This window comes from Runella defluvii (assembly GCF_014195535.1).
Taxonomy (GTDB): Bacteria; Bacteroidota; Bacteroidia; order Cytophagales; family Spirosomataceae; genus Runella; species Runella defluvii.
In genome coordinates, this window is the sequence record NZ_JACIBY010000015.1 from 1 (window position 1) to 57,671 (window position 57,671).

Below are 57,671 nucleotides of genomic sequence, written 5' to 3' on the forward strand. Positions count from 1 at the left end.
CGTGCGACGGTGACATTGCTGCCCCCTAGTCTTGCATGTATTAGGCCTGCCGCTAGCGTTCATCCTGAGCCAGGATCAAACTCTCCATCGTAAATTCTATAAAAATTAAGACTTGCGTCTTTGTACTGTTACGCGTCCTGTCGTTTGTTTTCTTCTCACCATTCTGTCAAAGAACTTTTGCTCAAGTCGCTCTCAAGCAATGCGTTAACTCTCTTCGTTAACTTATCTCCTCTTTCTCTTTCCTCGTTTCGGGTTGCAAAGGTCTGACTTTCTTTTTTAATTTCCAAAAAAATTTTGAACTTTTTTTTCAACCTTCAAAACCTCTTCTTCCTTATCAGCTCCCCTTCATTTCTTTCGGGTTGCAAAAGTCTCACTTTTTATTTTAATATCCAAATTATTTTTTGATTTTTTTTATTTCTCAAAATTTTATTTGGATTTTCTCGCCCGCCCTCGTTGTTTGGGGTTGCAAAAGTCCCACTTTTTTCACCCCATTCCAAATATTTACACAACTATTTTTGAAAATAATTTGCAACCGCCTAAAAACCAAACTATTACACCTACAAAAAAACACCCAACTCCTCACTAAAATATCGTAAAACGTGCTCCCGCAAAACGTTTTCTTGGCTAATTAATGAGATTCGAGGCAGTTTTTCGTTCAATTTCCAGTGTGGCCAACCATCTTTATCGAGTCCTTCGAGGGTATAAAAGCCCGATAAACTGAGAACTTTACAGGTAGCAATGTGCATTAAATCCTGTTTTTGTTCTTTTGTAAAGTGCAAAGGTCCCTTTCCCAGCTCTTGAACTCCTATTAAAAATAGCACGCTGTTCAAATCTTCTGGTCTTTTACCCACCATTGACTGTAGCGTATCCAATAACTTTTCCCAATTCTGTTCCAGTTGTTCGTTTACCTCTATCATATCCTTTATATATATATAAGCACTATTTAGAAAGTTCGTCCCAATACTCAACGGCACGACGTAGGTGTGGAATCACGATTGAACCGCCGATGAGCGTGGCGATTGAAAACACTTCTTGAATTTGTGGTTCGGTAACGCCCAATTCTTTACATTTCCCTAAATGGTATTTTACACAATCGTCACACCGAAGTACCATCGAACACGCAAGCCCCAACATTTCTTTGGTTGCTTCATTGAGATGCCCTTCCGAATAACAATTTGTATCCAAATTGAAGAGACGTTTAATGATAAGATTGTCGGACGACATGATACGGTCGTTCATTTTGGTCCGATAGCTATTGAAATCTTCTACAAGTGACATACGTATAAATAGTAAATGCTTTGGTCAATGATATGGTTAACAAAACTGAGGTTATGCCTATTTTGTTCCCTACCTTGACCAAAGCATTGATTCAACAATGAATTAATGAATGATTAATGAGCTGATAGTTCGCTCATTTTCTGTTTATGAACCGAAGTAATTTCTATCAAATCAGCGACTAACCCCGTCCAGCCCATTTGGTGGGATGCCCCTAGCCCATCTCCGTTATCTCCATTAAAGTATTCATAGAATAAGTACAAATCTTTGAAGTGTTCGTCTTCTTGGAACAACTTCGATGAAGTATAAACTGGAATGTTGCCGTTTGCATCTCTACGGAAAATATTAATCAGTCGCTCTGCTACGCACATCGCTGCTTCTCGAACAGTCATAACATTGCCCGAATTGGTGGGGTATTCAATCTCATAGTCGTCGCCGTAGTAGTTATAGAACTTCAACAGTGAATCGACGATTAGAAAGTTAAGCGGGAACCAAATGGGGCCACGCCAGTTGGAGTTTCCTCCGAAAATGCTGCTTTCGGATTCGGCAGGCGTATATTTCACTCGAAGTACTTCGCCATTTACGTAAAACTCGTACGGATGTTTTTCGTGGAACTTCGACAAAGCACGAATGCCATAGTCGGACAAAAACTCTGTTTCGTCAAACATTCGTTTGAGCAGCATTTTCATTCGGTGACCGCGAAGCAAAGCCAATAAGTGTGATTCTCCCTTGCCTGGTTCGTGCCAACGAGATACCAACGACGCCAAATCGGGGCGATTGGTGAGTACCCATTCTACCCTTCTTTTAAAGTCGGGGAGCTTTTCGAGCAAATCGTCGTCCAAAATCTCGACGGCAAACAGCGGAATCAGGCCGACCATAGACCGTACCTTTAACAACATTCCCTTTTTGTCGGGGGTATGAAGTACATCATAATAGAACTGATCTTCTTCGTCCCAAAGACTGATTTTATCACCTCCCAACGATTTCATAGCCGCCGCAATGTGCAAGAAGTGTTCAAAAAACTTCGAGGCCATGTCTTGGTAGGCAGGTCGTACCAACGAAATTTCGCAGGCAATTCGAAGCATGTTCAGCGTGTACATGGCCATCCAGCCAGTTCCATCGGCTTGTTCCAAATACCCACCCGTTGGTAGCTCGGCACTTCTATCAAATACCCCAATGTTATCAAGCCCTAAGAAACCTCCCGAAAAAACGTTGTTTCCTTCGGCATCTTTGCGGTTGACCCACCACGTGAAGTTGAGCAATAGTTTATGAAAAACGCGTTCTAGGAAGGCCACATCGCCTTGTCCGTTCATTTCACGGTCAATTTCATAGACTTTCCAAGTTGCCCACGCGTGTACGGGCGGGTTTACGTCCGAGAAGTTCCATTCGTAAGCAGGCAACTGACCATTGGGGTGCATGTAATACTCCCGAAGCACTACCGCCAGTTGTCGTTTGGCAAAATAAGGATCAAGTCGAGCCAAAGTAACGGTATGAAATGCCAAGTCCCAAGCCGCAAACCAAGGATACTCCCATTTGTCGGGCATTGACAAAATATTGGCCGTGTACATGTGTTTCCACGTAAGGTTACGTGGATAGGCTCTTCCTTTGAACTCGAACGGCATCTTAGGATCGCCTTTGAGCCATTCGTTTACATTATAATAAAAGAACTGCTTGTTCCACAACATTCCCGCAAAGGCTTGACGCTGCACAGTACGAAGCTCGGGGTCAGTAACATTTTTTTGCAAGTCGTCGTAAAACTCGTCGGCTTCGGCTTTGCGTTGTTCAAAAATTTCGTCGAAATCCTCAAACGCGTTCGTCAAGTGAGTTTGATTTGAAAAGCGAAGGCGAATTTCTACGCTTCCGCCAGCGGGTACTATTTTTTTATAATGACCCGCCGCTTTCGAACCAATTTGATTTCGATTGATGTACTGCTTTTTCCCCGTAACAATATAATTATTGATACCGTCTTTGGTGTAAGGGATGGCATTTGGTTTTCCAAACATCTTTTCTGTGTTGGTTTCGTTTTCACAGAAAATTAGCTCATCGGCTCCATCCAAATAAAACTTATACCGTCCCAGCAAGCGGTGGTTCACGTCAATTTGGCGATTGGCAATACCATTCAGAATAGGTTTGTAATTAAACTGCTCGTATCCCCACGACCAGGTGTTGCGAAACCAAAGTGTGGGCAAAATGGTCAATGGTGCTTCTTTGGTGTAGCGGTTGTGGGCCGTAATTTTTACCAACAAGTCGTTTTCATCGGCTTTGGCATACTCTATATATATATCAAAGTAGCGATTATCATTAAAAACACCCGTATCCAAGATTTCATACTCGGGTTGAAGGCGGTTTCGTTTGCGGTTTTCCTCCGATAGTTTGGCGTAAGGAAACGCTTGCTGCGGGTATTTATACAGCAATTTCATGTACGAGTGCGTCGGTGTACTGTCGAGATAATAGTACAATTCCTTCACATCTTCCCCGTGGTTTCCTTCAGGTCCTGTTAGGCCAAACAAACGTTCTTTGATGATGGGGTCATGGTGATTCCAAAACGCAAAAGCCAAACAGACATGGCCTTTATTGTCTGAAATACCACCGATACCATCTTCTCCCCAACGATACGCGTACGAACGAGAAAGTTCGTGTGAGATGAATCCCCACGAATCGCCCCAGTAACTATAATCTTCGCGAACAGTTCCCCATTGGCGTTCAGCCAAGTAAGGCCCCCATTTTTTCCAGCCTTTGTTATCGGCACGCGCATGAATACGCTTTCTTTCGGCAGTATCTTTCATTGTGTATTAGAGTGGGTTATTACAAGGAATTACAAAAATAGCGGAATCAGCGATAGGTTTTTCTGCAATTTTGCATCAAATAAGCATTTATTCCCATCTTCAACTATCTTTTTTATGTATTTTTTACGCTGGAAACTACTATTTATCTTTCTATGGGGCAACATTCCATTGCTTTTTTCTCAAGTTTATTCTCCTACCTCAACCATCGCACTCGTAGGAGCAATGGACGAAGAAATCGAATTACTCCAACGTTCGTTGCAACATTCCAAAACAAAAATCATCCACGGCATTCCTTTTTATACGGGGAAAATTGGGAAACAAAAGGTCGTTATCCTCAAAACAGGAATTGGAAAAGTAAATGCCTCGATGGCGGTGGCTTTTCTTCTCAGCGAATTTCGTCCTAAACAGCTAATTTTTACGGGAATTGCAGGAGGTTTACGTCCCGATTTGGAGGCGGGAGATATTGTGATTGGCAAACAAACGCTCCAATACGATTATGGCCAAGCGACCAACGACAGTACATTCACCCGAAGTACCCGCAACCCGATGACGAAACAACTCAATCCTTTGTATTTTTTGGCTGACTCTCTTTTATTAACAACTGCTCAAGAAGCAGCCAAGCACACCGATTTTCAATCATTGGGCACGACTCATCGTTCACCAAAAATTTTGACAGGAACCATTGTCACGGGCGATTTGCTCGTTACTTCTGAAAACAAGGCCAACGAACTACGCCGAAAGTTTGGGGCGGATGCCACCGAAATGGAAGGAGCAGCCGTGGCGCAAATTTGCTGGCAACAAAAAGTGCCTTGTTTGGTTATCAGAAGCATGAGCGATAAAGCCGATAGCAAAGCACGCGACAGCATCGAAAATTTTAAACAGGTGGCTTCTTACAATTCAGCGCACCTTTTACTAAATTTATTGGGGAAACTTCCCTAAAAAGGTGCATTTTGTGACATCATTCATTCCCTAAATCAGGTCAATATGACTAACCGTGAATTTCATCAACAGCTTTTAGACGAATTGAACCGTCGTTACGAAAAAGTAAAATTAGGCGGTGGACTTAAAAACATCGAAAAACACAAAGCCAAGGGAAAACTGACCGCCCGCGAGCGCATCGACTATTTGGTGGATGCTCCCAACGATTTTGTGGAAGTGGGTGCATTTGTGGGTGACGGTATGTATCCCGATGAAGGCGGTTGCCCATCGGGCGGTGTGGTGATTGGTATCGGGAAAGTATCGGGGCGGCAATGCGTGATTGTGGCCAACGATGCCACGGTAAAGGCGGGGGCTTGGTTTCCGATTACGGCCAAAAAGAACTTACGTGCCCAAGAAATCGCCATTGAGAACCAACTTCCTATTATTTACCTCGTCGATAGTGCAGGGATTTACTTGCCCCTTCAGGCAGATGTATTTGCTGATAAAGAGCACTTTGGACGAATTTTTCGTAACAATGCCGTGATGTCTTCCATGGGATTGCTGCAAGTAGCGGCCATTATGGGAAGCTGCGTTGCGGGTGGGGCTTACTTGCCTATTATGTCGGATGAAGCGCTGATTGTAGAAGGAACGGGTTCTATCTTTTTGGCGGGGCCTTATTTGGTAAAAGCCTCCATCGGTGAAGACGTAGATGCCGAAACCTTGGGTGGTGCCTCCACGCACTGTGAAATTTCGGGCGTTACCGACAATAAATATCCTGACGACCCTTCATGTTTGGACGCTATCAAACGAATTTTTGACCGACTGGGGCATTCGCCTGAAGCTGGGTTTGACCGCATTGTACCCGCTCCACCCCAAAAAAGTCCTGAAGAAATTTTTGATTTGCTCCCCGCCGACCGCAACAAACCCTACGATATGCGCGAAATCATTGAGCGAATTGTGGATAATTCTGAGTTTGAAGAATATAAACAATTGTACGGTCAAACCTTGCTCTGCGGTTATGCTCGAATTGACGGCTGGTCGGTAGGAATTGTGGCCAATCAGCGAAAAATGGTCAAAGCGAAAAAAGGAAGCGGTAACGAAATGCAAATGGGCGGCGTGATTTACTCCGACTCAGCCGACAAAGCTGCCCGTTTTATCATGAACTGCAACCAAAAGAAAATTCCGCTGGTGTTTCTGCACGATGTGACGGGGTTCATGGTAGGCAGTCGTTCGGAACAAGGCGGGATTATTAAAGACGGCGCTAAGATGGTCAATACCGTAGCCAACTCGGTGGTGCCCAAGTTCACGTTTATTATCGGAAACTCTTACGGCGCGGGCAATTATGCTATGTGCGGTAAAGCGTACGACCCACGCCTGATTTATGCCTGGCCAACGGCCCAATTGGCCGTTATGAGTGGGGCTTCGGCGGCCAAAACGTTACTCCAAATCCAAGTGGCTACACTTAAAGCAAAGGGGCAGACGATTGACCCCGAAGTTGAAAAAGAGCTTTTATCCGACATCACCAACCGCTACAACGAGCAGCTTTCGCCGTACTATGCGGCTGCACACTTGTGGACCGACGGTATTGTCCATCCCTTAGACACGCGCCGCATCATTTCAGCAGGTATCGAAGCGGCCAACCACGCGCCCATTCAAAAGCCATTCAATGTAGGAGTGATTCAGACGTAACTTTCTCATTCTAAAGATTATGAAAAATCTACGTCGGGTTATTTTTTTACTTCTTTTACTGTCAAACCAAGTCATTGGGCAGGAGTTTTCGCCTTATTTCGAAGGGCTTACCAAGCAATTGCGTTTAAACAAGCCTAGATTGCCGCGAAACTCCTACCAAGTAAGGCTCTGGGTAAACCTTTCACTGGCGGTTGGGGAAGCCGAAGAATTGTACCTCATTACCCAAAAACGAAAAAAACTATCCCTCGAAAAACGTACTCTTTTTCACACCAAAGAAGGATTTCTACGTTCTACCGTTGATTTCAAAGTAAGTTTAAAAGAAACCACTTTCTTTAATGAACTGATTGCCAACGCTGTTTTATCAAGCCGCGACCAATCCATTATTACGGATTCGTTATACAATGTCTATCGTTCTTTTAAACAAACAACTCGGGTTGAAATACAAGATGGCGAAGTACAAGTGATTTCTAACAAACCTCCCAAATTGACCATGTTACTGGACGGAACTACCTATTATTTTGAGGTGATGGGAAACGGTTTTTTCAGAAAGTACAAGTTTCATTCGCCCAAAGCCTACGCGAAGATGTATCCTGAACTAGGAGAACTAAGTCGAAACGTAGATTTGGTTCGACGCATTTTTATTGCTTTTTTAGAAAAACGGCGAGAAATATCTCTTGTCGAATGTGTAATTCAGCAAAATTCTTGGATTTAAGTTTACTCATTATTAACTTACTAACTAATCATACTTATTGGCCTAATGACACAAGTAACCTATTCATTTGATAATACAATTAAACAGACGATTCAATTATTACGATTACAAAAGCATCAAGCAGGGTTTCCTTTTATGATTGAAAGTAGAGGTGAGTTAAATTCCAACCAAGCTTTTATGGAATATGCAAATGGAATCATTGAAGTAGTCGAATTTGATAAAGAATTTCGTAGCTACTCTTTTGTACGACGTCTCTCTTCTATTGAGGCAAGTGAGATACGTCAAAAATACCTATTTGGGGTATAATGAAAAACCTTTTTGTTATTACAGGCGCCAATGGTGCTGGAAAATCGACTCTTTCGCACTACTTACTCCCCACTCAATGGAAATCATTATCTGTTTTTGACGGAGATAAGTTTTTCGTTGAAGCATTAAAAAACATCTTTCCATCTCAAATCAAATCCCCCAAATACGCACGAGAAGAAGCATTCAAAAGAACAATTACTGAGTTCGAAAGCCTTGTGAGCGAAGCTATTCATAAGCATAAAGATTTTGCGTATGAAGGTCATTTTAGCAGTGATGTACCTTGGGATACCATCAAAAAATTCAAAAATGAAGGCTACCGAGTTACTATGTTCTTTTTAATGGTTGAAAACCTCAGTTTATCTCAAAAACGCGTTGTCGAACGTGTAAAAACTGGAGGTCATTATGTCACTCCCCAAGAAGTTGAAAAAAACTTTATTGGAAATCTCATTTTCCTCAATCAGTACCACTATTTGCTTGATGAATTAATTGTTGCAGACAATTCCTACATAAACCAACCCAGTTTACTGTTACACCATTCTGACAAGGAGATACTTTACATTGCTTCACAAAGGCCACAATGGTTTGAGGTGTACTTGCCCAATCTTCTATAAGCAGTTTTTTATGTCTGTGGCCCAAGTAACCGTCATTTTACCCGTTTTTAACGGCGAACTTACGCTCGCAAGGGCAGTAAAATCAATTCTACACCAGACCTACCCACATTGGAAACTCCTCCTCCTCGACGATGGCTCAACCGATGCTACCTTGGAAATTGCACATTCATTTCAAGATTTTCGGACTACAGTCATCAGTGATGGACTGCACAAAGGCATCGTCGAACGACTTAATCAAGGCGTGGAACTCGCCGATACGCCCTACATTGCACGAATGGACGCCGATGATTTTTCTTTGCCCGAACGGCTAGAACAACAAATTCATTTTTTGGAAAATGCTCCCCAAATTGACCTTGTAGGTACGGCAATTCACTTAGTTGGCCCGACTGGCGAAGTAATTGGAAAGCGTATATTTTCTACTTCACATTCGGGTATAGTTTCTAAGCCTTGGCTCAAAACCATTTCAATCGCGCATCCCACTTGGTGTGGACGTACCGCATGGTTTAAAAAATGGACGTATCACGATTTTTCCAGAAATGAAGACCAAGAACTTCTCCTGAGAGCAGCTGCTTCGAGCACATACTCAAATCTTTCAACTCCTTTGCTAGAATATACCTTTAAAAATAATTTCTACCAAAATTTTAAAACTCGTTTGAGTTGGCTAATCGTTTTGGTAAAACATTATCTAAAAAGAGGGCAGTTTATTGAATTATTTTTAGGTATATCTGTATTTTTTGTTAAAATTTTTCTGGATTTTTTGCGAAAGCTCTTGCACTAATTACCTATTTTAATGTCACCAAGGTTTTAAAAAGTGACTCATTATGAAGGTAATACACACATTTACCGTACCCATTTCGCTTTGTTTTTTAGAAAACCAATCGTCGTTTTGGGATACAAACCAGTACAATCTGCACGTCCTTTCGTCAGAACACGGTGGACTTTTGAAGGAATTTGGTCAAAAGAACCGTCTTACCACTTTTGCGATTCCTTTTACTCGCAACAAAGACATTCTCCAGTCGCTCTCAAATGTAAGAATGCTTTACGCTTACTTCCGTAAGCATCGCCCTACCCTAGTTCACGGCAATACCCCCAAGGCCGCCTTTCTGAGCATGATGGCTGCGACGTTCGCCCGTGTGCCTGTTCGCGTGTATGAAATGCACGGGCTTCCACTCGAAACGGCTCGCTGGCCTTGGAAACTATTCTACTGGGGAATAGAAAAAATGACGTGTGCGTTAGCTACCCACGTCATCGCGGTCAGTCCTTCCCTGCGACAAAGTGCCATCCAAAAACGGTTGATTTCTGCACAGAAAATTTCGGTTATGCACCACGGCAGTTGCAACGGCGTAGATGCCAAACAGAAATTTAACCCTGCTTGTATCGACGTCCAAAAAGTAGAAAATTTACGAAAAAAGTGGAATCTTAACCCAGCTCAGCCCATCGTCGGATTTGTAGGAAGACTCACCCCCGACAAAGGTATTCAAGAATTGTACGATGCTTGGCAATGGGTAAAACAGGTCGTTCCTGCGGCTAAACTTTTGATGGTGGGTGACTGTGACGACCGACAGCCTATTTCCCATCGGCTGCTTTCACAATTGGAACACGATGCTTCGATTATACACCTCAATCACCAATCAGACATTGCTTCCGTGTATGCACTGATTGATTTTTTGGTATTGCCCAGTCACCGCGAAGGACTCGGGAATGTTGTCCTAGAAGCCGCTGCCATGAGCAAACCCGCTGTGGTAAGCAACGTCACGGGTTTGAAAGATGCCGTTGACGATAATCGCACAGGCACGTTTTGCGCGCCCCGCTCTGCCCAAGACCTTGCAGCGAAAATGATTGCTTACCTACAAAACCCACCGCTCGTCCAACAACATGGGCAGGCGGCCCAGCTCCGCATACGCAAACGGTTTGTTCCAGAAGACGTATGGCACGCAAAACTTATGCTTTATCGGCGTTTGGTAGCCGCTACCGAATCCGTAACTTTGCCGCATGTACCCACAATTTTTCAAACCGCTGATTGATAAAACCATCGCTGGTGTTTTACTGCTCCTTACTTTGCCTATTACGCTGTTAGTAAGTGGGTTGTTGTATTTTTATAACGACGGGAAACCGTTCTTTTTTCAACTGCGGCCTGGGCTTCGTGGGCAAATTTTTAGGATTTGGAAGTTCAAAACCATGAACGACCGCAAAAATAAACAGGGTCAACTTTTACCCGACCACGAGCGCCTGACAGCGGTAGGGAAATGGGTACGAAAAACGTCGCTAGATGAATTACCTCAGCTTATCAATGTATTGAAGGGCGATATGTCGCTGGTGGGGCCTCGTCCGTTGCTGGTGGAATACTTACCATTGTACAATCTCCGTCAACAGCGCCGACATGAGGTCAAACCTGGGATTACGGGCTGGGCACAAGTCAATGGGCGTAATGCGATTTCGTGGCAGCAAAAATTTGAGTACGATGTTTGGTACGTAGAAAATCTTTCCTTCTTTCTCGACTTGAAGATTTTATGGCTAACGGCCATGAAAGTAGTTAAATCGGAAGGAATAAATGCTTCCCAAACAACGACAATGAAAAAATTTATGGGAAACAACTAACTCCAACGACTATGCTTTTATACGGTGCAAGTGGTCACGCCAAGGTAATCATCAGTTGTTTGCGGGCCCAAAATGTAGCAATCAACGCCATTTTTGATGATGATTTATCGAAAAACGAACTTTGGGGAATTCCTGTCGTTGGAACGTATCGTGCCCAACAATCGCCGTCTCTTCCCCTCATTATTTCTATAGGCTACAATGCCATACGAAAAAAAGTAGCTTCAACCATCCAACATCGTTTTGGGAAAGTGGCTCATCCTACGGCTATCATTGACGAATCGGTGGTATGGGACGAAGGGACTGTTATTTTTCATAATACGGTAATTCAAGCCGACGCTTACATTGGTAAGCACGTGATTGTCAACACCGCTGCCTCCATCGACCACGACTGTAGTATTGGAGACTTTGTCCACATTGCCCCCAAAGCTACCTTGTGTGGCAACGTTCGGGTGGGTGAATCGACGCTGATTGGCGCTGGTACGGTCGTCGCTCCTAACTTAACCATTGGCAAAAACTGCATGATTGCAGCGGGAAGTGTCATTACCAAAAACATTCCTGACAACGCCATTGTACGCGGAAACCCTGCTCGGGTTATCAAAATAAGTACTTGATTACAAGTTAACTGTTATTTGAGTGTGCCGAGGGATGCTGACACCCCGATATTTAGCTTAGTTCTTCTTAAAGATATGGTATAAAAGCCGACGGACAATGTTGTTGACCCAGCCTCCTGCCCGAATCCAAACAATTGTTTTTATCAAAAGGAGGCCAAACACAATGGCAAAGCCCCAATAGCGACTATCGAGCCATTCGTTGAGTAAAACGGCCAACATTATAAAAACAAAAATGCCCGTTAGCGAAACTAGCAACAACAAAACCACCAAATAGATGATTTGAATAACAATGTTTTCAATCTGCTCTTGGGCTTCAGTTTTAAATAAATCTAGGCGGGCTTCGAGGTATTTGTACAAATAATCCCGAATTTCTTCGATTTTTTCTATCATTCTGGGTAAGTATTTCGATACGGTGAACAATTTTACACAAAACTCTTTAGTCCTACAAAGCGTTTCACAAATGTCGTTCGTACCTTTGTGAACTTTTTATTGATATTAATATGGCTGTAGTTCCTTATAAAGATAAAGACGCCTCTAAGCGTGAGCAAATTGCTGAAATGTTTGACAACGTATCGGCAAAGTATGATTTTTTAAATCACTTCCTGAGCGCAGGAATTGATTTTTACTGGCGCAAACGTGCCATCAAACTTCTTCAGCCCGAAAAACCTCAAACGATTTTGGACATTGCTACGGGCACGGGCGACTTTGCCATTGAGGCCCTCAAGCTCAATCCCACCAAAATCATTGGCGTCGATATTTCGGAGGGGATGTTGGCGGTAGGTCGTGAGAAAATCAAAAAAATGGGCAAGGAAAACGTGATTGAACTTCGCAGTGGCGACTCGACCAACCTCATGCTTGAAACCAATTCGTTCGATGCAGTCATTGCTTCTTTCGGAGTCCGTAACTTTGAAAACCTATTAGCGGGCCTTACCGAAATGTGCCGCGTGACCAAACCAGGCGGAACTTGCGTTGTTTTGGAGTTTTCAAAACCGAAAACTTTCCCTTTCAAACAATTATACAACTTTTACTTTCGTTACATTTTACCAGTTATCGGACGAATGGTTTCCAAAGATGCCTCGGCCTACACCTATTTGCCCGAATCGGTACAGGCGTTTCCTGATGGAAACGACTTTTTGAAAGTTTACGAACAGGCAGGTTTTAAAAACACGAAATGCATACCACTCACTTTCGGAATTTGCTCTATTTACGTTGGCAAAAAGTAATTGTTGGCGCGTTGCTCCTTGGGCAAGCAATCTTGTTTTCGGCAAATGCCCAAACGTCAAGCTATTACCGTAAACATTTAGAACACTACGACGATAAGCCCGTACATTACGGCTTTTTGTTTGCCCTGCCCGTCACCCGTTTTGGAATCGTGCATAGCAATACGTTTTTAACCCAAGATACCCTCAATCGCATTACGGCACCTGCTACCGCAGGTTTTCGCATGGGATTTGTGGTAAATGGCTACCTCAATGACAGTTGGGACATTCGTACGACGCCCTCTGTATCGCTCTACGACCGCCGTGTTCAATACGAATATGCAAAAGGAAGTACGCGAAACGAGCTGCGTGAAGCCACTTGGATTGAAATTCCTGTCTTATTCAAATACAAATCCCAACGTCGTATGAACACCCGCATGTACATGCTTGGGGGTATGACGTTTGGTTTTGAAACCAACGTTCGGAAGCGTCTTCGCCAAGGTTCGGATTTTTTAAACACCCGTGGTTCGGATTTGACCGTGGACTACGGTTTTGGGCTTGAGCAATTCTTGGCCTACACAAAATTTTCTCCCGAAATTCGATTTTCGCACGGGATTCTTAACCTATTCCGTAGCAACGACCTCAATACCGTAAGTAACGGAATCCGTCGTTTGACTTCCCACTCCGTTACAATTTATTTGATGTTTGAATAAACCGATTGTTTTTTCAAACTTTGTAGAAATGAATCCCAAATTGTTGGGATATCCGCTATTTGACCAGTAGCGGATATTTTCTTTTATTCCAAATCATCAACTATCATGTCAGAAATTGCTCTTTTAGACGAAATCCCGTCTTTAGACTTATCCGATTTTACCTCGGGCAATCCTGAGCGCAAAGCCAAATTTGTCCAAGATTTAGGATCTGCTTTTAATACTATTGGCTTTGTAGCCATTTCTAACCACGGCCTGACGGAAGACATTCGGGTGAAACTTTATGAAACAGTTCAGGCTTTTTTTAAACAACCAGACGAAGTCAAATACAAATACGAATTTCTTCAACTCAACGGTCAACGTGGCTACGTCAGTAAAGGGCGTGAAAAAGCGAAAGGGTTTAAAGTAGCTGATTTAAAGGAGTTTTACCACGTAGGACAGCCTACTCCCGAAGGCGAAATGCCTTCCAATGTTTTCCCCGGAGAAGTACCTAACTTTGAAGAATACACAACACTGGTTTTCAACACATTTGAAAATACGGGTAAAACCCTTCTTCGCGCCATTGCCCTGTATCTCGATTTGGACGAAGATTATTTTGAAGACAAAGTGCGTAATGGAGATAGTATTCTGCGCGCCTTGCATTATTTTCCACTCGACCCCGAGACCGTACCCGAAGGAGCCGTTCGGGCGGCTGCCCACGGCGACATCAACCTGATTACGTTGTTGATGGGTGCTAGTGCCGAAGGATTAGAAGTACTCCGTCGCGATGGGGCTTGGATTGCCGCTACCCCTTCTCCCGACCAAATCATCATCAACGTTGGCGATATGCTCGACCGCCTCACCAACCATAAACTCAAGTCAACGATTCACCGCGTAGTCAATCCTCCACGTGAAAAGATGAATACGTCGCGGTACTCGATTCCGTTTTTTATGCACCCACGGGCCGAAATGAACTTGACGTGTTTGAGCAGTTGCGTTACGGCCGAACACCCCAAATTGTACGTTGACATGACTGCAGGCGAATTCCTAAACGAACGCCTCATTGAGCTTGGATTGAAAAAAGCCTAATAACCCACCTCCTCACTGCTTTTTCGGAAGGTAGTGAGGAGACTAAGCCCACTTAATCACTTGTCGGAATCAGTTTTACACTCACACGTTAGGCAAATTCGCTACCTCATCTTTCTCAAAGATGTTCTCGTTCTTGCATTGACGTGTTTTGGAGGTCCACAAGTGCATTTGGTGATGTTTTTGGAACGTTTTGTTCAAAAAAGACGCTACATTACTGAAGCCGAACTTCTTGAATTACAGGCACTTTGCCAAGTACTTCCTGGTCCTACTTCTACTCAAACCATCACGGCTTTGGGCTTTAAAATCGGAGGTCCTACCCTTGCCTATCTTACCGTACTGATTTGGTCGTTGCCTGCCGTACTTGTCATGACGTTGGCAGCATTGGGGATTTCTTACCTCCAGCAACACCACATTTCATTGTCGTTCATGCGTTTTGTAGAGCCAATGGCCATTGGTTTTCTAGCGTACGGCGGCTATTCGATTGGCTCCAAAGTCATTCATAATCAGTCACATTGGATTATTTTAGGAATATCGGCGGTCGTATCGTACATTTTTCCCTCACCCTACATGACACCCATTGTCGTGATTTTAGGTGGTGTCATTACATCTTTTCAATACCAACGACTCCAAAAATTGGACAAAACGCCTATTCGCATCGAGTGGGCCAACTTCTTTCTTTGGCTTGGCGTACTCATTGCAGCAGCCCTTCTTGGGAAAATTACCAACTGGCTCCCGATTCGCTTGTTTGAAAACTTTTACCGAAATGGCAGTTTGGTATTTGGCGGCGGGCAAGTACTTAATCCCATGCTTTACACGGAGTTTGTGGAGTTTAAACAATGGCTCTCACAGCAAGAGTTTTTAACAGGTATGGCCTTGGCTCAGATTGTCCCTGGCCCTGTTTTTTCGATAGCGTCTTACATTGGCGCGCTTTCCATGCGTGACGATGGCGTTTTTGGGCAACTCATTGGCAGTACGGCCGCAAGTTTTGGTATTTTTCTCCCAGGTACGTTTTTAATTTTCTTTGTGTATCGTTTTTGGAACGAATTAAAAAAATACCGAGGCGTCAGAGCTTCGCTCGAAGGACTCAATGCCGCCAGTGTTGGCCTAACCATCGCGGCCGTCATTCGGATGTTTATGGCGACTGCTACCACTTCTACAGGTATTTTTAGTATTCTGCTCACAATTTGTTTACTTTACTTCACCAAAACGCCGCCTTACATGATTGTTTTTGGTGGCATTTTGCTGGGAATTCTGCTTTAGAAGTAGCATTCCCCTTTCCAAAATCAGAAAAATCTACGTTCAACCAATAGTTACTTTTTATTACATTTCTGTTTTTAGCAAACCATGAATAAACTTAAAACAACCCTGTGCGCCTTGTTGGCAAGCTCGCTGGCATGGGCTGGGAATCCCTCCGACGAAGGGATGTGGCTTCCGCTTTTGATTGGAAAAAATGAAGCCCAAATGAAAAAACAAGGCTTTAAACTCTCCGCAAAAGAGATTTATAACGTCAACAATGCCAGCTTAAAAGACGCCATCGTTCGCATGGGCGGCGGTTTTTGTACGGGCGAAATCGTTTCCGACCAAGGTCTTTTGTTTACCAACCACCACTGCGGCTACGATGCCATCGCAACAAACTCCACTCCAGAGGACAACATTCTCGACAATGGTTTTTGGGCAAAATCTTCCAACGAAGAACGCCCCATCAAAGACCTTTACATCGACATATTGGTACGAATGGAGGATGTGACAGACAAAGTTCTCCCTCAATTGGCAGGTCTTAACGAAAAAGCCCGCGCTGCCAAAGTCAACCAATTGGGCAATGAGCTTTCTCAAAAAGCCACCGAAGGCACCAATTACAACGCTTCCGTACGGGAGTTTGCCAAAGGGAACGCCTATTATTTGTTTGTTTTTGAAAAATTCTCCGACATTCGTTTGGTAGGAACTCCCCCGCAAAGCATCGGAAAATACGGAGGTGATACCGATAACTGGGTTTGGCCTCGCCACACGGGTGATTTCTCGGTATTTCGTATTTATGCCAACAAAGACAACAAGGGAGCCGATTACTCCAAAGACAACGTTCCGTACCGTCCAAAAAAATTCTTACCTATTTCCCTAAAAGGCATCAAACCAGGCGATTTTTCAATGGTATTTGGGTTTCCAGGACGTACCAACCGCTACGAGACTTCTATGGGAATCAAATTGGCGATTGAAAAAGTAAACCCAGGCATTGTAAAAAACCGTGGGGTACGTTTGGAAGCGTGGAAAGAAGAAATGGATAAAGACGTGGCAGTTAAACTTGCTCTTGCATCTGAATATGCCAGCATTGCCAACTATTGGAAATATTTTATTGGTCAAACCGAACAACTCGTTCACCTCAAAGTGTATGACCAAAAAGTAGCCCTCGAAAACCAATTTAAAGAATGGGCCAAAGGGAAAGCCGAGTACGAAAGCATTTTTGAAGAATGGCAAAAAGCCTACGCGGCTTACGAACCTTACTCGACTCACTCCGTGTATCTTTCTCAGGGAATTTTTGGGGCTCATTTGGTCAATATCGCCCTTCCAGCAGTGATGAGTGCCAATGGATTTAAAGACGCTGCCACCACAAAAGCAGCTTCTGAGCGCTTAAAAACGGCAGGGGAGACTTTTTTCAAGTCGTTCAATTTACCTTCTGACCAGAAAATTGTCGCCCAAACACTCCTTGCTTTCTACAACGATATTCCGAAAGACCAACATCCTGCCATCGTTGGGGAGATTTTATCGAAATTTTCGGCAGGAACACCTGAGGAGTCGTTCAAAAAATTTGCCCAAGACCTTTACCTTACAAGCATTTTTACTGACAAAGGCCGATTTACGCAGTTCTTGGAAAACCCTAATTATGAGAAATTGACCAACGACTGGGCATTTAAGTATTTTTCTGATTTTCAAAGAAACTACGTTGCAAAATACGCAAAGTATAGCACTGATTTTCAAGAAGTTGACAAACGATTGGCCCGTACCTATATCAAAGGGCTTGGCGAAATGAATCCAGCTTTGGTTCAATACCCTGATGCCAATAGCACCTTGCGTGTGAGCTACGGAAATGTGCAAGACTATGACCCACGCGACGGCGTTCACTACAAATACCGCACGACGATTTCGGGGGTTATTGAAAAGTACAAACCAAAAGACGACGAATTTGATTTACCACAGAAGTTTCTTGACCTGTACAAAGCCAAAGATTTTGGTCAATACACGGATAGCGACGGCGAAGTCAGTGTCGGTTTTATTACTAACAATGACATTACGGGTGGTAACTCGGGTAGCCCCGTGCTCAATGCCAAAGGCGAATTGATTGGTTTGGCTTTTGACGGCAACTGGGAAGCGATGTCGGGTGATATTGTCTTCGACCAAAAATTCAAACGTTGTATCAACGTTGACATCCGCTACGTGCTTTGGTGCATCGAAAAACTAGGCGGTTCTGATTTGGTAAAAGAGCTAAAAATTGTGAAGTAATGGCTGGTTGATAGTCAACGGTCGATAGTCCACAGTCGATGGTATTGCATTTATACCTACAAACTGTTGACTATCGACCATGGACTATTGACGAAACCCTATTTATCGCGGAAGAATATTGTAATCGGAACTCCCTCAAAATCAAAGTTTTCTCGCATTCTATTCTCCAAATATCGGATATACGATTCTTTGATGTATTTAGGGTGGTTTGTGAAGAAAACAAAGGTTGGCGACGGCGTAGGCAATTGAATCATGTACTTGATTTTGATGTGCTTACCACGGTGTGCTGGTGGCGGATAACGCTCAATCTCCGCTTGCATTACTTCATTCAATTTAGAAGTCGTGATTTTCTTCGTTTTGTTTTCATACACCTCCATCACCTTTTCCATCACCTGGAAAATCCGCTGCTTTTCATGAACTGACGCAAAAATGATGGGCATATAGTCCATAGGCGCCAATCGTTCAATCATCTCTTTACGGAGTTTGTCCACTGTTTTTGAGTCTTTCTCAACCAAATCCCACTTATTGACCATCACCACAATTCCTTTTTTGGCTTTGTGTGCCATTCCAATAATATGAAGATCTTGGGCTTCTAAACCACGCGAAGCATCTAACATCACAAGCACAACGTCCGAATCCTCCATGGCTTTCACCGAACGCAGCGTTGAATAAAACTCAATGGCCTCTTTCACCCGTGATTTGCGACGAATACCTGCCGTGTCAATCAAGATAAAATCTTTACCATAGGCTTTATAACGCGTGTTGATGGCATCGCGGGTGGTTCCAGCAATGTCGGTCACAATGCTTCGCTCCTTGCCCGTTAAAACGTTCAAGAACGACGATTTTCCTACATTGGGGCGACCAAGGATTGAGATTTTAGGAATGCCTGCATCAGGATCCTCAATCCCTGCGTTTTTGAAATTTTTTACCACTTGGTCGAGCAAATCGCCCGTTCCAAAACCTGTTTGCGACGAAATAGCGTAAGGCTCGCCCAGACCCAGTTCGTAAAATTCGGCAGCGGCCATTTCACGGTCACGGGTTTCGGCCTTATTAACAACCAGATACACTGGTTTTTTCGACTTACGTACCACATTCGCAAACTCTTTGTCTAGGTCCGTGAGCCCTGTCATGCTATCGACCATAAACAAAATCACGTCGGCTTCGTCCATTGCGATTTCAACTTGTTCACGAATGGCACCTTCAAAGACATCTTCCGAACCTACTACGTATCCACCAGTGTCGATAACTGTAAAATACTGTTCTGTCCAAAATGAATTGCCGTAATGACGGTCGCGGGTCACCCCACTCTGGTCATCCATGATGGCTTGCCGTTGTTGAATCAACCTGTTAAACAGCGTTGATTTGCCCACGTTTGGGCGTCCTACTATTGCTACTATATTTGACATTGAAAAAAGTGTAAAATGTTGGTAATCAAGGCTCGGGTCAAACTATACCCCCTTTCGCACATTCGCTTGAGATGTGCCTACAGCCCTTTTCCCTTAGTTATCGTATCCAAACTGTTTCAAGCGTTGAATTTTGTTTCGCCAGTCGGGTTCTACTTTTACGTATTGTTCTAAGAACACCTTTTTACCAAAAAACTGTTCCATATCTTCCCGCGCTTGGGTTCCTATCTTTTTCAACATCGCGCCTTTGTCGCCGATGATAATTCCTTTTTGACTAGCACGTTCCACCAAAATTACCGCCCGAATGACGATGATTTCCTTTTTCTCCTTAAACTCCTCAATCAATACCTCCGTACTGTAGGGAACTTCTTTTTTGTAGTTCAAAAAAACTTTTTCTCGAATGATTTCCGAGGCAAAAAAGCGCTCTGGCTTGTCGGTAAGCTCATCTTTTGGGAAATACGGTGGGTGTATCGGCAAATACTCCATAATGGCCGTGAAGAGCTTGTCTATCCCCTCTTGCTGCAAAGCCGATACCGTCACGATGGCCGCCGTAAATAGCTTTTCTTTCCAATAGGCTATTTTTTCTTGAACTTGCTCTTCGGTGGCTAAGTCAATCTTATTGATGACTAAAATTAGGGCGCCTTCCGTTCTTGAAAGTTGTTCTAGTACTTCACTTTCGTCGTGTTTTTCAAAAATATCAGTGACAAACAAAACGATGTCAGCATCTTCCAACGAGCCTTTTACAAACTCCATCATTGATTCGTGTAGTTTGTATTGGGGTTTTATGATGCCTGGGGTATCCGAATAAACCAATTGAAATTCGGTTTCTTCGTGAACTCCATTCAAAATCCCCATGATGCGGTGGCGGGTCGTTTGCGCTTTTGACGTAATAATAGAAAGCTTTTCTCCGACCAAAACGTTCATTAGCGTCGATTTTCCTACGTTAGGTTTTCCAACAATACTAATAAACCCCGCCCGATGATTGGGATTGTTATACACCTCTTTATCTTCAATTGTCATTGTTTTCGTATTAATACACCTAGCCCCTCTGGCACATGTAGAGGGGCTAGGTGTCGATAAAAAAAATATTTTTTTGCAAAGATAGTTGTTTTTTTGAAAATAGCTCTTACCTTTGCAGTCCCATTATATCGCGGGATAGAGCAGTTGGTAGCTCGTCGGGCTCATAACCCGGAGGTCACAGGTTCGAGTCCTGTTCCCGCTACAAAGTAAAAGTGCAACAAGTTGGTCATCAATCTGTTGCACTTTTTTGTTTTTCTACTGTGGACGGATTGGGGGACGTTATGGCAACGTCTGTGCCCCGTATGTTTTTTCTTCCAATGTTTTACGGCTACCTCCTACTCCTTTTTTTACCGTAATCACAAACAAATTATCATAATCCGACGATTCTATTTTAGCTTTTGTTGGTGTTACGCCAAATCCCTTGACGATTTCTAACACCGTGTCGCTGTGGCCCACAATTACTACATTTTGCTTGCCTATTTTTTCCACTGTTTTTACAATCACTTCGGTCGGATGGGGTTCGTACACCTCGTATCCTTTTCCTGTAACATCACAAAGTACTTGGGCTGTCTGTCGGTTTCGTTGGTATTTTGTTCCAAAGATTCGGTCAATGTTTTTGTTTTTTAAGCTATCTGCTAAAGCTTGCGCCCGTTGTAAGCCCGCGCTAGACAACGGCGTATCGGCACTTTGGTCAAGCCGCTCGGCGTGGCGAACTACATATATTTTTGAGGTATAACAAGCCGACAAACTCAGCCATAAACCCACCATCAACAAACTATTTATTTTCCCTAACTTATTCACGTTTGTACACATTATTGTGGATAACTGTTGATTCCTAAAGGTTGTCTCCCCGCAGTTGTCTAAATCGTTTTCGCGCATCAGCCGCGTAAATACTCGCTGGATACTTTTCAAGCAATTTTTGATACAACTCCATTGATTTGTCTTTGTCCTTGAGTCGATTTTGGTACAAATCGGCCATCATGTAAAGTGCATCATCGCCAAGAATGTCCATTGCATACTTATCCACAATTACCTGCAAGTTTTCCACTGCTTTTACATTATCCCCCATTTTGGCGTAGGTTTTCGCTTTAAGCCACAAGATTTCATCGGCCAATGTATGGTCTTTGTATTTTTTCAACATCTCGTCTAAGCGCCCTAGCGCAAGCTCTGGTTGATTCTGATACAAAAGCAGGTCAATCGACGCATATTCCTTCATCGCGTCTTCTGAGGTATCTAACCCCGTATTATCTTGAATTAATAGACTCAACGAGCCTGCATCGTTGGCAATCTCTCGCGATGTGGCCATTTTCAGGATGTCCAGTAAGGCTTTCGACAATTCAAAATCGCCCGTATAATAGAATTGTCGTGCATTTCTAAGTTTGGCCTCATACCCTAGAGGGGTTTCTTTTTGTGACTTTTCCACTTGGGAGTACAGCAATGTGGATTCCCAAGGTTCATTTTTCAACAAATAAATATCTCCCAAGTCTAATTTACATTTGTCGATAAAATCACTTTCAGCACGTCCAATTTTAACGGCGTCTTGAAGTACCACAATAGCCGAGTCTTTGTCATCCATGTAAAACGCGTACAAATTGGCCATACTGCGCATTGCTTCTAAAGTGCGGTTGTTTTGTCCCAACTCTGATAATAATTTTCGATAATCATCAATCAGTTTACGCACACTTGGCTTTTCAATCGGAAAGGTATTCTTCACTTGTTCTTCTCTAGCCACAATCACCATACGGCGGGCATACGGATACAACTGCCCTTGCGGATATTCTTTGATCAGATAATCGAATGATTGAATGGCTGCGTTGTAGTCTTTGTTTTGCAACGCCAAGTTGCCTAAGTCAAATACTTTTGTTCCGTTGTATTTGAGTCTTCTATCTAGCGCTCTTTCCTGGATGAATGCTTTTCCGAATTGTTTTTTCTGGGTAAAAAACCAAATCAGCATTTCAGCATAGAAAGTTTCATTGGGGTGTCGCTGAATTTTTTCATACAACACTTTCTCAAATTTTGCTTGGTCTTTTTCTTCTTTGAGAAAATCTTGCAAATAGTTTTGAATAACTTCTTTGTTTTGAATGGCCAGTCCCAAACTCAACAATTCTTCAATCATTTGTTCGGTCTTTCCTGTTTGTGCATACAATGACGCCAGCTCCATTTTGAAAATAGTTTCGTTGCCCGCCGCAGCACGCCCTTTCAGTAAGGCCCCTATCGCCGCTTCTGTGTTGTCTATTTCCCGAAACTCATCAGAGAGTTCTTTATACGCATTGATGTCCTTAGAAGGCACTTGTGCTAGGCTTTCATCATATTTCTGCATTGCTTGGGGCATTTGTCCCGTTTGTTCGAGCATTCTTCCCCAATAGAGCGTATATAAATAGCCAAACCGAGCGTCCGATTTTTGCTGGCGTTTGAAAAACTTTTCCGCTTCTTCAAAATCCTTCAATTTAATTGAACAGCTCACATACCTTCTCAGATAAATCTTGTTGAAGTCTTTGCGTAATATTTTTTGATAAAGCGCAACGACTTTATCACACTCTCCTTTTTGAAAATAGGCATCCGCTAAGTCAGCGTCGCTTTGCGCATAAGCCACACTGGTCATTAACCACAAGCCTAGCCCCACGAGTAGTATCCACACCCGATTTGGGGTTATACACACTTTTTCTTTTCCCATTATAAAAACAATAAATATTAATTTTTAAAACTATTAAAGTTAATTAAGGCCGGGGATAAGTGGAAAACAAAACTATTCACAAGTTTTCCACTTTATTCTAAAACGCTTTTGTGAATAAAATATAAGGTTATCCACTTGTTTTTATTTTTTTCCACAACTGAAATTACTGTTTTTCAAGCAAATAAACAATTGTTCACATTTTGGCGTGGATTGTGGATAGTCTTATCAACGATGTGGATGACTATTTGTCCACAAAAATCAGTGTGAAAAACACCTTGAAATGATGTGCAAAACTTGTGTAGATTCCCACACAGTGGATGTGGACAAATAATTCTCCACAATTCAAAAAGGTTATCGACACCCTTATCCCCGGGTTATCCACTAAATTGTGAGAATGAAAACAGTTATCCACAATGTTGTTAACATTTTTTCCGCCAAATGTTCTTTTTTGTGAAAATGACGTTTCACAGAGTAAAACCTACCTACGCTTATTTTGAGTACGTACAAAAAATGCGCCAAGAGGCGCATTAGCTTTTCCACATCGTATGTGAATTGTGAATTATTTTGTGGATAAGTCTATATCTATACCACTCAAGACAAAATTTTTCTTGACTTTGATGACATCAGGATAAAAAAGAATGGGTTCGGCCAATTTTCGGGTTTTAAAATCGCCTGCATCCCACTTCCCATTCTGATTTTCATCTACAATGACCCGAATATTATAGAGGGCTGGTTTCAAGTAACTGAATTGAAAGGATGGTTTTGTGGATGTTTTGACTACCTCGAACTTCTCGTCCAATAACTCTACAATAAAAGGTTGCTTAGCTCCCTTAATTTCTCCTTCTAACATTCCATACTCTTCTTCTTCCATGATGGGAAGTTTAAATATCCGCTCTGGAATGGTGTCATTTTCTACGCTAAAAAAAGTGCTTTTGGGAAGGACAACTTTCAACAACTTACGGGCTGAAATTTGGTGGGCAAGGGTGAGGATGGTTTTATTATTTTCCCATGTATAATCACCAGGCAGTAGTTGTTCGGTTTTAAGACTATCGCTCACCAACTGAATTTGGTTCAACCTAGCCTCTGCTAAGGGTTTATTGAATGTGAGCTTTAAAGTAAATAACCGAGGTTCGATTGGGTCATTGTCTTGGTGACTGACTTTCATATCAAACGGTTCTTTATTGCTATCACTATTTTTCCCTGCATTGCGAGCTTCTCGAAATTTGATTTTTTGAACGTGTTCAAACATAATTCCTACCGAGTCCCGAATCATAATTTTTGCCACTAATGTGTCTTTCCTACTTTTGGTATTGAAGAATTTCAACTCGCTTGGACCGTTTTGAAGGTAGGGAATGGAGTCATTTGGATTATCAAATTTGACCTTATAATCGACAAACCCCTTGTCATAATTGATAGAATAATAATAGGTCCGAGGGATGGTTCCCTTCACTTTTGCGGGGGTAGTATTGGCTAAAAACAGTTTGAGGGAAGCGCCTGAGAATTGCGTAGAATCTTTAATGACGAGGCTATCCCTTAAATAAGCGATTCTCTCTGTCTTCAAATTGTAGGTAAATGAACGGTTTTTGTCATCGAAAGCCACAAGACGATAAAGGTTGGACTGAATATTTTCGATACTAAACCTCCCCGAACTATCCGACCGTGTAAAATACATGGGCTTCATTTTTTCGATATTGAGCGTATCCGAATGTGGGTACAGCCCAACCAAGACATCAAACATGGGCTTGTTGGTAAGCATGTCTTTCACCTCTCCCCTTACGAGGGCAGAGTCGATTCCAATCCCTGTGCTAAATACGAGTCGTAAATTTTTGGCAGGATTTTTTTCGCTAAAATCTTTGATTGCGTCTCCAAATGAAAACGAATATGTCTTGGCTGAATCCAGTGATTTTTTAAAGACAAGGCGAACACTCGTTGGTTTTGCTTTGTATTCATACTCGCCTGGGTCGGGTGTAACCAACAATTTTTGCTGTAGGTTTTCGGCTACAATGTACTCGTCAAATTCAAGTTCAATGGTTTTCCCTTTGTAGTTGGTTTGCTTATTTTCAGGAATACTCTTTATCAACTTTGGCGGAATGGTATCTCGTTTTCCACCCGTTGGAGAAATGGGTTGAGAGCAACCTAGTAGTAAGAAGTAAAAAGCAGCCGTCAGCAGACTGTAAATGCGAAGCGTAATTACTAACTGTTTTATGTTGAAGGAACTCATGTGTTGGGCGAAATTTTTAACAAAAATAAAAAGGGCTTTTGTTAGCCCTTGCAAATTAACATCTTTTAAAATGAGTTTATTGTTTGATGACTTTCTACCAAAAGAAAAGGGAACTTTCAAAGCTCCCCTTTTCTTTTGGTAATCAATAAAAAAATTAGCGTCCTATGTGGATTAATAAAACCGAAACATCTGAAGGACTAACTCCGCTGATTCTGGAGGCTTGCCCCAAGGTGTGCGGTCGAATGGTTTTTAACTTTTGTCGGCCTTCAAAAGAAAGTGCAGGGACTTTGTCATAATCGAAATTGGGGATGATTTCGAGGTCTTCCAATTTGTTCATTTTTTCGACCATTAATCTTTCCTTTTCAATGTAGCTTTCGTATTTCACTTTTATCATGGCCTGTTCTGCCGACTCTTCATTAAAGCCATTTAAAAATGTGGCAAAGCTTTCACTGAGTTTTTTGATGTCTTCGATTTCTACATCAGGCCGTTTTAGCAATTGATACAGGGGCTGTTTTTCTCGAATTGGAGACGTACCTATCTCTGCTAAAATCGGATTTACTTCATTGGGCGTTACTTTTACTTTTTGAAGTTCTTCTAAAATTACCTCGGTATTGGCAATTTTTTCTTGCACACGAACTAAACGTGCTTCGCTGGCCAACCCTATTTTATGCCCTAATGCCGTGAGTCGAATATCGGCATTGTCTTGGCGGAGTAAAGTACGGTACTCTGCTCTTGAGGTAAACATTCGGTAAGGTTCTTCCGTCCCTTTGTTGACGAGGTCATCAATCAATACACCAATGTATGCTTCGGATCTTTTTAAAATAAAAGCATCTAACTCGTGCGCATTTTGGTGCGCATTAATTCCTGCAATGAGTCCTTGACATGCTGCTTCTTCGTACCCTGTCGTTCCGTTGATTTGACCTGCAAAGAATAAATTACCAATCAAATGAGTTTCTAGGGTGAGCTTTAGTTGAGTTGGGGGGAAATAATCATACTCAATGGCGTACCCTGGTCGGAACATTTTTGCATTTTCAAAACCTGGTATAAGTCGAATTGCTTTGTATTGAATATCCTCAGGAAGTGATGTCGAAAAACCGTTGATATACATTTCTACGGTTGACCAGCCTTCGGGTTCTACAAAAATTTGGTGGCTGTCTTTGTCTGCAAAACGATTGATTTTATCTTCTACTGATGGACAATAACGTGGCCCAAGACCTTTAATCCGTCCCGTAAACATGGGTGATTTGTCGAATCCCGTTCTTAAAACGCCATGCACTTTTTCATTGGTATAGGTAATCCAGCAACTCCTTTGATGGGTAAGTGGTGGGGTATCGGTATATGAAAACTTGCTTGGGATTTCATCACCTGGCTGTTCTTCCATCTTTGTGTAGTCCAGTGAACGACCGTCTATGCGGGGTGGCGTACCTGTTTTCATTCTCCCTGACTCGAATCCCAATTGGATAAGTTGTTCGGTTATTCCAGTGGCAGCCTTCTCCCCCACCCTACCTCCTCCAAATTGTTTTTCGCCAATATGGATTAATCCGTTTAAGAATGTGCCGTTGGTTAGCACCACTGCCTTGGCGGTAATTTCCACACCGAGCGAAGTTTTTACCCCAACAGCCCTGTTATCTTTTACAATAATTTCTTTCGCTGTGTCTTGCCAGATGTCCACGTTTGGGGTTTGTTCTAATGTCATTCGCCATTCTTCCGCAAAACGCATACGGTCACTTTGGCATCTTGGCGACCACATTGCGGGACCTTTTGAGCGATTCAACATTCGGAATTGAATCATTGTTTTATCGCTAATTATTCCTGACTGTCCTCCAAGTGCATCAATTTCTCGTACAATTTGCCCTTTCGCTACGCCGCCCATTGCTGGGTTGCACGACATCTGGGCAATCGTGTGCATATTCATTGTGATGAGTAAAACGTGGGAGCCCATGTTTGCCGCCGCCGCCGCTGCCTCACAACCTGCGTGCCCCGCTCCTACTACAATCACGTCGTATTCTGGAAACATAAAGTTTTTGTTTAATTAATCAAATGTCGTGAAAATGTACTGTTTTGTGGAAAATTTAAAAATGTTTCACATGAAACATTTTTGTAAAGAGTCAGATTTAAGACTTCGGGAAGGTCGCAATGTATGTATCTTCCTTTTGTCTCATTACTAATTCGTCTTCATCTTCGTGGTCGTCATACCCTACTAAATGAAGAATACCGTGAGCAAGTACCCGTAACAATTCTTCTTTGAAAGTTTTTGATAATTCTTCGGCATTCTCTTTTACTCTGTCGATGCTGATAAAAATATCGCCTTCGACAATCCCTTCTATTTCTTCTGAATTATCAAAAGTGATAATATCTGTATAAAAATCATGATTAAGATATTGCTGATTTACGCTGAGCAAGTATTCGTCAGAACAAAAAATGTAATTTAATTGGTTCAGTTCAAACCCTTCGGACTCAATGATGTCTTTGAGCCACGTCTTTGTTTTACGCGGATTAGGAATTTTAAAATCCACGTCTTCGTTGAAAAATTGAATCATTGGGAGGATTGAGTATTGGTCGTAGTTCTACTAAAATATGCCCGATAATAACCAGATTTTGCCTGTAAATTGCTGAAAACCAGAGTATTTTGTTGCTACAATGGCTGGTTTTCCTAGACATTTGGGCAAAAATGAATAGCTAAAGCGGGGGGCTAAAACACTAAAAATGTAGAGTAAAAGTAGCCTTACTTCCTCTAAATTAATGAGTTAGCTTCTAATAATATGAGGCAAAATTAAGGAAGAATAAGGGAAGTATCAAAAGAGTTGTTTCCACGTCCCTTTGATTCTGTTGTATTTGAGGGTGCTCGGAAGCGCTTTCCACCAATATTTATTGATGGTCACGGCAAAAGATGGTTGCATGTAACAATTGATAGCACAACCCTCGCAAGCAGGAAGACGGCCTTCTAGTGCGACTAGATTTTGAACTTCGTCTGAGAGGTATAGCTCATATAAATTATTCTCAATCGCAAATTCTTTCAGCCCTAAATGATAACAGGGGAGCACGAGTTTGTTTTCTGGTGAAATGACGATGGTGGTACTACCTGCAAGGCAAATGGGGGAATCTGTGTGGTTTCCGCCATCAAGACGTAACTGAATGAAGGCATCATTGAGATAGACATTGCTTTTTTTTCCCCACTGCCTAAGCTGCTGTAATGCCGCTGGAGAGAGCTGTGAGCCCACTTTATTGTACTCAAAGACGGGATTTAGGATAAGTACAAGGCCGTGAGGTTTGCATATTTCTTGCCAAACCTTTTTTATCTGGTGAATATTCGACTCAAAAACGGTAAAAAGTATGTCTGGACGCTCTCCCAACGACTTTGCTATTTGGATAGACTCCATGACTTTGTCGAAACATTTTACCCCTCTGGACAAATCATGCTCTTCTGGTTCGGGAGAATCAAGGGAAAAATGAAGCATGTCAACCAACCCCCGAAGGCGATTGGCATATTTGGGGTAAAGCAAACAGTTGGTCGTAATGGTAGTCAAAAGACCCAGTCGTTTACATTCTTTTAACAGCTCATCAAGCTGACGATGTAATAATGGTTCTCCCCCTGTGAAATCAACGACTTTCACCCCTAACTGTTTTAGGGCAGCGAGATTGGCTTTGGCTTCTTCGAGGGTTATGTATGGCGAAGGGCGTTCCCAAATGTCACAAAAACTACAAGCGGCGTTACAGCGATACGTCACATAGTAATTACATAAGACAGGGTGGGATACAAGACGCATAGGGGATAAAAAAACTTTCTGGAAAGTATGAAGCTTTCCAGAAAGTGGGAATTTATTGAAGCATTCGTAGTAAACTCGCAAGCTTATCTTTTAAGTCTTTGCGATCGACGATAAAATCTAGGAAGCCGTGTTCTAAGACAAATTCTGCACTTTGAAAACCTTTGGGTAAGTCCTTACCAATGGTTTCGCGAATAACGCGTGGCCCCGCAAACCCAATAAGCGCGCCAGGTTCGGCAATATTAAAATCACCTAACATGGCATAGGATGCCGTAACACCACCAGTGGTGGGATCTGTAAGTAAAGATATATACGGAATTTGTGCCTCCGACAAGAGCGCAAGCTTGGCCGAAGTTTTAGCCATTTGCATTAACGAATAGCCTGCTTCCATCATTCGTGCGCCACCAGAGCGAGAAATCATCAAAAACGGCATTTTGTTTTGCAATGCGTGGTCAATCCCTCTGGCTATCTTCTCCCCTACTACTGACCCCATAGAACCACCAATAAAGTTGAAATCCATGCAACTTACCACAATGTCGAGCTCATCCATTTTACCATAAGCGGTACGGACGGCATCTTTTAATCCTGTTTTCTTTACGGTGTCACGGATACGATCGGGATACTTCTTTGTATCTTCAAAATTGAGAGGATCTCCCGATAGCATATTAGCATCAAGTTCGGTGTATTCTGCATTGTCAAAAAGAACAGAGAAATAGGCTTCCGAACCAATTTTTTCGTGATAATTACATTTTACGCACGTATAAGCATTGACTTTATGTTCGCGAGTGTGCATAACATGCTTGCAGCTAGGGCACTGATACCAAAGCCCATCAGGAGCTTCGCGTTTCATTTCGGTGGGCGTCTGAATGCCCCTTTCTTTTCTAGTAAACCAAGACATGAGTTAGATTCGAGTTTTGATTTGTGTACTTTGAGTTTAGATAAGACGCTGATAATCAAACTCAATAGCGTTTTGAGCCTTTTAAAGGCCGCGCCAAAGATACGTAAGAAATCAATCTATGTGTCAAAGTGATAGATAATACTTACGTTTTGACTCAGGAAAACGTTCAATGGCGTACCGTAATGCGGTTCGAGGCATTTGTTTGGTATGGGTGTCTAAAAACTCTTCCAAGACAAGTTCGTCGCGTTTTCCTACCTCGCGCAACATCCAGCCCACTGCTTTGTGGATAAGGTCGTGAGAATGAGTCAATAGAAGTTCTGCGATACGTAAGGTGTCACTAAATTGATTGTGTTTGATAAAGTACCAAGTGGAGACCATTGCCACGCGTTGCGCCCAAAGATGAGGGCGTTGCGCCAAGTCATAGAGAATGTTGCGGTCTTGTTTCAATAAATAAGCACCAACAATATCGCGGCAGGTGACATCTACCAAATCCCAATTGTTGATGTAATCAAGATGCGAAAGGTAAAAATCAAAAATTTGCTTCTGAGCAGCGGGATCCTTTTTTGATTTCTGAAAATGCTTCATTAATCCAATCAAAGACGCCATTCTGATTTCATGGTAAGGGCTACTAAGTAGCGCTTGCCATTCTAAAATAGATAGGTAGGCATATTTGGCGACTACAGACCGTATTTCGGGCATGGTAATGCCTAAAAACAAATCTCCTTCTCCATATTGGCCTTTTCCTGTTTTAAAAAAGCGCGAAAGAAAGGCAGCCTTTTCGGGGCTGCCTAGGGAGTATAACTCTTTTTGAATCGAATCAATTCCTGTCATCTTATCTTTTGTGCTTGTCTAAAACAATCTGAATGAACACTTCGTCAGGTGAATTAGGTTTCTGGAATAAAACAACGTTTTGACGCAAGAAAGCAGGTTTGTCGAGTTCTTTCTCCGAATATTTTCCATACGAAATATCGTGTACAAGACGGCGTAAAATCTCGGGGTCTTCTTGGGGCTCCTCGGGCGTTTTTTCAACTACTGGAGGTTGTGGTGGTTTCACAGGCTCCTCAAAAACAGGTTTTGGAGGCTGCGGCACTTCTACTTTTGGCGGTTCTTGTACAGGCTTTGTTACCTCAATCTTTGCCTCAGTTACCTCTGGTTTTTGCGGAGAAACGGAGATGGGCGAATTGCTAGTGGTAGCAGTCGATTGTCTAGGATTATACTCTGTCTTCCGCTCTGGAGCAGGTGGTAACGTGTTGTTTCTTTGGAGGGTGTCCGAAACCGATGGTAGTTGAACGGGCTCTTTTCGCTGCTTTACACTGGTGTCATAATTAAACGGCAAGTGGGAGTCTTCAAAACCCGCCGCAATGACTGTCACCAACAACTGATCACCAAGGGCATCATCAAAAATAATACCCACTTTACACATATCTGCTTCGTCTCCGATGAGTCCTTCGATGTAGTCAGTAATAATCATTTGCTCATCGAGCGTGGCCATGTGTTCTTCTTGCGTACTTGAAGCAAGCGTCACAAGGATACGTTTGGCTCCACGAATGTCACGGTTGTTGAGAAGCGGAGAGTTAAGCGCCGCTTCAATCGCCAATTCAGCCCGATGCTCACCCGATGAAACCGCCGAACTCATCACAGATGTACCAGCACCTTGAAGTACTTTTTTGACGTCCATAAAATCGGAGTTGACACTTCCGTGGACGGTGATAATTTCTGCGATACTTTTTACGGCGTTTGAAAGAACGTTATCAGCGTGCTCGTATGCACGGAGAATCGGTAATTTTCCGTATAGCTTGGCCAATTCGTCGTTAAGAATCACCAGCACAGTGTCGCAATGCTCTTTGAGAGCATTGATACCATCAATGGCTTGATTTTTCTTAATACGGCCTTCGTGGCTATAGGGAGCTGTCACAACCGCAACGGTTAGCATCCCCATTTCCTTGGCCACCTTTGCAATGACAGGAGCAGCACCCGTTCCTGTTCCTCCCCCCATACCAGCGGTAATAAAAACCATCTGGGTAGGAGGTTGCATCAATTGACGAATATATTCAATACTCTCTTCTGCAGCGCTGCGGCCAGTAGCAGAATCAGTTCCTGCTCCTAAGCCTTTGAGACTATCGGCTCCTAATTGAATTTTGTTATTGATAGGACTACGCATCAACGCCTGCTTGTCGGTATTACATACCACAAACACCACATCTTTGATGCCTTTTTTATACATGTGGTTGACGGCATTGCTACCTCCCCCCCCTACACCAATTACTTTGATGATAGGGGCATCGTCTAAGTGGGTTGACTCTTCCATAACAAACTCGTAGTCGTGCTCAAAAACGTTTTTTCGTGCAAAAACCATATTTTCTTAAAAATAAACAAACTAGGTAGGGATATTTTGGCCTTTATTAATAATCGTCGTGTCCTTTGATGTCATCTTGGGTAAGACCTTTCCAAATAAAGGTACTTATTTCTTTGATGGTTGATTCCTGAGACGTGCTTTTACGAAAACCAGGGATAGACCAACTGCTGCTTGGTTTTTTTTGCTCTGGCTCAGGAGTAACCGTTGTTTTTTCGATTCGTTTATCGAGTGGTTTTACACTAGACCAGGCCAAGCCCAGGGCTGTAGTGTAAGATGGATCAGTGATAAGCGAATCGAGTGCGCTATTGCTTCGTTCGAGGTTTTTTGGCGAGCCAATCTGAACGTACATTCCTGTGATTTCCCGAAAAATGCTCTCAATCCCCTTAATTTTTGACGTTCCTCCCGTCAATATGATACCAGCACGTAATTTGTGCTCATATCCTGCTTTTTTGATTTCAGCCAGTACCAAAGCCGCGATTTCACGCAATCGTGCCCGGGCAATCAAGACGACGTTGCGCGCCACAATTTCAATGGGTGGAATGCCTTCGGCAGTTGGAATCACCAACAAGGTATTTAGCGAGCAATTTTTTGGGTTGGTTTCACCAAGGAATATTTTGGCTTCTTCAGCGCTTTCGTGGGTAAGATGGCAACCCTCACGAATATCGTTCGTGATATGATTACCCCCAAAAGGTAGCACTACAGTATGACATAATAACCCATCGTGATAAATGGCGATGTCGGTGGTTCCGCCGCCAATATCAACAAGTACAACCCCTAGGCTTTTGTGGTCTTCGGAAAGAATAGCCAAGCCAGAAGCCAGTGGAGAAGCCGAAAAACCATCTTCTTCATTGACCGAAAGGTTCGCTTTTTGTAACGAATCTTTGATTTGGTGCAACGCCGATTTTTTTGCGGTAATGATTTTAAAATCACCGCTTAATTTAAGCCCAGTATGCCCAACAGGGTCAATAATTTCGTGCTGTTCTCCAACCGAAAATTTGAGAGGGAGCAAGTGAATGATTTGATTCGTATCAGAATCAAACGTTTGCTGCATGGTTTCAAACAATGATTTTACATCTCTTCCTTGCACACCAACGGCATGGCAGGCCACAGAGCCTGTTTCTGAGGTTGTTGCTAAGTGTGTCCCACTTACATTGACAGATGCGAATAGGTTATGAGATAACAAATCAATGCGATCCGCTTTTTTTGCTGCCATTTCAAGCGCTTGACGAATGGCTTCTTTGGTTTTAATAGGGTTATTGATGTTCCCACGGTGAACACCTTCATTGCGGGCTGACCCCATCCCTATCACCTGAAGCATCGTATGGTTGCTTAGCTTTTTTGGTTTTGCTAAAACCGCAGCTACTTTGGTGCTACCAATGTCTATTCCTAAATAAATTTCGTGTTCTGACATGATGTGCTAAGGCTTTAATAAAAACTTATATATGTACTATTGATAGGGTAGTGATGAACAGAAAAGGGTTATTCACACACTATCTGATTTTTAAATTTGACACTTACTCGATGGTATTTTTCCCAACCACTGATGGGGAGGATGGTCTTGTAAAAGACCTTTAACTTCTCAAATTTGACGTCTGCGTCCTCTGGAAAACCAAAATCAATTTGGTGTTGGCCCACTTGTGGGGTCAATGTTAGTTCTCCGTCTTCTGCCACAATGACTTCGGTTACTTGAGACTTCCAAAAAGAATTTTGCTGTAGCTGTTTTAAAAAATCTATCAGCTGTTCTCCTTTGGGAGATTTGATGGCTTTGGTATTTTTAAAAAAATCTCCTGAAAGAATAACCGTACGAGCGGCAAATCGTCCAGAAAGAGGAATAATATCCCCAGATTCCGTTAAGTACCCCCCTGATTCGGCCGTTATTGGTTGAGTTGCTTCGTTAAAGCTACCCATTATTCGACCGATGGGGCGTTGCTGTTCGATTGCTACGACCAAATTTCCTGATAAATCTCGAAAAACGTCACATTTTTTTATCAAACGGTTTTTTAGGACTCTTTTTTCGAGCCCTTTAAAGTTAATATCCGAAAAATTCATCCCTTCAACCACATCAACTCCTTTCACAGTGAGTAGGTCTTTGATGTCTTGTTCGCTAAAAAATGGATACTCTGCTTTGTTATCGAGCCTCACCACGACGCTTTTACATCGTTTATTATTTTGTTGATACTCAACGTAAAAAAACATTGCACCAACGACTAATACCCCTAAAATGATCCAAATCCAGCGTTTCATGGTCGTTAAGTTGTTTGCAACACGTCTTTGATGGGTAAAATGTACCGATCAATATCCCCTGCTCCAATGGTTGTTACAACATCACATGTTTGTTGTTTAAGTACATCTATTAACTCCGACTTCAAACATTGTACTTTGTCACATGTTATCTTTTGGAATATTAAATCGGAGCTTACGCCTTCGATTGGTAGCTCACGAGCGGGATAAATATCCAATAAGATAACACGGTCTGCCAACGATAAACTTTCGGCAAACTCGTCGGCAAAATCACGCGTACGGCTGAACAAATGCGGTTGAAAAATAGCCGTTACGTGCCGATCGGGGTAAAGCGCCTTGGCTGATGACAAAAATGCTTTTACCTCTGCTGGGTGATGGGCATAATCATCAATTAAGACTTTGGTGTCGGTTTTGAGGTAATATTCAAAACGTCGTTTTACACCTCCAAACGATGCGATGGCTGCACGAATTTGGTCGTCCGAAAGACCTATTTCCAAACCTACGGCGATGGCAGCAATGGCATTTTCAACATTGTGAAAACCAGGAACTTTGAGCGTTAGGTCTTTGATGATTCCGTTTGGATGTACAGCATCAAAGAGGAAACAAGCATTTTCGATACGCACGTTTTCGGCGTGGTAGTCGCCTTCGTCGATAGAATACTCAAAAACCTTGGCTTGAGTCTTTTCGGCTAATTGTAGCCCTTTGCGCATAAACAAGCGCCCTTGGGGCTTTATCTGACTTACATAAGCCGAAAAAGAAGCGAGTACCGAGTCGTGAGTGCCGTAAATATCCAAATGGTCGGCATCAGTGGAAGTAACTATCGCAATTTCGGGAAAAAGGGTCAAAAACGACCGATCAAATTCGTCGGCTTCGACAACACATGGTACGTTTTTTAATTCGCCTGTTGGTTCATTTAGCAACATATTGGTACCATAATTTTGCGTGATTCCACCCAAAAAAGCGGCACAATTGATGCCCGAATGCCGCAAAATATGCGCTGTCATTGAAGAGGTCGTCGTTTTACCGTGGGTTCCCGCTACCCCAATCGTAAACATTCCACCCGCGATTAAACCCAAAACCTGAGAACGCTTTTGAAGGATAAACCCGTGCTGTTTAAGATAATTATACTCCGAATGATCGGCTGGTATAGCAGGGGTAAATACAACCAATGTTTGAGCGGTGTCCTTCAAAAAATCCGCAGGAATGCGCGCAATATCGTCGTCGAAATGAACCGAAATTCCTTCTTCTTCCAAGGTGTTGGTAAGGGCAGTCGCAGTGCGGTCATAACCAGCTACTGCAAAGCCGTTGATGTTGAACCAACGCGCCAATGCACTCATACCAATGCCACCGATGCCAAGAAAGTAGATATATTTGAAAGGTTGAATATTCATTTTAAATCAGACTTAGTACGGTTTCTGCAATTTCTTTTGCCGCGTTAGGTTTTGCTAGTTTCTTGATATGTTTGCTTAATTCTTGCTGTTTATCGACATCCTGTAACAACCGCAACGTGGTTTGAACAAGTTCGTCTTTGGCGTCTTTGTCCTTCACCAAAAGTGCCGCGTTTTGTTCGACCAAGCTCATCGCATTTTTGGTTTGATGGTCCTCGGATGCGTAAGGGAAAGGAACCAAAATAGCTGGTTTCTCAACCAAACATAATTCTGATACCGACAAGGCCCCAGCCCTAGATACCACTACGTCGGCAAGGGCATAGGCCAAGTCCATTTCATAGATAAAATCAAAAGCCTGAGCATAGGGCGTTTTTAGGGCCTCTACTGCCGCTTTTGCGCGTTCTGCATAAGGCTTTCCTGTTTGCCAAAGCACTTGGTAGCCCGAATCTATGATCATTTTCAAGCCAGCTTCGATGCTTTCATTGATGGTTTTTGCTCCCAAACTTCCCCCAATGACGAGTAATGTCTTGTGGTTAGGTTGCAACCCAAAACGCTCATAGGCTAATTCGCGTTTATTGGTACTATTCACTATGTCGTTCCTAACGGGATTGCCTGTTAGTTTGAGCTTATTTTTTGGAAAGAAAGCCTCCATGTTGGGGTACGCTACACAAATGGCTTTGGCACGTTTTGCCAAGAGTTTATTGGTAACTCCTGCGTACGAATTCTGCTCCTGAATAAGCGTCGGAATGCCCATCAAGGAAGCAACCATTAACAATGGCCCACTGGCAAACCCTCCCACGCCAATGGCAATGTCGGGCTGAAAGCTTTTGATAATGCTTCTGGCTTTCAACAAACTACGCGTTAGTTTGAAAGGAAACGAAAGATTATCGGCCGAAAGCTCGCGCTTTATGCCCGAAATAGGCAGGCCAATGATTTCATAACCTGCTTTGGGCACTTTTTCCATTTCCATCTTTCCCAATGCTCCCACAAACAAAATCTGTATGGTAGGATCAATGGCTTTTAGGGAATTGGCAATGGCGATGGCAGGGTAAATATGCCCTCCAGTACCTCCTCCGCTTATGATTACTTTCTTCATAGGTTTTCTTAAATAGCACTTTCGTCTGTTTCTCCTCTGCTTACACTGAGGATGATTCCGACCGAGATACAGGTAAAGAATACAGATGTTCCTCCCATACTGAGAAGAGGTAGTGGTTGGCCAGTGACTGGGAAGGCTCCCACGGCAACAGCCATATTAGTAAATGCTTGTAAACCAATACTTAATGTGAGCCCTGCAGACAATAGCCCGCCGAAGGCTCGATTAGTACCTCCAATATTTTGGACGCCCCTCACGAGTAAAATGGCGTAGAGGAACATGATAAAAACCCCGCCGACAAGCCCATATTCTTCGATGATAATGGCATAAATAAAGTCAGAATAAGCTTGGGTAAGGTAATTGCGCTGGTGACTGTTGCCAAGCCCTTGGCCAAAAGTTCCCCCGTTGGCGATGGCAATAAACCCTTGTTTTGCTTGGTATTCGTCATTGTCGAGGAAACGCTCAATACGCCCAATCGCTGTTTCAAGCCGTTGACCAGCAACAAGTCCGAGTCCACCAGTGATGCCGATGGCAACAATCATGGCCATCAGATATTTACCAGGAACTCGTCCGATATAGAACATTAAAAAACAAGATAGCCCAAGCAAAACGGCAGTGGAGGTACTGGTAAGGGCAATGAAAAAACAAATAATCCCTACCCACAAAATCATTTTACCAAAAACTTGCCAACTGTATTCCACGCGCTGGCGTTTGGCGAGCATCGCAGCGAGGTTCGCAATAAGGGCTAAACGGGCAAAATCGGCTGGCTGGACAGTAAAACCTGTTCCAGGAATGGCCAACCAACGCGTCGCGCCGTTGATGGTAACCCCTGCTACTTTTACCAAAATCAACAAAGGAATGGAAATGAGAAGTGCCGCTCGCGAAAGGCGAGAAAAGTAGGTGTAATTGACGCGGTGAACCCACCACATCACGAACAACCCCATGCTGGTATAAAAAATGTGTTTAAACAAAAATGTTTCTGGATACCCACCCCCACGTTGGTAAGCGAGTGTACCCGTAGCGCTGTAAACAATCAATAAGCTCACAAGCGACAAAATGGCGACAATGACCCAAATGACGACGTCGCCTTTGAGGTTTCTACTCAACCAATTTTTGATATTGTCCCAATGCTCTAATGTAGAAGGGCGAATCGTCCCCGTGTTCATCTCGTTCTTGTTCATCTTTCTAAATGTGAGTTAGGAAATAAAACTTCGTACAGTCGCTTTGAACTGTTCACCACGGTCTTCGTAGTTGTTAAACAAATCAAAACTAGCGCATGCTGGAGATAGAAGGGCGACGTCATTTGGTTGACCAAACGACAAGGCATACTGCACCGCTTCTTTAACGTCCTGTGTCTCAATGACTACGGGGACGATAGAAGCGAAAAACGAGAGAAGTTTGCTGTTATCTTTGCCCAGACAGATAAGGGCTTTTACTTTTTGGCGTACCAAAGGTTCGATTTGGGTATAATCGTTGCCTTTGTCAAGTCCGCCAGCTATCCAAATTATAGGGGTATCAAAGCTATTTAACGCATAAAAAACGGAATCGACGTTGGTGGCCTTCGAATCATTAACGAAACTGATTCCGTTGATTTCGGCTACGGGTTCCAAGCGGTGGGCCGCATTTTGGAATGTCAGCAATCCATTCTTGATTTGCTCATCGGTCAATCCTACCGCCATAGACGCCAAGGTTGCGGCCATCGCGTTTATAGCATTGTGAGGTCCTTTGATGGGCAACTCGTTTGCGTTTATATCAAAAGTACGTGTATTGCGAGTGAGATGCAAAATTCCTTCTTGAAAAAAACCGCCATTCTTTTCTTTTTTCAAGAAAGAAATAGGTAAGTGGTTGACATTGAATGATTTCTTGCCAAGTTCGAGGGCAATAGGTTCGTTGTCAATGAAATAAATGAAATCGTCGCTTGCTTCGAGATTTTGTAACAAACGAAATTTTGAATCGACGTACTTTTGGAAAGTATATTCGTAGCGGTCGAGGTGATCGGGCGTAATGTTGAGTAAAACCGCGACATCGGCTTTGAACTCGTACATGTTGTCCAACTGAAAGCTGCTAAGTTCGAGCACAAACCAGTCGAAGGTATCGTCGATGACTTGTTTGGCGAAACTCTCACCGATATTTCCTGCTAATCCAACATTGATGCCTGCTGATTTAAGAAGGTGATAAATCAATAAAGTCGTGGTGGTTTTACCATTGCTGCCCGTAATCGCAATTTTTTTCGCTTTTGTATAACGTGATGCAAACTCAATTTCAGAAATAACGGGTGTGCCTTGTTCATATAATTTTTTAATCAATAGCACTTTGTCAGGAATACCTGGACTTTTTATCACTTCTTTTGCCGAAAGAATAATAGTTTCGGTATGTTTACCTTCTTCAAATGGTATATTGTTCGCAGCCAAAATACCCCGATATTCCTCGGTAAGGGAGCCCTTATCCGATAAAAATACGTCAAAACCTTTGGCTTGAGCCAATAAGGCCGCGCCAACGCCACTTTCGCCGCCACCTAAGACGACGATTCTGAACGAATCTTGGGGGTTCATCAATAAAAATGTAAGAGGTAAAGCAAAGAATGAAAACTCAACCCAAATTAAGGCTTTTTTATAGGAAATTGCAAAGAAATAAAAACGACTAATCTTTAAAAAAAACCTTAAATATGCTTAATATCGAACCCCAAAAAAACACGTTTCTCACTGATATGCCACGAATTATAGACCTTTCCAAACCAATTCGCTTTAATGCCGAAGACCCTTGGTTTATGCGGGTAAAAATTAAACATAAACCTCATAAAGCCGCTCGGTGGCTCATTCGCTTTCTGGGTTTGCCTTTCCGACTGTTCCCCAAGGATTTTGTAGGCTGGGCAGATGACACTATTAAACATATGGGAGTTCATGCAACTACGCATCTTGATGCGCCTTGGCATTATTACCCAACCGTGGCGGGGCAGCCTGCCAAAACCATTGATGAAATACCATTGGAATGGTGCTACGGCGACGGAGTGGTTATTGATATGACTCACAAAGCAGATTTTGAGGTCATTACATTACAGGATATACAAGAAAATTTGCAAAAAATGGGCGTTCGCTTACAAGCAGGAATGATTGTACTCATCCGAACAGGGCGCGATAAATTCAACGGAACGAAGCAATTTGCGGATGTAGGAACGGGCATGAGCAAAGAGGCGACCGAATGGCTTATTGACCAAGGAATCAAAGTAATGGGTATTGACCAATGGGGTTGGGATTTACCCATGCGTTATATGATTCAGAAAGCAAAAGAATCGGGCAATCGTGATTTGTTTTGGCAAGCTCACCTTGTGGGACGTGAAAAGGAGTATTGCCACATTGAGCAATTGGTCAACTTGGGCACATTGCCGCCAACGGGCTTTAAAGTATGCGTTTTTCCGCTCAAAATTGTGGGGGCATCGGCCGCCCCCGCGCGTGTCGTGGCAATTTTAAACGAATAACTATTTTTTCTTGACCTCCTCGGGTTTGGGGGCGCTTTGACCCACTTTGACAAACTCAGCAATTTGTTGCTCGGTAATGCCTGTGGTGATTTCTAACGCAGCATTGGCTTGTTTCAAAGCGCTCACACCTGCTTCAGTTACGCTGGTTTTCCAAAGGTGAAGGCTGGTCAATTTTTTAGCAGCTGCGAGTTCTTTAAGTCCTTGGTCGGTGATTTTTGTGCCGACCAAATTGAGGTACGTTAGACGAGATAAGTCTTTGATTTTTTGAAGTAAAGCGTCTGAAATAGCGGTATTTTCAAGGTGTAATTTTTGCAAATTTTTGAGTTGGCTGAGGGTGCTTGTGGCTTGGTCGGTGATGCGGGTATTGTTTAATTTTAACCAAACGATTTGTTCGCTAAGAGGTTCCAAAAGCGCAAGTTGGCTATCTGTTAGACCGCTGGCGTTGACGGCGTTGATGTCTAACAAATGGCTGCCTGTAGCAATGGGCGTAACCAAAACGCCTACTTTTTTGAGGGCTTCGATGTCGTTGGCATTGGGAGCGGACACGTTAAGAGACGCTAATTCATCTTTTTGGCTAGAAGAAGACGCACTACCTTCGGCAGACTGCGGTTTGCTGAGGGCTGCCAACGCGGGTTTAACGGCGTCGGTTGTTTTGAGTTCTGCCACTTTTTTGTCAACGGGTGCACCTTGGTCAATCCACCAAGATAAAATAGCCACTTGCCCTTCCGAAAGTTGGGTTTTTCCTTTGGGGGGCATGTGGTTTTCGTCTTCTAGTGGGAGCAAACAGCGCTTAATGAGTTCACTTTCGTCGGATTTCCCTGCAATAAAAGCTGGGCCATTTTCTCCCCCTTTTTTCAATAATTCTATTTCATCCATTCGCAAATCGCCCTTGGATTTTTTTGCGTTATGGCACTGAACACACCTTGCTTTTAGAATAGGGTTGACAATGTCTTGATAGACCAAGGCATTGTTGACGTCGGCGATGGGCTTAATTTCATCGCCCCCTTTTTCAGTTTTGGGTTCCATGCCCGCCCACGCCCGAAAAGGTTCGGGCGTTTCTTGGGTGAGATAGCCTTCCCCGTGCGTCAGAGAACCGCCATGATGCCCTGCGACCATTGTAAAAAGACCGCCTATTGCCAAGGCAGGAAGGTACAAAAGACCGCCAAATTTGAATTTTTGAAACAACAAATCGGTCTTAGAAACCCACGCAACCCACGAAGCAACGGCCACCCAAATCCCTTGCCATTTGTGTTCTTCGAGCAGTTCGGTTTCATAGCCTCCGCCCAACGACAACAAATAGCCCGCAATGCAAGATGCCGTAGCTCCAATGGCTGACCAAAACAAAATAAATGAAATCGTCGAGTCTTTTACTTCTACCTTATTGGTCAAGCGCCCCAGTTCGAGCAGCCCCGCTAGGAGTAAAAATCCAATGGGTAAGTGTACCAATACAGGGTGAAAACGTCCAATAAAAGCGGCCCAATCGGAAGAAGCTTGTAACAAAATCATGGTTTGATGGCGACGATGGAGTGAATGTCTAATTTGCTTATGGTAAAGGTAATTTCTCCGTTTTTATACGCAAACGGAATCGGCTTATTTTCGGGTTGAAGCGTTACTTGTTTGGGGCGCAAGGGCGCTTTTACGGCTATTTTTAAGTTCAATAACGGTGGAATTTCGTCACTAGCATGAATGGCTTTGTTGGCGTGGTTGCCTGCCATATTGATGAGGTTTACGTAAGTGGTTCCTTGTTTTTGGTTGAGGGCTACGTTTACGTACTTTGAGCCACTCACGGTCACTTGGGGTTGAAACAATTGTTTGGCCAATGTACCTAAAAAGTCTCTTCCGACGTAGGTTTCGCGCTTAAAATGTTGTTCTCCAAAATTAAAATAAACGCCCGCGATTTTTCCCTTGCCAAATGAAGCAATGGATGCAACAGGGCCTTCTCCAAAACGGAGGTCGCCTCCCGAAAACCACTGTCCAAACGTCTGAGTACCTGAAAGTGGCTCAAAAGGTCGAAACGCCGCTTTGGTGCCCGTCAGAAGTTGGCCAAATCCCCAATTAGAAATGGTTTGGGTGGAAGCCCCAAGACGAACGCCCAGTGGGGCTTCAAACAATTTGACGGTTTCACTGCCAATAACGATCAAATTTCCACCTTGGCGCACGTACTCAATTAACTCCTCTTTGAGGGTTTCGTCGATTTTTTTCCATTCAGGAATGACGATAAGCGGATAGGCTTGCGTACGGCCACGGAGGTGATGTTCTTGTAAAATTTCGGTGGGTAATTGGCTGTATAGTAGTGCATTGAGGGTGCCAATCATGGGTTGTTGTTTGCCATCTCCAGTGTTATAAACAGTCGTTAGCTGACTTTTGTACCCCACGTTGGAGTAAAGCAAGGCCACCTGCGGGATGGGCTTGCTTTGCTGGGTAAAAGGCTGCCGTTGGCGGCAAAACTTTGCCAAATCGCTCATAGTTTGGTACGAAAAAGTAGGCAGACTTCCGTCTCGCTCTTGAGTCCAATAGGCTTGAAAACCGCCTCCCATCGAAATCACTTGGGCGGCTTCTTGCGAAAGTTGAATGGCGTTTTTGGGTGATTTTACTTGGTCTTCCCATCCGTACCCAAAACTCCACGACATCAAGTCCCAGGGTTTGCCCTGAGGCGCTAGGCAACGCGCTTGGAAAGCCGATTGGTTGGCACCGTTGAGGGGTTCGGTATCGCCCGACAAAAAATCGACGTTGATGTCCACTTTTTCGGGCATCATGGCCGAAAAAGACCAATTGCTTGCTACCTGAAAACGAGGATTGTAAGCGTGGAGCGCATCGGTGTATTTGCGGACGTACCGACGGAAGGCATCGCGGTGAAATTCCAGCCACTTGTCGTAATGCGGGTCGGTTTTTTTGCGGGGAATGTCTTGGATGCCTGTGATAAACCGAAACTCGTCGATAGCAGCTTGGCAATAATCGGGGTTGGTTGCCCAGCAGTCGCCATCGACCCATACTCCGTTGACGCCATAATCGCAGATTTCTTTTAACTGTGGAATGAGCAAACTATCGGCGTAAGCGCTCCAGAGCGAGGCTTTTTGGCGGTCTGGTTTGCCTTCTGAATCAATCCGCGACCAATTGGGATGGTGTTTGACGGCTTCGTCGTCCCATACACCTGAATAATGAACGTACAATGCCACGCCTCGGCGCAGGGTAACTTCTCGAAAGAGTTTTAAGATGTCTTTTTCGACCCGTTTGGGCGCGTTTCCCACCTTGGTCGGGTAGCTCGTCACCCCTGAGTGCCCCTTGCAATCTACTTGAATAAAATCGGGCTTTACTTTTGTTAAAAGGGAGTCTATCATCTTATCGGTGAGGGTTTTACCGATGAGTGTGTCTTGCAAGGTGGCATGAAAATCAAAATGCAAGCCGAAATAACTTTCGGAGCGGCGCAAAGGTGTTTGGGCAAGGGCCGTACAGGAAAGCAGCCCGAATAGGAGGATGTATAACCGTTTCATGGAAAAGGGAATTTAGTACCCATACTACCAAAGACAAGGAGTAGGCTATTCTCTTGTATCAGTTTCTGGCATCAGATTAAACGCATTAAAAAAATAGCCTCGGAGAGGCAAAACCTTTGTAGAAAAAGTAAACAAACCCCTCCCTAAAGCAGCCCCATCGGGGTGGCTAATTATTTCTTTCTACGAAGATTTAGCTCCTCTGGAGCAATAAATAGTCACTTTTTATTTTTAATGCGTTCAACCTGAACAAAAAAACATTCGCTGGACGGAGTTAGAAAAACTGGTAAAGTAAGGGGGGGCTTTCGCAAAAGTTAGGTTTTCGTATTATCTTGCAGCCAAAACGAAAAGCCTCAACAAACCATGACATTTCCAGCAGAGCTTAAGTACACCAAAGACCACGAGTGGATTCGCCTTGAAAGCGACGGTACTGCCGTTGTAGGTATTACTGATTTTGCCCAAAGAGAATTGGGTGATATTGTTTATGTTGACATTAACACCGTCGGCGAAACCATCAGCGAAGGTGAATTATTTGGAACAGTAGAAGCCGTAAAAACCGTTTCTGATCTTTATTTGCCCGTTTCAGGAGAAATTCTTGAATTTAATGCAGCTTTGGAAGCTGATCCAGATTTGGTCAACTCTGATCCTTACGGTGAAGGTTGGATGATTCGTGTTAAAATAACTGGCTCAACCGATGACTTACTCTCTGTAGAAGCCTATAAAGAATTGATTGGCGAATAAGAACAAGCTCCGAAAGGGGCTTTTTTTTAGCCCTAATCCCAAGGGGGAGCCAAGAAAGTTGATAAAAAAATGTTACTGATTCGTTCTGTAAAAATTACTGATACTCACTCGCCTTATAATGGGCAACTAAAAGATATTTTGGTAGAAAATGGCCAAATATCCCAGATTGCTGACCACATTGAGGCGGCTAATGCCCAAGTACTTGAAGGCAAAAATTGGCATATTTCACCTGGTTGGGTGGATATGCGCGTTCATGCGTATGACCCAGGGTATGAGCAAAAAGAAGACTTGCGCTCGGCTTGTGCAGCGGCGGCTGTTGGTGGCTTTACTGACATTGCCGTGTTACCCAACGCCAAACCCGCCCTCGACTCCAAAGATACCCTCGTTTACGTCAAACACAGGGCTTTGGGGCAAGTGGTGAATGTACACCCGATTGGCGCGGTTACAAAAAGTTGTGAAGGCAAAGATTTCACCGAAATGATTGACCTTTCGCACGCGGGGGCGGTGGCTTTTTCGGATGGTTCTCATCCTATTTACAATACGCACATTCTGTTGAAATCGTTACAATATTTGCAGCAGGTTGACCGAGTATTGATGAATCGCCCCGAAGATTACGATTTGACCGTGTTTGGGCAAATGAACGAAGGCGAAGTGAGTACGTTGCTCGGAATGAGGGGGATTCCTACCATTGCGGAAGAACTTATGGTGATGCGCGACCTAAAAATGCTCGAATACATGGGCATTAAAAGTGAAACTCCCCTCCTACACTTCTCGACGATTTCGACGGCAACGACGGTGGAACTGATTCGGGCGGCGAAAGCCAAGGGGTATCCCGTGTCTTGCGACGTGGCAGCGCATCAAATTGCGTTTGACGATTCGGCTTTGCTGAATTTTGATACGAATTATAAGGTCAACCCACCTTTTAGAGCACAATCTGACATCGAAGCAATTTGGGAAGGATTGGCCGATGGTACCATCGACGCCGTGGTGTCGGATCATAACCCTCAGGACGAAGAGTCTAAAAATTTGGAGTTTGATTTGGCCGAATTTGGAATTATCGGGTTAGAAACGGCTTTTGCAGTACTCAACACTCATAACACCCAATTACCGCTGGATCAACTGGTAGGAAAACTCACGCATCAGCCCCGTGCTATTCTACGTTTACCTTCAGTAACGATTTCGGAAGCCAACGTGGCCAATTTTACCATTTTTAACCCCGATTTGGAATGGATTTTTAAGGAAACTCGTTCTAAATCAAAGAATTCACCGTTTTTTGGTACTCAATTTAAAGGCAAAGCCGTCTATGTTATCAACCAAGGAATGGTGGAAAAATGTGGATAACTTTGTGGATAACCTATGCAAAGTGTGATTAACTTCTTCAATAAGCCATTGCTCAAGCTCCCGTTATTCTTCGGAGTGATTGCTGGTGTGGTTTGCTTTTTGTTCTTTTTGCTCGTGCAGAGCCTAGAAAAATTCTCAAGCACAAGCCGAGCGCTCGACGTCGGTTTTTTTGCCATTATCATTGCGGCTGCCACTTGGTACTACCGTAAGAAGGTCGGGCAAGGCTACCTACACATGTGGGAAGGAATCTCGATTGGTTACGTAGTGTGGATCACGGGGGCCTTGGTGTGTGGTTATTTATCGAGCTTGTATTTTTACTTTTCTCCTAAAGCATTGACTCACTACCAAGGTATTTTGCGCCAATCATTGTTGGTCAACAAAGCGGAAGCGATAAAAGTATGGGGCAATGAAAGTTTTCAGCAAAAACTGGCCGACATAGATAAACTTGAGCCTTCAAGTTTTATTTTTGATGAGTTTCGGTTTACGTTGATGCTCGTCGTGATGCCTATTTTATTGATTTCGTTGGTGCTTCGTAAACAACACCCCAACAGTTTGAGTCGTTAAAAATTTATCCCATTATTCCCTTGACTGATGGCAAAGATTATCCAAATCACCAAAGAGAAAGCCGAACAATCAAAAGTTCAGAAGGAGTTTAACCGTCTCATCAAAAAGATAGAAAAGCTGGAACAAGAGATTGCCGAGTATCGTGCTGGTGTGGATGAAGTCAATCAACGTCTTCATAGCGCACTGACCCCCGTTCGGAAAGAATATTATGTCCAGAAAGCGGAATTGGTGAAGTGTTTTGACCGCGCGCATGACTCTGGTTATTTCAAAAAAAGGGAACAGAAAAAACTCACGTACCTCATTTGCGAACTTGCGCACGATGTGATTGAATACGGAGGCATGGAGGAGTTGATTCCGATTTACAATAAATACAACGAGACATCGTACGAAGAAGAAAACGAACAAGTCAACGAATTAGCGGCCGAACAGCTAAAGGGGATTTTTTCAATGTTTGGCATCGAAATCGATGAAGACGTTGATATAACCAATCCTGAAAAGCTTCAGGAGCTGATGAACAAAAAAATCGCTGAAAAACAAGACGAGTTTGAGCAAGAGCAGCGCCAAGCTGAAGAACGAAAAGCAAAACGCCCGAAGAGTAAAAAGCAGCAAGAGAAAGAAGAAAAGAAAGAGTTGGAAGCCCGTAACATTACCAAATCGGTGCGGACAATTTACATGGATTTGGTCAAAGCTTTTCACCCTGATCGTGAGCCGGATGAAGAAGAACGTGAGCGCAAGACTCAAATCATGCAGCGCGTGACGGAAGCCTACGAAAAAAATGATTTATTGGGATTGTTGCGTTTGCAGTTGGAGTTTGACAGAATCGACCAAAAGCACATTGAAAATATGGCCGAAAGCCACCTGAAAAATTACAATAAACTCTTGCGCGAACAGGCCGAAGAACTGAGTTATGAGCTAGAAAATATGGTTTCGCAGGTTGCTCAAATGAGCGGTAAACCTGACTATATTGTGAGCAATATCCACCGACTCCGTCTATCGCTTGAGCAGGACATTAAAGAATTTAAAAGTGAGGCTGCCAGTATTAAAAATGACGTAAAAGCGTTTGGAAGTCAGTTGGTTCTGAAAGAATTTTTGAAAGGCTACAAAATTCCTAAGGCAGAGAAAGATATGGATTTTTTTGAAGGGCTGTTTTAACGAACATCACCAAAAATTGTATAGTTTTGAAGAAAATTTGTCATTTCATCAATTATTTTATTGACTAGAATTACCATGAAAAAAGTACTCTTAACAACCTTGTTTGCTGCATTTGCTTTGGGAGCGTTTGCGCAAAGTGATAGCTATTTTGGCGAAAAAATCAGCGATAAAGGAGCCGTAGCGGCTACTGAACTTCCTAAAAAAATGGGAAGCAAAGAAAAAATGACGGCCAAAGTAACTGGTACGGTAGAATCGGTGTGCCAAGCAAAAGGCTGCTGGATGAAAGTAAAAACCGCCGACGGACAAACCATGCGCGTGTCGTTCAAAGACTATGGTTTTTTTGTGCCTAAAGACATTGCGGGTAAAACTGTCGTGATTGACGGCGAAGCCAAAATGAAGACTACTTCGGTGGCTGAATTGCAGCACTATGCCGAAGATGCAGGAAAAAGTAAGGAAGAAATCGCGAAAATCACCGAAGCCAAGCGCGAGTTGACGTTTGTAGCGGACGGGGTCATCGTGAAAAAATAATAAACCAGATTCCTAAAAGCGGTCAGTTGGTTAATCACCAACCGACCGCTTTTTATTTGTACTTTTGCAATCCATTTAACTTTTGAAATAAATAATTCGATGACCACAGAACAGTTGAAAGACTTGAAAGCCCGCGTTTCGGCTTTGAGGGGGTATCTTTGACTACGATACTAAGAAAGAACGATTAACCGAATTACAACAAATTCAGAACCAACCTGAATTTTGGAACGACAATACCAAGGCCGAACAAACCATGAAGGAGGTTCGGGGCTTGAAAGGATGGACCGAAGGCTACGAATCGGTAGAAGAACGCCTTGGCGATTTGGAAACACTTCAAGAGTTTTTTGAACTAGGCGAAGCCACCGAAACGGAAGTTGAAGCCGAATACCAAGCCTTATTGAAGGTGTTGGAAGAGGTCGAGCTCAAAAAAATGCTCTCCAACGAAGAAGATCAGCTCAACGCCGTCCTCGAAATTAACTCAGGTGCAGGTGGTACCGAAAGCCAAGATTGGGCAGATATGCTGTATCGAATGTATGTGCGATGGGCCGAAAAACACGGCTACAAAGTAACCCAAATCGACTACCAAGAGGGAGACGGAGCAGGGATTAAATCGGCGTCGATTCAGATAGATGGGCCACAAGCCTATGGTTATTTGCAATCAGAAAACGGCGTACACCGTTTGGTACGTATTTCGCCGTTTGACTCCAACGCCCGCCGCCATACTTCGTTTGCTTCGGTGTATGCGTATCCGTTGATTGACGATAGCATCGAAATTGAGGTAAATCCTGCCGATATTGAATGGGATACGTATCGTTCGGGAGGAGCTGGTGGACAGAACGTCAACAAAGTGGAAACAGCCGTTCGGCTTCGCCACAAACCTTCGGGCTTGATGATTGAGTGCCAACAAGAACGGAGTCAGCACCTCAACCGCGATTTGGCCATGCGTTTGTTGAAATCGAAATTGTACCAAATTGAGGTTGAAAAACGCAACGCAGCCCGCGCCGAAGTGGAAGCTTCTAAAAAGAAAATTGAGTGGGGTTCTCAAATTCGTAACTACGTCATGCACCCTTATAAATTGGTGAAAGACGTGCGAACAGGCGTAGAAACCTCTGACGTTCAGGGAGTAATGGACGGCGACTTGGACGAATTTATCAAAGCCTATTTGATGTTGCAGTAATTGAGTAGTTACTCGAAATAGCATAGAAAAGCCCTGACTCATCATCAGGGCTTTTCTATGCAGAGGTGTGCTCACAACCCGACCACTCTCCCACTAAATAGCAGGGTCGGTAGGCGTGTTGGTGCGGTTATTATCTTTCTCAATCAACGGATACGGATAAAACGTACGGGTACGCTCTACTTGCGAAGCGGCATTGCCCGCCACGGGAGCCAAACGATTAAAACGACGGCTATCTTCCAATTTTAATCCTGACAAAAACAACTCTATGCAACGCTGACGGTAGATTTCGGTCAGTAGCGCATCGGCGGTGTTGGCACCCGAGTAAGCAGGAAGTCCTGCTCCTATGCCCCACGCATCGGTTGTTTTGGTTAAAACGGCGTTCAAAGCGGTCGTTGCACCTACCAAATCGTTGGTACGGGCACTTGCTTCCGCTCTAATCAACTGAATTTCCCCAGGTAAATACACAGGAATCGCGGCATTGTTGGCGGTAAAGAAACTAGCACGGCCTAAGTTAATACCTCCGCTTGCTACGCCCGCAGGGTTTGACAAATAGAACGCCAAGCGCTTGTCGGCGGCAATGGGGCGAAGTGCTTCGGGTAAACCAAGCGTAGCGTTGACAGGCTCAGTCACGTTGCGGTTTCCGAAGGTGTTGAAGAATAAGGGGTTCTGAGTGGCATCGTCAAAGTTGAACGATGATTTTTTGCTCAAATCCACTTTGTTAGCTGCGGCCAAGGCTTTGGCATTGTCGCCTACCATAAGGCTATAACGTGCAATCAACGCTTGAATGGTATTGGCTAAATCAATCCCTGCTACAATCCGCGTAGTGAAAGTAGAAGAAACGGGGGTAGCAGTAAGCGTAGTAGCGGCGGTTTCGAGCGTACGAATGGCTTCTTTTAACGCTTCATCCCGCGTGACAAACACGGCATTATCGCCTGTGGTAACGGGGAGTTTTTCCCAAAATTGAGCGATAGTCCCTAATGCCAAGGCCCTAAAAATAGAAGCATAGGCCGTAATGCCACTTTTGGTGCCTGCATCGCCAGCGACCGTAGCTACGCTTTTTAAGATAAGGTCAGCATTGGCTTTTACCAACTGGTTTTGTGCCCAAAGGTTACGCAAAATACCGTTGTTAGGGGTTATGCTGCCGCTGCCAATCCGAAGTTGTTCTTCGTCGCCGTTACCCGCATTCAATACCGTAAGTTCTTTGGTTGTAAGCCCACTAGCCGTAATGGCCGTGTAAAGAACCCCCGCACGGGTGCTTGAGTAGCGGTATTGGAGACCGTTGCAGAGCGTAATGAGCCCGTTGATGTCGGTCGTTACTTGGGTTTCGCTGGCGGCGCTTGGGTTGAGGTATTCTTGGTCGCAGGAAGTGGCCGTCAGCATCGTTCCCGCCAAAAGTGTATATAATATCGTCTTTTTCATTGCATTACAGGTTTCACGTTAGAAAGATAAATTCAACTGGAGCTGGTACGTGCGTGGAATAGGGACGTTTCCGAAGTCCACCCCGCGCAAAATGTCGCTGTTGTTACCTGCGTTTGTTTCAGGGTCAAAACCGTTGTATTTATCCCACGAAATCAAGTTACGACCCACGAGCGATACACTCCAATTGTTGATTCCCCTGAATTTAGGAAGCTGATACGTAAGGGCCAATTCGCGCAATTTGGTAAAGCCTCCTTCATCGACGCGGTATTCTTCGATGTTGACCAACGAGAACACATAGCCACGCGGCAGTGTACCCAACATTTCGGCTTCGGCGATGTCGCCAATTCCTACGTTGTTGCGGGTACGCTTGTCAGCATTGAACACTTGGAAACCTTGCACGGCATCCAACAAGAAACGTAAACCAAGTTTTTTGTACGTCAAATTACCACTGAACGAACCTGTCCATTTTGGATTAGGATTGCCAATAACTTTACGGATAAAAGCACCACTCGGCTGGCCATCTACACGATCTCCTACGGTGTATTGCGTTGGGTCTGTCGTGTTTTGAGCACCCATTTCGCGTTGAGGAAGGTTTTGTTTGGTTAACAACAAGCTTCCGTCGGTATTACGAGCATAAGGAAAACCATAAAAAACGCTGGCAGGCTGGCCTTCAATCAAGAAAACAGGAGCACCCGCTGAGTTGCCAATGGTGAGCGTTGAAATCAATGGATTCCCTTGGTCGATGTCCAATACTTTGTTGCGGTTTTGGTTGTAAAGAACAGTGAAATCGGCCGAGAAGTCTTTTTTCTTCACTGCTAAGGCGTTTAAGCTAATCTCAAAACCTTTGTTTTCCATCGTTCCTACGTTGTTCACGATTCCCGTTCCACCCGTAGAAGGGGCCAATTCGCGGTTGACAACCAAGTCTTTGATTTGCTGGTTATAGACCGAAATTCCCAAATTGAGTCGGCTTTTTAAGAAAGAAAGGTCGGCACCCACTTCGATTTCGTCCATGCGTTCAGGACGTACGCGAGGGTTGGCCAAGGTAGCGCCAGGAATGATGGTGTTTTTGCCAAGGAAAGGCACTGGGCTAAACTGCCAGAAACGGCTGTAACTTCCAATTCCCGTCAAGTTACCCGCTTGTCCGTACGACGCACGTACTTTAAAACCGTCCCAAACGTTGGCCAAACTGCTATTTTTCCAACTATCAAGGTCTGAAACCACAAAGCTACCGCTCAACTTAGGATACGTTTGGTTGGTTTCGCTCGGAGAAAACTTCGACGAACGGTCGCGGCGAACGGCAGCCGTAACGAAGGCTAGATTTTTGTAACCCAAGGTCGCTTGTACAAAAAATCCACTCAAATTGTAACGGTCGAGGCCGTAACCTGCCGTAACGGTCGTACTTGCCGTACCGCTTACGGTTTCGATAAAAGGTGCGGTGTTCAAACCACTGGCACGGGTAAAATCTGACTGGTAGAATTGGTAATTGAAACCAGCGGCGGCATTTAATTTGAGCGAACTGCTAAGTTCGGTTTCGTAGGTAGCATTGATGTCGCTGTTAAACTGCGTGACGTTGTTGTTGGCGTTGGCCGCAAAACCATCAGGATAACGCTCCGCAGGAAGACCCGCCACGGCTTGGTAAGGATACGGCGGAATGTAGTTTTTACCCAACTGCCCGTACGTATCCACCCCAACAACCCAGTCGATGCCAAGACCTTTGACAGGCGTAAGGTTTAATTGCGCATCAGCGATGGTGCGGCTTACAGCTTGCGTAAACTTCATGGTTTCCACGGTTGTGAGTGGATTGACGCGGGTAGGCTCAACCGCCAACAAGTTACCTGCGGCGTCGCGCTGGGTGATGTCGTAGATGTTGTTGGTGATTGTTACCGAGTTTATCGGGCTGTAAAACACGTTTCCGTTGGCTTTTTCGTTGGAAAAGCTATTTGAATAATTCAAGCCCGCCGATAGTTTTGCCCAATTGTTAAGACGTTGGTCAACGCGCGCCCGCAAACTCGCCCGACGAAAATCGACGCCCTTGACAATCCCTTCGTTTTTCATGTAAGAAGCCGACACAAAATACTGCGTACGGTCAGTTCCACCCGAAATCGAAAGCGTATTGTCGTTGCCAAAACCTGTACGGAAGATTTGGTCAAAATAATTGTAGCGAGTCACGTCCACCAGGTTAGAGGCCAGCAAAGAAGTGGCTCCGTCGCGAACGATGCCCGTGGTCGTCATGGTAGGGTTGGCGGCGCTTTGAGCAGCACTAATTACCCCGATGGTGTGAAGACGCAAGTCTTTGAAACCAAATTGTTTCCCCAAGGTAGAAATGAAAACACCTTTGCGAAGTTCGTTGGAAGAAAAACTGGTCGTAAAGTTGATTTTTGGCGCGCCTGATTTTCCGCGTTTGGTCGTGATAATAACCACCCCGTTGGCAGCCCTTGAACCGTATTGAGCGGCGGCAGCGGCACCGTTGATAACGTTTAAAGACTCAATGTCACTGGGGTTAATATCGGCCAAACGGTTGGTTCCGAGCGCAGTACTTGGCGCTTGGTTGCCGAGCGAAAGGGCCAACTGAGAAGCAGGTGACGTTTCGTTGTTAATGATTACACCGTCAATGACATACAGCGGGTCAGAGCTTCCTTGGATGGATTTTACCCCGCGCAAACGTACCGTAATTCCTCCTGCGGGGTCACCTGAGTTTTGGGTGATTTGAGCACCTGGGATTTTTCCTTGCAGGGCGCTCACGAGGTTGGGGGAGCCTGTTTTTTCGAGGTTATCCGCCTTAATCGTCGTAATTGCGTTTCCAAGTTGTCGGCGTTCGGCCCGAATGGTAGAACCCGTCACGACGACTTCGTCGAGGTTCATTTGGTCTTCTCGAAGCGAAACATTGACAATCGACTGGCTCGAAGAAACCTCCCGTGTAACTGTGCTGTAGCCTACCGCGCTGAACGTAATTTTAACATTACCACTTAGATTAAGCGAAAAATCTCCTTCTACATTGGCAGTTGTTCCGAGCGAAGTTCCTGCTACTTGTACCGTAGCACCAGGGATAGGCTGACCGTTGTTGTCGGTTACTTTCCCTTTGACGGCGTACGATTGGGCCCAGCCATTTAGCGAAAAACAAATCGCTAAAATTGCCACAATCGTCCGCATGAGTTCAGAACGAAAACGGTTCTGAATAATTTGGCCGTAATTGTTGTGAAGCATAAGTTATTAATTAAAAGTTTATTTTTAAAATCGGCATAAAACCGCAATAAATAAACAATAAAAACAGCAAACTCCGTCATTTGTTTGGTTAAAATTATTTGTATCAGTAGAATAAAATGAAAAAAAATTAAGATTTTGGCGAAAATTTGAGCTGAATCAAAAAATGTCTCTAATTTTATTGCAACTTTTTGCGGATTTGATTTTATATTTTTTTGAACCATTATGCACCCAATTCAAACCCAAATGCTAAAGCGAGAACGACAGGCATTCATTATGAAACAAATCAATCTTCACAATCGGATATTGTCTGCCGATTTGGGATTGATGTTGAACGTTTCGGAGGATACCATCCGCCGTGACCTTAATGAACTGGCGGAGGCGGGTGAACTGGTGAAGGTTCACGGTGGAGCCTTGTCAAAATCGTACCATTACGATTATGCACCGAGTACGACTTATGCTTTATCGGAAAAAACGGTCATTGCGCAAAAAGCCGCTACCCTCATCGAAGACGGAATGTTTGTTATTCTAGGTGGCGGAACGACCGTTAGGGAGTTGGCGAGGTTATTGCCTGTCGATTTAAAAGCTACTTTTTTTACCATAAGCCTGACAACTGCCCTTCAGTTGTGCGACCACCCGACGATTGACGTGATATTTTTGGGGGGAACGCTGGTCAAAAATTCGCAGATTAGCGTGGGAGGCGAAGTCATTAGCCGTCTCAATGAAATCAAGGCTGATTTGTGCATCATGGGTACCAATGCCATTGATACCGAATGTATTACGGATACAGATTTAGAGGCAGTTCAGGTGAAAAAAGCCATGATCAAAGCGTCTAAACGAAGCGCGGTGGTGACCATTAGTGAAAAACTAGGCAGTACCCAAAAACTTCAAGTATGTGAATTATCAGATATTGATTATTTGGTGACTGATTTGCCTGCCGATGCACCGCAGTTTTTAGGCTACCGCCGTGAGGGTCTAGTTATATTGTAGAAATAATAAAAAAAGCGGAGGTTAATCCCTCCGCTTTCTTCGTTCTTCCCTTCGTGATTTGTTGAGTTGGCTAATGGCGTCTTTGGCTTCTTTGACTTGGCTCGATTTTTTCTCCCCTCGGTCAATCACCGTTTTGTAATACTCTCTTGCCGCTTCGTAGTCTTTTTCAGTTTCCGACATTTTTCCCAAGGCAATCAACGACGACAAATAATAGCCCGACGTAAACGCTTTGGCTTGAATTGAATAATTGACAGCCTGCAAGTAATACTCTTTGGCTTTTGGAATATCGCGGTGATAGTTGTTGTAGTAATACGCCAAAACGTAAGCCGCATTTCGCCCGCTTACAGCTTCGTAGCCTGCCATTCCTTTGTCGATTTTGGACAAAATGCTGTTGGCGGATTTTTCCGCTTCGGCTGTATTTCCTCGTACAAAAGCCGAGCGGAGGTAATAACGTTCAAAATAGGGGTTGTCAGGATACGTTTCCCACGAGTACTTTGCTAAATCATACGCTTTGGCGTACTGATTTTCGTAGCTGTAAATCTGTAGTAAGAAATACCGTGCCTCGGTTCGGGTGTAAAAAGCGTTGTTTCCTACTTTTTCAAGTTGCTGAATACCAAGCTGTTTGTTGCCTTTCGGGAAGAGCCAAAGGATAGGTTTGAGCAACGGATAGTTGTCTGGAATCCATTGGGCAAAGTAATTGAACAACCCATCGCCAAACAGTAATTCTGGACTTAGATCGCTTTTTCCTTCACATTTTTCCATGTATTTCAAGGCATTCTTCCCCGCGAAAGTCGCCCGTGACCAGTGTTTCCGTTCCGAGTGAATCCGTCCTTTGAAGGCATAGGCCGCGGCCAAGAAAAACGAAGGTTCGATTTTGTTTTCGCGCGCATCATACAGTTTTTCCGCCAACGTAATGCAAGTATCCATCAACGCCAAGCAGCGGTCATCGTAGCGAGTGTCTTCGGTATTAGGCACAATTTTCCACCACTCGGCCAACCCCATCAAAAAATAAGGCATGGGATGGTACGGATAGCGGTAGCGCAGCCAACGAAATTCGGCGTCGGCTTCGGCAAATTTGAAGTTATAAAGTTTGTTAATCGCCTCAGTGGCTTCGATTTGTACGCCTGGATTGGAGAGCAACATATCGTACTTGCCATCAAAGTCGGAGGAGGCATAAAGTTGGGCATTGGCGGTAGTCGTACCTAAAAGTACCCAGCCAACGATGCTGAATATCCAATATTTTAAGATGTTCTTTTCCATGGTCTATTATCTTTGCTGTGGATATTAACGTACAACTTCTCGTTACAGTTTATTCGTAGCTTCATTTTTTAAGTTTTTTTTAATATTTTTTCATCATGCTGACGGTCAAAGACAAAAAGTTTGTTCCATTTATCGAAAAACAACCACTCGAAGAGCGAATTGCGCAACTGGGGCGCGAAATTAACGAAGATTACCGAGACAAGAACCCTCTTTTTGTGGTCGTCCTCAATGGAGCATTTATGTTTGCGGCCGAGCTAATGAAAAGCGTGACGATTCCGTGCGAAATAACGTTCGTGCGCGTGTCTTCCTATTCCAAAACGCAATCGACGGGCGAAGTAACGGAGGTTCTTGGACTGAAAGAACCCATTCGCGACCGCCACGTGATAATCGTCGAAGATATTGTCGATACGGGACTTACGATGAACAAGCTTCTTTTTCAGCTTTCGGCCCAGCGACCCGAGTCAATTCAGGTAGCTACCATGCTCTTTAAACCCAAAGCCCTCAAAACGCCGCTGAGCGTCAAGTACGCCGCTTTTGAAATCGAAAACCGTTTTGTGCTTGGCTATGGCCTTGATTATGAAGGATATGGTCGAAATGTGGACGGAGTTTATGTACTAGCGCCGTAGTCCGATTAGCCTTTCATTCAGTTTCTTTATCAACACCTAACCAACCATTTTCTTCATGTCTGATTTCCAAATTTACCTTGGATTGGGGTTTGACCACATCACCGACCCCAACGGTTATGACCACATTTTGTTTGTAGTGGCTTTGTGCGCTATTTACGCTTTTCGCGATTGGAAAAAAGTATTGGTACTTATTACGGCATTTACGCTAGGCCACTCGGTAACGTTGGCATTGGCAACATTAAAGCTGATTACGTACCGTTCTGACGTCATTGAATTGCTGATTCCGATCACAATTTTTGCCACAGCCGTTGCTAATTTTTCAGATACCAGCACGGGCGAACCAAAATCCCCCAAATTGCGGTACATCTTCGCGGCTTGTTTTGGCTTAATTCACGGCATGGGATTTTCCAACTATTTACGAAGCTTATTGGGAGAGCAAGAAAGCATTATTATGCCCTTGTTTTCGTTCAACGTGGGCTTGGAGTTGGGGCAATTGGTCATTGTGGCCATTGCATTGGGGATTGCCTCTTTGTTTATCGAAATCATTAAGTTGAAACGACTCACGTGGAATCACCTGATTTCGGGGATTGTGGCGGGAATGGCTTTGTCGTTGATTCTTAACAATGAGCTATTTCGTACGCTGATGGGGCTTCCAGTGGAATAATGTCGCAAAAAA

General features: G+C 43.8%; 50 protein-coding genes, 1 tRNA gene and 1 rRNA gene. 25 read left to right on the plus strand and 27 right to left on the minus strand.

Annotated elements, in window-relative coordinates; all coding sequences use genetic code 11:
• The 4 genes from FHS57_RS25685 to FHS57_RS25700 form a co-directional block, all read right to left on the minus strand.
• Positions 1–91, minus strand: a 16S ribosomal RNA gene (locus tag FHS57_RS25685); the annotation flags it as partial.
• 466 nt (positions 92–557) lie between these two features.
• The gene (locus FHS57_RS25690) at positions 558–917 is read right to left on the minus strand and encodes a hypothetical protein (RefSeq protein WP_183978739.1); all 360 of its coding nucleotides are present in this window, start codon (positions 915–917) and stop codon (positions 558–560) included.
• 22 nt (positions 918–939) lie between these two features.
• On the minus strand, positions 940–1,278 hold the full coding sequence (locus FHS57_RS25695) for a carboxymuconolactone decarboxylase family protein (protein WP_183978740.1): 339 nt from the start codon (positions 1,276–1,278) through the stop codon (positions 940–942).
• Between the two features lie 113 nt (positions 1,279–1,391).
• A complete protein-coding gene (locus tag FHS57_RS25700; RefSeq protein WP_183978741.1) occupies positions 1,392–4,061 on the minus strand; it encodes an MGH1-like glycoside hydrolase domain-containing protein in 2,670 nt (889 codons plus the stop codon).
• Between the two features lie 114 nt (positions 4,062–4,175).
• Here FHS57_RS25700 and FHS57_RS25705 point away from each other — a divergent pair, with 114 nt between their 5' ends.
• From FHS57_RS25705 to FHS57_RS25745, 9 genes are read left to right on the plus strand one after another with little or no spacing between them, the layout of a single operon-like run.
• Positions 4,176–5,000 (plus strand): 5'-methylthioadenosine/adenosylhomocysteine nucleosidase, encoded by an 825-nt coding sequence (locus FHS57_RS25705; RefSeq protein ID WP_183978742.1) that lies wholly within the window; start codon positions 4,176–4,178, stop codon positions 4,998–5,000.
• 45 nt (positions 5,001–5,045) lie between these two features.
• The gene (locus FHS57_RS25710) at positions 5,046–6,668 is read left to right on the plus strand and encodes an acyl-CoA carboxylase subunit beta (protein ID WP_183978744.1); all 1,623 of its coding nucleotides are present in this window, start codon (positions 5,046–5,048) and stop codon (positions 6,666–6,668) included.
• Positions 6,669–6,687: 19 nt separating this feature from the next.
• On the plus strand, positions 6,688–7,380 hold the full coding sequence (locus FHS57_RS25715; RefSeq protein WP_183978746.1) for a hypothetical protein: 693 nt from the start codon (positions 6,688–6,690) through the stop codon (positions 7,378–7,380).
• 45 nt (positions 7,381–7,425) lie between these two features.
• A complete protein-coding gene (locus FHS57_RS25720; protein WP_183978748.1) occupies positions 7,426–7,686 on the plus strand; it encodes a hypothetical protein in 261 nt (86 codons plus the stop codon).
• Positions 7,686–8,297, plus strand: a complete 612-nt coding sequence (locus FHS57_RS25725) for an ATPase (RefSeq protein ID WP_183978750.1) — start codon at positions 7,686–7,688, stop codon at positions 8,295–8,297. The genes FHS57_RS25720 and FHS57_RS25725 overlap by 1 nt, the downstream gene beginning before the upstream one ends.
• A gap of 10 nt (positions 8,298–8,307) precedes the next feature.
• Entirely contained in the window at positions 8,308–9,075 is a 768-nt protein-coding gene (locus tag FHS57_RS25730) for a glycosyltransferase family 2 protein (protein WP_183978752.1), read from the plus strand.
• Positions 9,076–9,118: 43 nt separating this feature from the next.
• On the plus strand, positions 9,119–10,321 hold the full coding sequence (locus FHS57_RS25735) for a glycosyltransferase family 4 protein (RefSeq protein WP_183978754.1): 1,203 nt from the start codon (positions 9,119–9,121) through the stop codon (positions 10,319–10,321).
• Entirely contained in the window at positions 10,290–10,895 is a 606-nt protein-coding gene (locus FHS57_RS25740; RefSeq protein WP_183978756.1) for a sugar transferase, read from the plus strand. Before FHS57_RS25735 ends, FHS57_RS25740 begins: the two co-directional genes overlap by 32 nt.
• An 11-nt stretch (positions 10,896–10,906) precedes the next feature.
• Positions 10,907–11,506 (plus strand): acetyltransferase, encoded by a 600-nt coding sequence (locus FHS57_RS25745; protein ID WP_183978758.1) that lies wholly within the window; start codon positions 10,907–10,909, stop codon positions 11,504–11,506.
• A gap of 57 nt (positions 11,507–11,563) precedes the next feature.
• Here FHS57_RS25745 and FHS57_RS25750 read toward each other — a convergent pair whose 3' ends face one another.
• Positions 11,564–11,896 carry a phage holin family protein gene (locus tag FHS57_RS25750; protein ID WP_122933044.1) on the minus strand — a complete coding sequence of 111 codons (333 nt, stop codon included), beginning with the start codon at positions 11,894–11,896 and terminating at the stop codon, positions 11,564–11,566.
• 110 nt (positions 11,897–12,006) lie between these two features.
• On the opposite strand from FHS57_RS25750, the gene ubiE reads away from it, so the two are divergent.
• From ubiE to FHS57_RS25775, 5 genes are all read left to right on the plus strand, one after another.
• Positions 12,007–12,729: a bifunctional demethylmenaquinone methyltransferase/2-methoxy-6-polyprenyl-1,4-benzoquinol methylase UbiE gene (ubiE, locus tag FHS57_RS25755; protein WP_028522336.1), complete on the plus strand. Its 723-nt coding sequence runs from the start codon at positions 12,007–12,009 to the stop codon at positions 12,727–12,729.
• Entirely contained in the window at positions 12,678–13,418 is a 741-nt protein-coding gene (gene porT / locus FHS57_RS25760) for a type IX secretion/gliding motility protein PorT/SprT (protein ID WP_183978760.1), read from the plus strand. Before ubiE ends, porT begins: the two co-directional genes overlap by 52 nt.
• Before the next feature lie 105 nt (positions 13,419–13,523).
• On the plus strand, positions 13,524–14,483 hold the full coding sequence (locus FHS57_RS25765) for an isopenicillin N synthase family dioxygenase (protein ID WP_183978762.1): 960 nt from the start codon (positions 13,524–13,526) through the stop codon (positions 14,481–14,483).
• A gap of 60 nt (positions 14,484–14,543) precedes the next feature.
• Entirely contained in the window at positions 14,544–15,743 is a 1,200-nt protein-coding gene (chrA, locus tag FHS57_RS25770) for a chromate efflux transporter (protein WP_183978764.1), read from the plus strand.
• A gap of 84 nt (positions 15,744–15,827) precedes the next feature.
• On the plus strand, positions 15,828–17,975 hold the full coding sequence (locus tag FHS57_RS25775) for a S46 family peptidase (protein WP_183978766.1): 2,148 nt from the start codon (positions 15,828–15,830) through the stop codon (positions 17,973–17,975).
• Between the two features lie 98 nt (positions 17,976–18,073).
• Here FHS57_RS25775 and der read toward each other — a convergent pair whose 3' ends face one another.
• A complete protein-coding gene (gene der / locus FHS57_RS25780) occupies positions 18,074–19,381 on the minus strand; it encodes a ribosome biogenesis GTPase Der (RefSeq protein ID WP_183978768.1) in 1,308 nt (435 codons plus the stop codon).
• Between the two features lie 93 nt (positions 19,382–19,474).
• Positions 19,475–20,398, minus strand: a complete 924-nt coding sequence (gene era, locus FHS57_RS25785) for a GTPase Era (RefSeq protein ID WP_183978770.1) — start codon at positions 20,396–20,398, stop codon at positions 19,475–19,477.
• A 129-nt stretch (positions 20,399–20,527) separates the two neighbouring features.
• Here era and FHS57_RS25790 point away from each other — a divergent pair.
• A tRNA-Met gene (locus FHS57_RS25790) sits at positions 20,528–20,600 on the plus strand.
• A gap of 77 nt (positions 20,601–20,677) precedes the next feature.
• On the opposite strand, the gene FHS57_RS25795 is transcribed toward FHS57_RS25790, so the two are convergent.
• The 15 genes from FHS57_RS25795 to murD all read right to left on the minus strand — a co-directional run bounded on the left by FHS57_RS25795 (position 20,678) and on the right by murD (position 39,585).
• Positions 20,678–21,199 carry a histidine phosphatase family protein gene (locus FHS57_RS25795; protein ID WP_183978772.1) on the minus strand — a complete coding sequence of 174 codons (522 nt, stop codon included), beginning with the start codon at positions 21,197–21,199 and terminating at the stop codon, positions 20,678–20,680.
• A gap of 34 nt (positions 21,200–21,233) precedes the next feature.
• Entirely contained in the window at positions 21,234–23,036 is a 1,803-nt protein-coding gene (locus tag FHS57_RS25800) for a tetratricopeptide repeat protein (RefSeq protein WP_310587016.1), read from the minus strand.
• Between the two features lie 595 nt (positions 23,037–23,631).
• Positions 23,632–25,293, minus strand: a complete 1,662-nt coding sequence (locus FHS57_RS25805) for an Ig-like domain-containing domain (protein WP_183978774.1) — start codon at positions 25,291–25,293, stop codon at positions 23,632–23,634.
• A 154-nt stretch (positions 25,294–25,447) separates the two neighbouring features.
• A complete protein-coding gene (gene mnmG, locus FHS57_RS25810; RefSeq protein ID WP_122933066.1) occupies positions 25,448–27,310 on the minus strand; it encodes a tRNA uridine-5-carboxymethylaminomethyl(34) synthesis enzyme MnmG in 1,863 nt (620 codons plus the stop codon).
• A 97-nt stretch (positions 27,311–27,407) separates the two neighbouring features.
• Positions 27,408–27,833: an rRNA maturation RNase YbeY gene (ybeY, locus tag FHS57_RS25815; RefSeq protein WP_183978776.1), complete on the minus strand. Its 426-nt coding sequence runs from the start codon at positions 27,831–27,833 to the stop codon at positions 27,408–27,410.
• Positions 27,834–28,088: 255 nt separating this feature from the next.
• The gene (locus tag FHS57_RS25820; protein WP_183978778.1) at positions 28,089–29,060 is read right to left on the minus strand and encodes a radical SAM protein; all 972 of its coding nucleotides are present in this window, start codon (positions 29,058–29,060) and stop codon (positions 28,089–28,091) included.
• Between the two features lie 52 nt (positions 29,061–29,112).
• Positions 29,113–29,955: an acetyl-CoA carboxylase, carboxyltransferase subunit beta gene (gene accD, locus FHS57_RS25825; RefSeq protein WP_183978781.1), complete on the minus strand. Its 843-nt coding sequence runs from the start codon at positions 29,953–29,955 to the stop codon at positions 29,113–29,115.
• A gap of 123 nt (positions 29,956–30,078) precedes the next feature.
• Positions 30,079–30,786 carry a DNA alkylation repair protein gene (locus FHS57_RS25830; RefSeq protein WP_183978783.1) on the minus strand — a complete coding sequence of 236 codons (708 nt, stop codon included), beginning with the start codon at positions 30,784–30,786 and terminating at the stop codon, positions 30,079–30,081.
• A gap of 1 nt (position 30,787) precedes the next feature.
• Positions 30,788–32,263, minus strand: coding sequence for a cell division protein FtsZ (ftsZ, locus tag FHS57_RS25835; RefSeq protein WP_183978785.1), 1,476 nt, complete (start codon positions 32,261–32,263; stop codon positions 30,788–30,790).
• 94 nt (positions 32,264–32,357) lie between these two features.
• A complete protein-coding gene (ftsA, locus tag FHS57_RS25840; protein ID WP_183978787.1) occupies positions 32,358–33,722 on the minus strand; it encodes a cell division protein FtsA in 1,365 nt (454 codons plus the stop codon).
• A 68-nt stretch (positions 33,723–33,790) separates the two neighbouring features.
• Positions 33,791–34,555 carry a cell division protein FtsQ/DivIB gene (locus tag FHS57_RS25845; protein ID WP_183978789.1) on the minus strand — a complete coding sequence of 255 codons (765 nt, stop codon included), beginning with the start codon at positions 34,553–34,555 and terminating at the stop codon, positions 33,791–33,793.
• A 5-nt stretch (positions 34,556–34,560) separates the two neighbouring features.
• Positions 34,561–35,943: a UDP-N-acetylmuramate--L-alanine ligase gene (murC, locus tag FHS57_RS25850; protein WP_183978791.1), complete on the minus strand. Its 1,383-nt coding sequence runs from the start codon at positions 35,941–35,943 to the stop codon at positions 34,561–34,563.
• 1 nt (position 35,944) lies between these two features.
• Positions 35,945–37,036 (minus strand): undecaprenyldiphospho-muramoylpentapeptide beta-N-acetylglucosaminyltransferase, encoded by a 1,092-nt coding sequence (gene murG / locus FHS57_RS25855; protein WP_183978793.1) that lies wholly within the window; start codon positions 37,034–37,036, stop codon positions 35,945–35,947.
• Between the two features lie 8 nt (positions 37,037–37,044).
• Complete coding sequence (locus tag FHS57_RS25860) at positions 37,045–38,214, minus strand: FtsW/RodA/SpoVE family cell cycle protein (RefSeq protein ID WP_183978795.1); 1,170 nt, start codon at positions 38,212–38,214, stop codon at positions 37,045–37,047.
• 15 nt (positions 38,215–38,229) lie between these two features.
• On the minus strand, positions 38,230–39,585 hold the full coding sequence (gene murD / locus FHS57_RS25865) for a UDP-N-acetylmuramoyl-L-alanine--D-glutamate ligase (protein ID WP_183978797.1): 1,356 nt from the start codon (positions 39,583–39,585) through the stop codon (positions 38,230–38,232).
• 155 nt (positions 39,586–39,740) lie between these two features.
• Here murD and FHS57_RS25870 point away from each other — a divergent pair, with 155 nt between their 5' ends.
• On the plus strand, positions 39,741–40,508 hold the full coding sequence (locus tag FHS57_RS25870; RefSeq protein ID WP_183978800.1) for a cyclase family protein: 768 nt from the start codon (positions 39,741–39,743) through the stop codon (positions 40,506–40,508).
• Here the strand turns inward: FHS57_RS25870 and FHS57_RS25875 are convergent, their stop codons facing one another.
• Together FHS57_RS25875 and FHS57_RS25880 are read right to left on the minus strand one after the other, a co-directional pair.
• The gene (locus tag FHS57_RS25875; protein ID WP_183978802.1) at positions 40,509–42,014 is read right to left on the minus strand and encodes a c-type cytochrome domain-containing protein; all 1,506 of its coding nucleotides are present in this window, start codon (positions 42,012–42,014) and stop codon (positions 40,509–40,511) included.
• A complete protein-coding gene (locus tag FHS57_RS25880; protein ID WP_183978804.1) occupies positions 42,011–43,999 on the minus strand; it encodes an alpha-amylase family protein in 1,989 nt (662 codons plus the stop codon). The genes FHS57_RS25875 and FHS57_RS25880 overlap by 4 nt, the downstream gene beginning before the upstream one ends.
• Positions 44,000–44,359: 360 nt before the next feature.
• Between FHS57_RS25880 and gcvH the strand changes: the two genes are divergently transcribed.
• The 6 genes from gcvH (at position 44,360) to prfB (ending at position 49,499) form a co-directional block, all read left to right on the plus strand.
• Entirely contained in the window at positions 44,360–44,737 is a 378-nt protein-coding gene (gene gcvH / locus FHS57_RS25885) for a glycine cleavage system protein GcvH (RefSeq protein WP_183978806.1), read from the plus strand.
• A gap of 69 nt (positions 44,738–44,806) precedes the next feature.
• The gene (locus FHS57_RS25890) at positions 44,807–46,078 is read left to right on the plus strand and encodes a dihydroorotase (protein ID WP_183978808.1); all 1,272 of its coding nucleotides are present in this window, start codon (positions 44,807–44,809) and stop codon (positions 46,076–46,078) included.
• Positions 46,079–46,093: 15 nt separating this feature from the next.
• Complete coding sequence (locus FHS57_RS25895; protein WP_122933081.1) at positions 46,094–46,642, plus strand: DUF4199 domain-containing protein; 549 nt, start codon at positions 46,094–46,096, stop codon at positions 46,640–46,642.
• Positions 46,643–46,669: 27 nt separating this feature from the next.
• On the plus strand, positions 46,670–47,794 hold the full coding sequence (locus tag FHS57_RS25900) for a hypothetical protein (protein ID WP_183978810.1): 1,125 nt from the start codon (positions 46,670–46,672) through the stop codon (positions 47,792–47,794).
• Positions 47,795–47,869: 75 nt separating this feature from the next.
• Positions 47,870–48,322: a DUF4920 domain-containing protein gene (locus FHS57_RS25905; RefSeq protein ID WP_183978813.1), complete on the plus strand. Its 453-nt coding sequence runs from the start codon at positions 47,870–47,872 to the stop codon at positions 48,320–48,322.
• A 99-nt stretch (positions 48,323–48,421) separates the two neighbouring features.
• Positions 48,422–49,499, plus strand: a protein-coding gene (prfB, locus tag FHS57_RS25910) for a peptide chain release factor 2 (RefSeq protein ID WP_183978815.1) whose coding sequence is annotated in 2 segments (ribosomal slippage) — positions 48,422–48,481 and positions 48,483–49,499 — 1,077 coding nt in all. Because the reading frame shifts where the segments join, the coding sequence is not laid out codon by codon here.
• 93 nt (positions 49,500–49,592) lie between these two features.
• Here prfB and FHS57_RS25915 read toward each other — a convergent pair.
• Both FHS57_RS25915 and FHS57_RS25920 read right to left on the minus strand, forming a co-directional pair.
• Positions 49,593–50,918 carry a RagB/SusD family nutrient uptake outer membrane protein gene (locus tag FHS57_RS25915; protein WP_183978817.1) on the minus strand — a complete coding sequence of 442 codons (1,326 nt, stop codon included), beginning with the start codon at positions 50,916–50,918 and terminating at the stop codon, positions 49,593–49,595.
• Between the two features lie 18 nt (positions 50,919–50,936).
• On the minus strand, positions 50,937–54,122 hold the full coding sequence (locus tag FHS57_RS25920) for a SusC/RagA family TonB-linked outer membrane protein (protein WP_183978819.1): 3,186 nt from the start codon (positions 54,120–54,122) through the stop codon (positions 50,937–50,939).
• Positions 54,123–54,365: 243 nt separating this feature from the next.
• On the opposite strand from FHS57_RS25920, the gene FHS57_RS25925 reads away from it, so the two are divergent.
• Positions 54,366–55,109, plus strand: a complete 744-nt coding sequence (locus FHS57_RS25925) for a DeoR/GlpR family DNA-binding transcription regulator (RefSeq protein ID WP_164490177.1) — start codon at positions 54,366–54,368, stop codon at positions 55,107–55,109.
• A 21-nt stretch (positions 55,110–55,130) separates the two neighbouring features.
• Here the strand turns inward: FHS57_RS25925 and FHS57_RS25930 are convergent, their stop codons facing one another.
• Positions 55,131–56,369, minus strand: a complete 1,239-nt coding sequence (locus tag FHS57_RS25930) for a tetratricopeptide repeat protein (RefSeq protein WP_183978821.1) — start codon at positions 56,367–56,369, stop codon at positions 55,131–55,133.
• A gap of 95 nt (positions 56,370–56,464) precedes the next feature.
• Here FHS57_RS25930 and hpt point away from each other — a divergent pair, with 95 nt between their 5' ends.
• Together hpt and FHS57_RS25940 are read left to right on the plus strand one after the other, a co-directional pair.
• Positions 56,465–56,995, plus strand: coding sequence for a hypoxanthine phosphoribosyltransferase (gene hpt, locus FHS57_RS25935; protein ID WP_183978823.1), 531 nt, complete (start codon positions 56,465–56,467; stop codon positions 56,993–56,995).
• Between the two features lie 55 nt (positions 56,996–57,050).
• Positions 57,051–57,659, plus strand: a complete 609-nt coding sequence (locus FHS57_RS25940) for a HupE/UreJ family protein (protein WP_183978825.1) — start codon at positions 57,051–57,053, stop codon at positions 57,657–57,659.
• The last annotated feature ends 12 nt before the right edge of the window (positions 57,660–57,671 follow it).

What these genes read in the sequence shown, in the direction of transcription:
- murG (WP_183978793.1), bottom strand. Translation starts at nt 37,036, where the DNA reads ATGAAGAAAGTAATCATAAGCGGAGGAGGTACTGGAGGGCATATTTAC.
- FHS57_RS25710 (WP_183978744.1), top strand. Translation starts at nt 5,046, where the DNA reads ATGACTAACCGTGAATTTCATCAACAGCTTTTAGACGAATTGAACCGT.
- FHS57_RS25805 (WP_183978774.1), bottom strand. Translation starts at nt 25,293, where the DNA reads ATGAGTTCCTTCAACATAAAACAGTTAGTAATTACGCTTCGCATTTAC.
- FHS57_RS25730 (WP_183978752.1), top strand. Translation starts at nt 8,308, where the DNA reads ATGTCTGTGGCCCAAGTAACCGTCATTTTACCCGTTTTTAACGGCGAA.
- FHS57_RS25870 (WP_183978800.1), top strand. Translation starts at nt 39,741, where the DNA reads ATGCCACGAATTATAGACCTTTCCAAACCAATTCGCTTTAATGCCGAA.
- FHS57_RS25915 (WP_183978817.1), bottom strand. Translation starts at nt 50,918, where the DNA reads ATGAAAAAGACGATATTATATACACTTTTGGCGGGAACGATGCTGACG.
- FHS57_RS25745 (WP_183978758.1), top strand. Translation starts at nt 10,907, where the DNA reads ATGCTTTTATACGGTGCAAGTGGTCACGCCAAGGTAATCATCAGTTGT.
- FHS57_RS25775 (WP_183978766.1), top strand. Translation starts at nt 15,828, where the DNA reads ATGAATAAACTTAAAACAACCCTGTGCGCCTTGTTGGCAAGCTCGCTG.
- accD (WP_183978781.1), bottom strand. Translation starts at nt 29,955, where the DNA reads ATGTCTTGGTTTACTAGAAAAGAAAGGGGCATTCAGACGCCCACCGAA.
- ybeY (WP_183978776.1), bottom strand. Translation starts at nt 27,833, where the DNA reads ATGATTCAATTTTTCAACGAAGACGTGGATTTTAAAATTCCTAATCCG.
- FHS57_RS25940 (WP_183978825.1), top strand. Translation starts at nt 57,051, where the DNA reads ATGTCTGATTTCCAAATTTACCTTGGATTGGGGTTTGACCACATCACC.
- FHS57_RS25735 (WP_183978754.1), top strand. Translation starts at nt 9,119, where the DNA reads ATGAAGGTAATACACACATTTACCGTACCCATTTCGCTTTGTTTTTTA.
- FHS57_RS25765 (WP_183978762.1), top strand. Translation starts at nt 13,524, where the DNA reads ATGTCAGAAATTGCTCTTTTAGACGAAATCCCGTCTTTAGACTTATCC.
- FHS57_RS25715 (WP_183978746.1), top strand. Translation starts at nt 6,688, where the DNA reads ATGAAAAATCTACGTCGGGTTATTTTTTTACTTCTTTTACTGTCAAAC.
- FHS57_RS25875 (WP_183978802.1), bottom strand. Translation starts at nt 42,014, where the DNA reads ATGATTTTGTTACAAGCTTCTTCCGATTGGGCCGCTTTTATTGGACGT.
- ftsZ (WP_183978785.1), bottom strand. Translation starts at nt 32,263, where the DNA reads ATGGAAGAGTCAACCCACTTAGACGATGCCCCTATCATCAAAGTAATT.
- murD (WP_183978797.1), bottom strand. Translation starts at nt 39,585, where the DNA reads ATGAACCCCCAAGATTCGTTCAGAATCGTCGTCTTAGGTGGCGGCGAA.
- mnmG (WP_122933066.1), bottom strand. Translation starts at nt 27,310, where the DNA reads ATGTTTCCAGAATACGACGTGATTGTAGTAGGAGCGGGGCACGCAGGT.
- FHS57_RS25705 (WP_183978742.1), top strand. Translation starts at nt 4,176, where the DNA reads ATGTATTTTTTACGCTGGAAACTACTATTTATCTTTCTATGGGGCAAC.
- FHS57_RS25890 (WP_183978808.1), top strand. Translation starts at nt 44,807, where the DNA reads ATGTTACTGATTCGTTCTGTAAAAATTACTGATACTCACTCGCCTTAT.
- FHS57_RS25830 (WP_183978783.1), bottom strand. Translation starts at nt 30,786, where the DNA reads ATGACAGGAATTGATTCGATTCAAAAAGAGTTATACTCCCTAGGCAGC.
- FHS57_RS25895 (WP_122933081.1), top strand. Translation starts at nt 46,094, where the DNA reads ATGCAAAGTGTGATTAACTTCTTCAATAAGCCATTGCTCAAGCTCCCG.
- FHS57_RS25860 (WP_183978795.1), bottom strand. Translation starts at nt 38,214, where the DNA reads ATGAACAAGAACGAGATGAACACGGGGACGATTCGCCCTTCTACATTA.
- FHS57_RS25880 (WP_183978804.1), bottom strand. Translation starts at nt 43,999, where the DNA reads ATGAAACGGTTATACATCCTCCTATTCGGGCTGCTTTCCTGTACGGCC.
- FHS57_RS25930 (WP_183978821.1), bottom strand. Translation starts at nt 56,369, where the DNA reads ATGGAAAAGAACATCTTAAAATATTGGATATTCAGCATCGTTGGCTGG.
- FHS57_RS25920 (WP_183978819.1), bottom strand. Translation starts at nt 54,122, where the DNA reads ATGCTTCACAACAATTACGGCCAAATTATTCAGAACCGTTTTCGTTCT.
- FHS57_RS25925 (WP_164490177.1), top strand. Translation starts at nt 54,366, where the DNA reads ATGCTAAAGCGAGAACGACAGGCATTCATTATGAAACAAATCAATCTT.
- murC (WP_183978791.1), bottom strand. Translation starts at nt 35,943, where the DNA reads ATGAATATTCAACCTTTCAAATATATCTACTTTCTTGGCATCGGTGGC.
- FHS57_RS25900 (WP_183978810.1), top strand. Translation starts at nt 46,670, where the DNA reads ATGGCAAAGATTATCCAAATCACCAAAGAGAAAGCCGAACAATCAAAA.
- FHS57_RS25820 (WP_183978778.1), bottom strand. Translation starts at nt 29,060, where the DNA reads ATGCGTCTTGTATCCCACCCTGTCTTATGTAATTACTATGTGACGTAT.
- ubiE (WP_028522336.1), top strand. Translation starts at nt 12,007, where the DNA reads ATGGCTGTAGTTCCTTATAAAGATAAAGACGCCTCTAAGCGTGAGCAA.
- FHS57_RS25740 (WP_183978756.1), top strand. Translation starts at nt 10,290, where the DNA reads ATGTACCCACAATTTTTCAAACCGCTGATTGATAAAACCATCGCTGGT.
- ftsA (WP_183978787.1), bottom strand. Translation starts at nt 33,722, where the DNA reads ATGTCAGAACACGAAATTTATTTAGGAATAGACATTGGTAGCACCAAA.
- FHS57_RS25750 (WP_122933044.1), bottom strand. Translation starts at nt 11,896, where the DNA reads ATGATAGAAAAAATCGAAGAAATTCGGGATTATTTGTACAAATACCTC.
- hpt (WP_183978823.1), top strand. Translation starts at nt 56,465, where the DNA reads ATGCTGACGGTCAAAGACAAAAAGTTTGTTCCATTTATCGAAAAACAA.
- FHS57_RS25720 (WP_183978748.1), top strand. Translation starts at nt 7,426, where the DNA reads ATGACACAAGTAACCTATTCATTTGATAATACAATTAAACAGACGATT.
- FHS57_RS25700 (WP_183978741.1), bottom strand. Translation starts at nt 4,061, where the DNA reads ATGAAAGATACTGCCGAAAGAAAGCGTATTCATGCGCGTGCCGATAAC.
- gcvH (WP_183978806.1), top strand. Translation starts at nt 44,360, where the DNA reads ATGACATTTCCAGCAGAGCTTAAGTACACCAAAGACCACGAGTGGATT.
- era (WP_183978770.1), bottom strand. Translation starts at nt 20,398, where the DNA reads ATGACAATTGAAGATAAAGAGGTGTATAACAATCCCAATCATCGGGCG.
- FHS57_RS25845 (WP_183978789.1), bottom strand. Translation starts at nt 34,555, where the DNA reads ATGAAACGCTGGATTTGGATCATTTTAGGGGTATTAGTCGTTGGTGCA.
- FHS57_RS25905 (WP_183978813.1), top strand. Translation starts at nt 47,870, where the DNA reads ATGAAAAAAGTACTCTTAACAACCTTGTTTGCTGCATTTGCTTTGGGA.
- porT (WP_183978760.1), top strand. Translation starts at nt 12,678, where the DNA reads ATGCATACCACTCACTTTCGGAATTTGCTCTATTTACGTTGGCAAAAA.
- FHS57_RS25725 (WP_183978750.1), top strand. Translation starts at nt 7,686, where the DNA reads ATGAAAAACCTTTTTGTTATTACAGGCGCCAATGGTGCTGGAAAATCG.
- FHS57_RS25695 (WP_183978740.1), bottom strand. Translation starts at nt 1,278, where the DNA reads ATGTCACTTGTAGAAGATTTCAATAGCTATCGGACCAAAATGAACGAC.
- FHS57_RS25690 (WP_183978739.1), bottom strand. Translation starts at nt 917, where the DNA reads ATGATAGAGGTAAACGAACAACTGGAACAGAATTGGGAAAAGTTATTG.
- der (WP_183978768.1), bottom strand. Translation starts at nt 19,381, where the DNA reads ATGTCAAATATAGTAGCAATAGTAGGACGCCCAAACGTGGGCAAATCA.